The sequence below is a fragment of the Kribbella sp. NPDC054772 genome, assembly GCF_053611945.1.
This window is the reverse complement of the sequence record NZ_JBSHBJ010000005.1, coordinates 325,152-367,048: the sequence shown is the minus strand read 5'-3', so window position 1 is coordinate 367,048 and position 41,897 is coordinate 325,152. Positions and strand designations below refer to the sequence as shown.

37 protein-coding genes are annotated in these 41,897 nt (G+C 69.3%); 14 read left to right on the top strand and 23 right to left on the bottom strand.

What is annotated here, in order from left to right; all coding sequences use genetic code 11:
* Nucleotides 1–158 precede the first annotated feature (158 nt).
* A complete protein-coding gene (locus ACWGID_RS12125; RefSeq protein WP_165549662.1) occupies nt 159–332 on the bottom strand; it encodes a hypothetical protein in 174 nt (57 codons plus the stop codon).
* Between the two features lie 228 nt (nt 333–560).
* On the opposite strand from ACWGID_RS12125, the gene ACWGID_RS12120 reads away from it, so the two are divergent.
* The 4 genes from ACWGID_RS12120 to ACWGID_RS12105 all read left to right on the top strand — a co-directional run bounded on the left by ACWGID_RS12120 (nt 561) and on the right by ACWGID_RS12105 (nt 4,545).
* Nucleotides 561–1,856, top strand: coding sequence for an XRE family transcriptional regulator (locus ACWGID_RS12120; protein WP_452196462.1), 1,296 nt, complete (start codon nt 561–563; stop codon nt 1,854–1,856).
* Nucleotides 1,857–1,865: 9 nt separating this feature from the next.
* Entirely contained in the window at nt 1,866–2,417 is a 552-nt protein-coding gene (locus ACWGID_RS12115; RefSeq protein WP_452196461.1) for a GNAT family N-acetyltransferase, read from the top strand.
* Nucleotides 2,418–2,437: 20 nt separating this feature from the next.
* The gene (locus ACWGID_RS12110) at nt 2,438–3,328 is read left to right on the top strand and encodes an oxygenase MpaB family protein (RefSeq protein WP_452196460.1); all 891 of its coding nucleotides are present in this window, start codon (nt 2,438–2,440) and stop codon (nt 3,326–3,328) included.
* Between the two features lie 74 nt (nt 3,329–3,402).
* Nucleotides 3,403–4,545, top strand: coding sequence for an ROK family transcriptional regulator (locus tag ACWGID_RS12105; RefSeq protein ID WP_452196459.1), 1,143 nt, complete (start codon nt 3,403–3,405; stop codon nt 4,543–4,545).
* Nucleotides 4,546–4,581: 36 nt separating this feature from the next.
* On the opposite strand, the gene ACWGID_RS12100 is transcribed toward ACWGID_RS12105, so the two are convergent.
* Complete coding sequence (locus ACWGID_RS12100; protein WP_452196458.1) at nt 4,582–5,178, bottom strand: ParA family protein; 597 nt, start codon at nt 5,176–5,178, stop codon at nt 4,582–4,584.
* A 255-nt stretch (nt 5,179–5,433) separates the two neighbouring features.
* Here ACWGID_RS12100 and ACWGID_RS12095 point away from each other — a divergent pair, with 255 nt between their 5' ends.
* Together ACWGID_RS12095 and ACWGID_RS12090 are read left to right on the top strand one after the other, a co-directional pair.
* A complete protein-coding gene (locus tag ACWGID_RS12095; RefSeq protein WP_452196457.1) occupies nt 5,434–5,958 on the top strand; it encodes an RNA polymerase sigma factor in 525 nt (174 codons plus the stop codon).
* Nucleotides 5,955–6,203 (top strand): hypothetical protein, encoded by a 249-nt coding sequence (locus ACWGID_RS12090; RefSeq protein WP_452196456.1) that lies wholly within the window; start codon nt 5,955–5,957, stop codon nt 6,201–6,203. The genes ACWGID_RS12095 and ACWGID_RS12090 overlap by 4 nt, the downstream gene beginning before the upstream one ends.
* On the opposite strand, the gene ACWGID_RS12085 is transcribed toward ACWGID_RS12090, so the two are convergent.
* Complete coding sequence (locus tag ACWGID_RS12085) at nt 6,200–7,057, bottom strand: NAD(P)-dependent oxidoreductase (protein ID WP_452196455.1); 858 nt, start codon at nt 7,055–7,057, stop codon at nt 6,200–6,202. The genes ACWGID_RS12090 and ACWGID_RS12085 overlap by 4 nt on opposite strands.
* 42 nt (nt 7,058–7,099) lie before the next feature.
* Between ACWGID_RS12085 and ACWGID_RS12080 the strand changes: the two genes are divergently transcribed.
* Nucleotides 7,100–9,943 carry a BTAD domain-containing putative transcriptional regulator gene (locus ACWGID_RS12080; protein WP_452196454.1) on the top strand — a complete coding sequence of 948 codons (2,844 nt, stop codon included), beginning with the start codon at nt 7,100–7,102 and terminating at the stop codon, nt 9,941–9,943.
* A gap of 24 nt (nt 9,944–9,967) precedes the next feature.
* Here ACWGID_RS12080 and ACWGID_RS12075 read toward each other — a convergent pair whose 3' ends face one another.
* The 5 genes from ACWGID_RS12075 to ACWGID_RS12055 all read right to left on the bottom strand — a co-directional run bounded on the left by ACWGID_RS12075 (nt 9,968) and on the right by ACWGID_RS12055 (nt 15,403).
* A complete protein-coding gene (locus ACWGID_RS12075; protein WP_452196453.1) occupies nt 9,968–10,924 on the bottom strand; it encodes an ABC transporter substrate-binding protein in 957 nt (318 codons plus the stop codon).
* The gene (locus ACWGID_RS12070; protein ID WP_452196452.1) at nt 10,921–12,873 is read right to left on the bottom strand and encodes an ABC transporter permease subunit; all 1,953 of its coding nucleotides are present in this window, start codon (nt 12,871–12,873) and stop codon (nt 10,921–10,923) included. The genes ACWGID_RS12075 and ACWGID_RS12070 overlap by 4 nt, the downstream gene beginning before the upstream one ends.
* Complete coding sequence (locus ACWGID_RS12065; RefSeq protein ID WP_452196451.1) at nt 12,873–13,943, bottom strand: quaternary amine ABC transporter ATP-binding protein; 1,071 nt, start codon at nt 13,941–13,943, stop codon at nt 12,873–12,875. Before ACWGID_RS12065 ends, ACWGID_RS12070 begins: the two co-directional genes overlap by 1 nt.
* A gap of 98 nt (nt 13,944–14,041) precedes the next feature.
* On the bottom strand, nt 14,042–14,500 hold the full coding sequence (locus ACWGID_RS12060; protein ID WP_452196450.1) for a group II truncated hemoglobin: 459 nt from the start codon (nt 14,498–14,500) through the stop codon (nt 14,042–14,044).
* Between the two features lie 12 nt (nt 14,501–14,512).
* Nucleotides 14,513–15,403 carry an aminoglycoside phosphotransferase family protein gene (locus ACWGID_RS12055; RefSeq protein WP_452196449.1) on the bottom strand — a complete coding sequence of 297 codons (891 nt, stop codon included), beginning with the start codon at nt 15,401–15,403 and terminating at the stop codon, nt 14,513–14,515.
* A 44-nt stretch (nt 15,404–15,447) separates the two neighbouring features.
* On the opposite strand from ACWGID_RS12055, the gene ACWGID_RS12050 reads away from it, so the two are divergent.
* From ACWGID_RS12050 to ACWGID_RS12040, 3 genes are read left to right on the top strand one after another with little or no spacing between them, the layout of a single operon-like run.
* The gene (locus tag ACWGID_RS12050; RefSeq protein ID WP_452196448.1) at nt 15,448–15,681 is read left to right on the top strand and encodes an antitoxin VbhA family protein; all 234 of its coding nucleotides are present in this window, start codon (nt 15,448–15,450) and stop codon (nt 15,679–15,681) included.
* Nucleotides 15,682–15,690: 9 nt separating this feature from the next.
* Entirely contained in the window at nt 15,691–16,470 is a 780-nt protein-coding gene (locus ACWGID_RS12045; RefSeq protein ID WP_452196447.1) for a Fic/DOC family protein, read from the top strand.
* Nucleotides 16,471–16,518: 48 nt separating this feature from the next.
* The gene (locus ACWGID_RS12040) at nt 16,519–17,226 is read left to right on the top strand and encodes a hypothetical protein (protein ID WP_452196446.1); all 708 of its coding nucleotides are present in this window, start codon (nt 16,519–16,521) and stop codon (nt 17,224–17,226) included.
* A gap of 16 nt (nt 17,227–17,242) precedes the next feature.
* Here ACWGID_RS12040 and ACWGID_RS12035 read toward each other — a convergent pair whose 3' ends face one another.
* The 3 genes from ACWGID_RS12035 to ACWGID_RS12025 all read right to left on the bottom strand — a co-directional run bounded on the left by ACWGID_RS12035 (nt 17,243) and on the right by ACWGID_RS12025 (nt 20,235).
* A complete protein-coding gene (locus tag ACWGID_RS12035; RefSeq protein WP_452196445.1) occupies nt 17,243–18,070 on the bottom strand; it encodes a siderophore-interacting protein in 828 nt (275 codons plus the stop codon).
* Nucleotides 18,071–18,139: 69 nt separating this feature from the next.
* Nucleotides 18,140–19,183 carry a hypothetical protein gene (locus tag ACWGID_RS12030; protein ID WP_452196444.1) on the bottom strand — a complete coding sequence of 348 codons (1,044 nt, stop codon included), beginning with the start codon at nt 19,181–19,183 and terminating at the stop codon, nt 18,140–18,142.
* Between the two features lie 2 nt (nt 19,184–19,185).
* The gene (locus tag ACWGID_RS12025) at nt 19,186–20,235 is read right to left on the bottom strand and encodes a hypothetical protein (protein ID WP_452196443.1); all 1,050 of its coding nucleotides are present in this window, start codon (nt 20,233–20,235) and stop codon (nt 19,186–19,188) included.
* Nucleotides 20,236–20,414: 179 nt separating this feature from the next.
* Between ACWGID_RS12025 and ACWGID_RS12020 the strand changes: the two genes are divergently transcribed.
* A complete protein-coding gene (locus ACWGID_RS12020) occupies nt 20,415–23,030 on the top strand; it encodes a hypothetical protein (RefSeq protein WP_452196442.1) in 2,616 nt (871 codons plus the stop codon).
* A 60-nt stretch (nt 23,031–23,090) separates the two neighbouring features.
* Here ACWGID_RS12020 and ACWGID_RS12015 read toward each other — a convergent pair whose 3' ends face one another.
* The 3 genes from ACWGID_RS12015 to ACWGID_RS12005 form a co-directional block, all read right to left on the bottom strand.
* Nucleotides 23,091–24,209, bottom strand: a complete 1,119-nt coding sequence (locus ACWGID_RS12015) for an endonuclease (RefSeq protein WP_452196441.1) — start codon at nt 24,207–24,209, stop codon at nt 23,091–23,093.
* A gap of 114 nt (nt 24,210–24,323) precedes the next feature.
* Nucleotides 24,324–25,016, bottom strand: a complete 693-nt coding sequence (locus tag ACWGID_RS12010; RefSeq protein WP_452196440.1) for a hypothetical protein — start codon at nt 25,014–25,016, stop codon at nt 24,324–24,326.
* Entirely contained in the window at nt 25,013–25,507 is a 495-nt protein-coding gene (locus tag ACWGID_RS12005; protein WP_452196439.1) for an RNA polymerase sigma factor, read from the bottom strand. Before ACWGID_RS12005 ends, ACWGID_RS12010 begins: the two co-directional genes overlap by 4 nt.
* Nucleotides 25,508–25,909: 402 nt before the next feature.
* Here ACWGID_RS12005 and cysS point away from each other — a divergent pair, with 402 nt between their 5' ends.
* Nucleotides 25,910–27,361, top strand: a complete 1,452-nt coding sequence (gene cysS, locus ACWGID_RS12000; protein ID WP_452196438.1) for a cysteine--tRNA ligase — start codon at nt 25,910–25,912, stop codon at nt 27,359–27,361.
* On the opposite strand, the gene ACWGID_RS11995 is transcribed toward cysS, so the two are convergent.
* Both ACWGID_RS11995 and ACWGID_RS11990 read right to left on the bottom strand, forming a co-directional pair.
* Nucleotides 27,354–28,484, bottom strand: a complete 1,131-nt coding sequence (locus ACWGID_RS11995; protein ID WP_452196437.1) for an aminotransferase class I/II-fold pyridoxal phosphate-dependent enzyme — start codon at nt 28,482–28,484, stop codon at nt 27,354–27,356. The genes cysS and ACWGID_RS11995 overlap by 8 nt on opposite strands.
* 27 nt (nt 28,485–28,511) lie before the next feature.
* Entirely contained in the window at nt 28,512–29,300 is a 789-nt protein-coding gene (locus tag ACWGID_RS11990) for a PrsW family intramembrane metalloprotease (RefSeq protein ID WP_452196436.1), read from the bottom strand.
* A gap of 145 nt (nt 29,301–29,445) precedes the next feature.
* Here ACWGID_RS11990 and ACWGID_RS11985 point away from each other — a divergent pair, with 145 nt between their 5' ends.
* Nucleotides 29,446–33,042: a S8 family peptidase gene (locus tag ACWGID_RS11985; RefSeq protein WP_452196435.1), complete on the top strand. Its 3,597-nt coding sequence runs from the start codon at nt 29,446–29,448 to the stop codon at nt 33,040–33,042.
* 65 nt (nt 33,043–33,107) lie between these two features.
* On the opposite strand, the gene ACWGID_RS11980 is transcribed toward ACWGID_RS11985, so the two are convergent.
* From ACWGID_RS11980 to tgmA, 6 genes are all read right to left on the bottom strand, one after another.
* On the bottom strand, nt 33,108–34,082 hold the full coding sequence (locus tag ACWGID_RS11980; RefSeq protein ID WP_452196434.1) for a helix-turn-helix domain-containing protein: 975 nt from the start codon (nt 34,080–34,082) through the stop codon (nt 33,108–33,110).
* A 303-nt stretch (nt 34,083–34,385) separates the two neighbouring features.
* Nucleotides 34,386–36,227 (bottom strand): hypothetical protein, encoded by a 1,842-nt coding sequence (locus ACWGID_RS11975; protein ID WP_452196433.1) that lies wholly within the window; start codon nt 36,225–36,227, stop codon nt 34,386–34,388.
* On the bottom strand, nt 36,212–36,967 hold the full coding sequence (locus tag ACWGID_RS11970) for an ABC transporter ATP-binding protein (protein WP_452196432.1): 756 nt from the start codon (nt 36,965–36,967) through the stop codon (nt 36,212–36,214). Before ACWGID_RS11970 ends, ACWGID_RS11975 begins: the two co-directional genes overlap by 16 nt.
* Before the next feature lie 60 nt (nt 36,968–37,027).
* Nucleotides 37,028–38,257, bottom strand: coding sequence for a methyltransferase domain-containing protein (locus ACWGID_RS11965; protein ID WP_452196431.1), 1,230 nt, complete (start codon nt 38,255–38,257; stop codon nt 37,028–37,030).
* 13 nt (nt 38,258–38,270) lie between these two features.
* Nucleotides 38,271–39,185, bottom strand: a complete 915-nt coding sequence (tgmB, locus tag ACWGID_RS11960; RefSeq protein ID WP_452196430.1) for an ATP-grasp ribosomal peptide maturase — start codon at nt 39,183–39,185, stop codon at nt 38,271–38,273.
* Between the two features lie 27 nt (nt 39,186–39,212).
* On the bottom strand, nt 39,213–39,461 hold the full coding sequence (tgmA, locus tag ACWGID_RS11955) for a putative ATP-grasp-modified RiPP (RefSeq protein ID WP_452196429.1): 249 nt from the start codon (nt 39,459–39,461) through the stop codon (nt 39,213–39,215).
* 253 nt (nt 39,462–39,714) lie between these two features.
* Here tgmA and ACWGID_RS11950 point away from each other — a divergent pair, with 253 nt between their 5' ends.
* Nucleotides 39,715–41,073, top strand: coding sequence for a hypothetical protein (locus ACWGID_RS11950; protein ID WP_452196428.1), 1,359 nt, complete (start codon nt 39,715–39,717; stop codon nt 41,071–41,073).
* A 3-nt stretch (nt 41,074–41,076) separates the two neighbouring features.
* On the opposite strand, the gene ACWGID_RS11945 is transcribed toward ACWGID_RS11950, so the two are convergent.
* Nucleotides 41,077–41,897, bottom strand: an 821-nt coding sequence (locus ACWGID_RS11945) for a phosphotransferase family protein (protein ID WP_452196427.1), incomplete at its 5' end; no start/stop codon positions are given.

Here is a 41,897-nt window from a genome sequence, read left to right as displayed (position 1 = left end):
TGGGCGGCGCGTGCCGGAGCTGAGGAGTGCTCCGGACCGCACCTCGGTTTGTCCGGGACTGAGGAGGGTCCCGAACCTTCCAAAACTGCCCCTGAACGTGAGGAGACTCCAGGGTGCAGCTCACCGGGTCTGAGGAGGGACCCGGAAGAGTCGGTGTTTCAGTCCGTGCTGTCGAGCGGGCCGAGCAGGTCGTTGGTGACCTTGAGACCGGCGAAACGTCGCCGCATCGCCTGTTCGTAGCGGGCTGCCAGCGGCGCCTCCGCGACGTACTGCGCGATCACGTGCTCGCCGAACCAGACCCGGACTCTGCGCCGGTGCTGTCTCGACGTCATTTCCGCGATGGTCACAACCTCTCACCCCGTAACTCTCAGGCCTTGCAACCAGTTGGACTTACTGGTTGTCATGGCAGTAATGGTGCACGAGCCCAACGTGACCGCTCTAGGACCTGGACCGGACCTTTGCCGGACCTCTTCAGGTCCTCTGGCGGACATCTGGGGGACAGCACCTTGTCGTGGGGCACAAGTCGAGACAACGTCTGACTGACGTGAACGGGAGGAACGATGGCGAGTAGGTACGCGCCAAAGACGGTCCTGGCGCACCTGATCCAGCGCCGGAACCAGACCTACTCCGAGATCGTCGCCGAGTTCGTCGAGCTGGGTGGAACCATCACCGAGCGGCATCTCCGTCGGCTCGCATCGGGCGAGCGGGCGGGGACCACTCCACAGACCCGGCGCACCCTGCAACGCATGTTCGGCAAGCCGGTCGAAGAGCTCTTCGCACCGTATGTCGCCGAGCAGGCCGCCCAGGTGGTGCCGGCACCTGCCGCGAGTGGACGGATCACGACAGGTAATGAGATGGAGGTTCTCGACATGGCTGCCAGCCGAGCCAGGGCATTCGCCCTTGCGGCCCAGTCCGGTCTCGGAAGCGAGGCCATGGAACAGGTGTACGACGACGTACGCCACGCCGCGACGGCGTACCCGCAGCGCCCACTGCCGGAGATCCTCGGTCAGCTGGTCGAGACCCAGGACCTGGTGTTCGCCCTGCTGGAGAGCCGGCAGCGCCCGGAGCACCACCGGCAGCTGTACTTCCTGGCCGGTGTCACCGGCGGACTGCTCGCCAAGGCCTCCCACGACCTCGGTAACCCGCACGCCGCGCTGACCCAGGCGCGGACGGCGTTCCTGTGTGCCGACAACGCCGACCACCACGGCCTGCGGGCCTGGGTGCGCGGTCTGCAGTCGCTGGTCTCGTACTGGGCCGGCAACCCGCACGACTCGGTGCGGTACGCGCAGCTCGGCGCCGGGTACGCCGAGCAGGCCAACAGCACCACTAGCGTCTGGCTGCCGGTCAGCGAGGCCCGCGCCTGGGCCGCGCTCGGCAACCCGGAGGCCACCCGGGCCGCGCTCGAGCGCGCCGAGGAGGCGTGGAACTCGGTCCGCAACGACGACCTGGACGACATGGGCGGTCTGTGCACCTTCGGCCGCAACCGCCAGCTGTACTACGCCGCTGACGCGCTCGCGTGGCTGCCGGGTGAGGTCGACCAGGCGCACCGGTACTCGAGCCAGGCTGTCGACGCGTACACCGACCAGAGCCACCCGGAGTGGGCCTTCGGCGACGCCGCAGGCAGCCACGCCGCGATGGCGATCACCCGGATCGCGAGCGGTGAGCTGGACGGCGCGGCGGACGCGCTGGCCCCGGTGCTGACGCTGCCGACCGAGCGCCGGATCAACGGCGTGGTGCACTCGGCCCGCCGGGTCCACCAGGCGCTGCGGCAGTCCGGTCGCGCGGACGACGCCCGTGAGCTCCAGGAGGAGATCGAGACCTTCACCCGGACGCCGATGCAGACCTATCCCCGATAGCCTGCGTGAATGGACCCGCTCAGCGGCGAACGCACCACACTGCGAGAATTCCGGACCTCTGATCTCGACGACTACCTCGCGATCGCCGGCGACGACCGGGTCACCGACTGGATGGCCTTCGACAGCTATGACCGGGCGAAGGCCGAGGCGATGTTGTCCGGCATCGTGCAGCGGGCGGCCCGGGAGGACCGCCCGGACTACATGCTCGCGGTCACCCGGCCGGACGACGACCACGTGATCGGGTTCGCCCGGATCGCGCCGAGCGGGCCCTGGGCCGCGAAGCTCGGGTACGCGATCGGCGCCGATCACTGGGGCCGCGGCTATGCCACGGACGCGGCCCGGGCACTGTTGCGGTTCGCCTTCGACACCCTCGGCCGACACCGGGTGACCGCCGCGATCGGCCCGGAGAACGAAGCCTCGATCGCGGTCGTGAAGCATCTCGGTTTCAGCTACGAGGGACATCTCCGCGACCACGTCTTCACCAACGGCGGCTGGCGTGACTCGCTGCTCTACTCGCTGCTCGAGGACGAATACTCCCCAGGCGACCGCGCGCAGGGTTGAGCGGTGGGGAGACTGGTCGTATGGCTGCCACCTTCTCCGCCCAGCTGAACCCGCTGCGCGACGGCCTGGCGCGGATGATCCTGACCAAGGTCGCGGGTCCGGACCCGCATGCGGAGCGCGACCGCGTGCACAACACCCCCGGGCCGCGCTGGTTCGCACCGGACCGCCCGATCCGGCGGGTGCACGCCGACGCGTCGATGTTCGCCGGCGGACTGCGGGCGCTGCTGCTCCAGTCGCTGCACCCGCTCGCGATGGCCGCGGTCGCGGCGCACTCCGGCTACCGCGGTGACCCCTGGGGGCGTTTGCGCCGGACCAGTTACTTCCTCGCGATCACGACGTACGGCGCGATTCCGGACGCCGAGGAGGCGATCGCGCATGTCAGGTCCGTGCACGACCGGGTCCGCGGCACCAGCCCGGACAGGGTGAAGTACCGGGCCTCCGACCCGCATCTGCTCAAGTGGGTGCACGTGGCCGAGGTGGACAGCTTCCTGGCCGCCCACCAGCGGTACGGCGCGCACCCGCTCACCGCCGAGGAACAGGACCTGTACGTCGAGGACGCCGCGCTCGTCGCCCGCAAGCTCGGCGTGATCGACCCACCGACCACGGTCGCCGAGCTGCACCAGCTCCTCAGGCAGTACCAACCCGAGCTCCGCGGTACGACGGAAGCTCGGCAGGCCGCCCGGTTCATGCTGGTGCATCCGCCCGTGCCGTGGGCAGTCCGGCCCGCGTACGGCGTACTGACGGCTGCCGCGGTCGGACTGCTCCCGTGGTGGACCAGACTGCCGCTACGACTCCCCTACCTCCCGCTGGCCGAGCAGACCGTCGTCAGAGCGGCCGGTGAGGGCCTCACCAGGACCATTCGCTGGGCTCTCGCGTCGCCAACACTGTCAGAAACCGGCGCGGAGGCATGACGCGCCGGTAGGTTGTTCTCGTGCCGCTGCGTCCTCATCGTCCACTCCCACTGGCTACGCCGGCGGGAGTCGAGGTGCTGACCAGGATTCTGACCCAGGGCCCGATCCCGCGGGTGGAGATCGCGCGCCGGACCGGGCTGTCACAGGCGGCGGTCACGAAGGCGGTCGCGCCGCTGATCGAGACCGGGTTCGTCACCGACCAGGCCGCGGCGCCGCCCGAGGCCGAGCTCGGGATCGGGCGTCCGGTGAGCCCGCTGACCGTCGTACCGAGCAGTGTCTCGGTGATCGGCGTGAAGGTGACGCCGACGAGCCTGATCGGAGTGACCACCGACTTCACCGCTGGGATCCTCAACGTCCGGCACGACGAGCTGGACGACACCGATCCGGACGTGGTGATCGAGCGCCTCGCCGACCACGTGAAGGCGCTGATCACCGCCCTCAAGTCCGGTACGGCGGTGGCGGGTCCGCTGGCCGGGATCGGGATCGCGGTGTCCGGTGACGTCGACGCGACGAACGGTGTCGTCCGCGACTCGCCGCTGATGGGTTGGCGTGGCGTGCCGGTCGCCGAGCTGCTGGGCAAGCGCGTCCGCGTACCGATCGTGGTGTCGAACGACGTCCGCGCGCTGACGGTGGCCGAGCACTGGTTCGGGGTCGGCGTGGACGCGGACTCGTTCGCGGTGGTGACGATCGGCTCCGGCATCGGCTGCGGGCTCTACATCAACGGCGAAGTGGTGTCCGGCGCGTACGGCGTCTCGGGCGAACTCGGCCACCTCCCGCTGGCGCCGGGCGACCTGGTCTGCACCTGCGGCCGGCGTGGTTGCGTGGAGACGGTGGCGTCGTCGGACGCGATCCTGGCTCGGATCCGGGAGACGACCGGGCTGGCGGAACTGGACCTGGCCGGTGCGGTGCGGCTCGCCCATGACGGGAACGAACAGGCCCGCGAGGCGTTCGACCGGGCCGGCGAGGTGATCGGCGCGGCGCTGGCCGCGATGGTGAACCTGGTCGGCCCCGAGCTGGTCGTGATCGCGGGCGAGGGCGTCGCGGAGTACGACCTCTACGAGCAGCGGATGCGGCGGACGTTCGCGGAGCACGCGTTCGGCGCGGCCGGGGACTGCCGGCTGATGCTCCGCTCGCACACCTTCGACGACTGGGCCCGCGGCGCCGCCGCGACGGTGATCCGCTCGTACGTCCGCGGCGAACCACCCCTGCAGCGCTGAGGCCGCCCCCAACCGGTGCGGTTGGAGGCGGACAGGTCAGCTGCGGGCGGCGGCGAGGATCTTGCGCCAGACCTTCTTGTAGGAGTCGAGGCCGTCGGTGGCGAGGGGGCCGGTCGGGCCGGCGGTGATCGAGACCCGCTCCGGGATCGTGCCCCAGACCGGGATGTTGTCGCTCGCGTACTGCTGCATGGCGTCCTGGTACGAGCGGGTGTAGGTGCGTGCCGAGCAGATCACCAGGCCGGCCGGTACGCCGTCCGGGACCAGCTCGAGGACCGCCTTCACCCGGGGTGTCTCGACGCCGCCGACACGGGTCGGGATGATCACGATCCGGGCCCGTTCGAGCGCCTTGTTCAGCAGCCGCTCGTGCGACGGGGGCATGTCGACGATGCCGATCCCCTCTGGCGGGACCTTGTCCAGCGCCTTGGTCAGCAGGCGCTCGGTCGGCGCCTCCGCGATCTCGATCCGTCCCAGTTGGCCGTCCTCGGAGTCGGCGATCCAGTCCGCGGCGCTGCCTTGCGGATCCGCGTCGATCAGGGTGGATGTGCGACGGTTGGAAGATGCCAGCGCGGCCAAGTACACCGACGTGGTTGTCTTACCGACCCCGCCCTTCAGTGCAGCTGTCACGATGATCATGAATCGAACCTACCCGGTTTCGGCAGGTTTCCGGCGTGTCGTCGGCGTTGCTCGTTCGCATCGTGATAGTTGCCCCTGGCCCGTGTGTACAAGCTCAAGCCCGCTTCAGCCCGAATCCTTTCGGCCGGCCGGCGCCTCTTACTCCTGAATCGCACCCGACGAAGGAGCACACCATGACCTGGATCATCGTCGCCGCGGCCGTCGCGGTCCTGCTGCTCGGCACCTGCAGCGTCGTCGTCCTGAGCCGGCGGAACCGTGGCTGACCTCGACGAGCACCTGGTCCGCGCCGCCCAGCACGGCGACACCGAAGCCCTCACCACGCTCGTCGCCGACGCCCATCCGACGGTACGCCGGTTCGCGCACACCCTCTGCGCCACACCGGAGGACGCCGAGGACGCCGCGCAGGAAGCGCTGATCATCCTGTACCGCAAGGTCGGGATGCTCCGCGCGACCAGCGCGCTGTCGTCCTGGATGTTCCGCATCATCCGCAACGAATGCCTCCGCCGCGCCCGCGCGGTCCTCCACGCTCCGCCAGTCGACCCTGGCGCCACCGCCCCGTCCGCCGAGCACGAGGTACTCCGCCAACTCGAAGCGCAGGCAGTAGCCGCAGCCATCGCCGCCCTCCCCGCCGACCAACGAGCAGTCCTGGTACTCCGCGACGTCCAGGGCTACTCCGGCCGGATGGTCGCGAACGCCCTCGGCCTCACCGTCCCCGCCATGAAGTCCCGCCTGCACCGCGCCCGCGCCACAGTGCGCGAAACCCTCGGAGCCCCGTCATGACCTTCGCCAGTACCTCGTTGCCCCGTCACCTCGTCCGCGGCGTCCTGGGCTTCGGCAGTCTGGTCGCCGCGTTCGCCCTGATCCCGGTGATCGGCCCGCTCAGCCTCCTGCTCCTCCCGGTCGCACTGGTCGCCTTCCGCGGCTGCCCGACCTGCTGGGTGGTCGGCCTGATCGAGACCGTGTCCCGCGGCAGGCTGCAGCGGGAGTGCACCGACGGTCAGTGCAAGCTGACCGCGGTCGCCTAAGGCTTCCGGACCATCTCGGCCAGGGCGCTGAGGCCGTTGCCGCCGTACCCGGCCACATCGGCGCGGGCGAAGAGCGCGGCCACCGCACCCGGCAGGGTCACGTCGAGGCCTGCGTCGGTGAACGCCTGGACGACGTGCTCCGAGCCGACGGCCTGCATGTGGAGGTTGTTCTCACCGCCCGGGTACTCACCGGCATCGAGCTCGGCGGTCAGGATCCGGAGGAATCCCATCGGGCCCTCCTGGGCCAGGTCGGTCAGCATGGTCGCGGCGTACGGACGGAGCTGCTCGGCACTTCCGACCAGGGAGGCGGAGTAGAAGTAGCTGATCAGCGTGGTCCAGAAGATGTTCAGCATGGCCTGGTAGTAGAGCATCGCCAGCCCGGGGTCGGTGCCGACGTGGTCGGCGCGGCCGAGCACCTCGAGTGTCGCCCGGTGCGCGTCCAAGACCTGCGCAGGTCCGGCGTAGAACACGTACGAACCGGGCTTCCCGATGCCCGGCGGCGGCACCATGATGCCTCCGGTCACCAGTGTTCCGCCGCGCTCGGCCACCCACTCGGTCGCTTCCCGCAGCCGCTCCGGGCTGTCCGAACTCAGATTGACCAGCACCCGCCCTCGCAGGTCTGCCGCGTCCAGCGACTCGTACATCGCGGTGTAGTCGACCTGACTGATCACCACCACCTCACTGGCCGCCACCGCCTCGGCCGCGGTCGCTGCCGGCGCCGCGCCCAACCCGTCCGCCTTGCCCGGCGTCCGGTTCCAGACGGTGGTCGGGTGCCCGGCCGCGACGAACGTTCGGGCCATCGTCGACCCCATCGAGCCGAGCCCGATCACTGTCACTGCTTCTCGTGAACTCATGCGGCCGATGCTCGGCGACCGCGCTACGGGTTTACTACGGGTATGTACTTCGGGGTGCTCGGTCCGCTGCTCGTGCGGACGGACACCGGCGTACCGGTCGCCGTACCCGACACCAAGGTCCGCGTCCTGCTCCTGGACCTGCTGGCGAACCTCGGTCGACCGGTCAGCGCGGACCGGCTGATCGACGACCTGTGGGGTGCTCGGCCACCGCGGAACGCCACCGGCACGCTGCAGGCCCGCGTCTCGCAGCTGCGGTCGGCGCTCGATCGCGCGGAGCCCGGCGCACGGGCGCTCGTCCAGCACGGTCCGGCCGGCTACCTGCTGGACACGGAGGTTGTCGACAGCAACATCTTCGAGGGACACGTACGGGCCGGTCGTCTGCCGGAGGCACTCGGGCTCTGGCGCGGTCAGCCGTACGCCGACGTCCGCGACCATGCGTTCGCGCGAGCGCCACGCGAGCACCTCGAGGACCTGTACCTGAGCGTGCTCGAGCAGAGCGACGACGTACTGGAGCAGACCACCGGGCTCATCCAGCAGCGCCCACTGGACGAGCGGCTGCACGCGATACACCTCAAGGCGCTCTATCGCGCGGGGCAGCAGCACGAGGCGCTCCGTGTGTACGCCGAATTGCGCGCAGCGTTGGCCGAGGAGCTCGGCGCGGACCCCGGACCGGCTCTGACCGACCTGCACCAGGCGATCCTCCGCCACGACCCGTCCCTGCTGCGCTCGCCGCAGTTGCCGGCGCCTCTCAACGAGCTGATCGGGCGGGCGGACACACTGGCCGCTGCGCAGCAGGAACTCGGCAGCAACCGGCTTCTCACCCTGGTCGGCCCCGGTGGCGTCGGAAAGACGCGGCTCGCGATCGAGCTCGGCCGTGGCATGGTCGACGCGCGCCTAGTAGAACTCGCGCCGCTGCGTCAGGGCGACGTACTGGACGCGTTGGCGACCGCCGTGGATCTGCGCGACGAGTCGGCCGACCTCCTCCCTCGGCTGCTCGATTCACTCAGCTCCCGGGAGCTCCTGCTCATCCTGGACAACTGCGAGCACCTGCACCTGGCCGATCTGGTACGCCGGTTGCTCGCAGCGGCACCCGGACTCCGCGTGCTCGCGACCAGCCGCGAGCCCCTCGGCGTGCCCGGCGAACGAGTGCTCGACGTACCGCCTCTGACGACCGAGGCCGCAGCTGAGCTGTTCATGGCCCGGTCAGGGGTCACCGACGACGTGACCGCGATCTGCGAGCGGCTCGACGGCATGCCGCTCGCACTGGAGCTCGCAGCGACCCGCGTCCGCGCCCTCGGCGTACAGGGGCTCGCGGAGCGTCTGGACGACCGCTTCCGGTTGCTGTCCGGCGGCAGGGCCGGTCCGGAACGCCAGCGCACACTCCGGGCCACCATCGACTGGAGCTGGGACCTGCTGGCCGACGACGAGCGCCAGATGCTCCGTCGGCTCGCAGTACACGCCGGCACGTTCTCTCTGGAGGCCGCCGCCGAGGTGAGCGAGCTGCCGGACCACCTCCTCCTGGCACTTGTGGACAAGTCCCTCGTCGTCGCGGCAGCCGGTCGCTACCACCTGCTGGAGTCCGTGGCGGCCTACAGCCTGGAGAAGCTGGTCGAGGCCGATGAAGAGACGGCTCTGCGGCAGCAGCACGCCACCTACTACCTGGCACTCGCTCAGCGGGCCGACCTGCACGGACCTGCCCAGCGCGTCTGGCTGCAGCGGCTCGATCTGGAGGCGGCGAACTTCCGCGTCCTCGCACCGTCGCTGGAGCTTGCCGTCGCGCTTGCCTGGTACTGGTACCTGCGCGGTCGCTACGGCGAGGCCCGACGTACCCTCGTTGCCGCACTCGACCTGCCCGACCAGGCGACCGCACTGCGCGCCCAGGCCGCGGTATGGCTGGCCGGCATGACGGCGACCGATGCCCAGGGCACCGATGTCGACGCAGCGGGCGACCAGGCTCTGGAGGCGGTCGGGGACGACCCGCACGCGCTCTGGTTCATCACCATGACCCGCTGGGCGTACGGCGACCCAGTGGTCACGACAGACCGCATCGACCGGGCGATCGCCGCCTTCACCGAGCGGGACGACCGCTGGGGTCTGGCAGCGGCGCTCAGCACCCGCGCACAGCTCAACATCGTGCACGCCGACCTGGAGGCCATGCGGTGCGACAGCCGGCGCAGTCTGGAGCTGTTCGACGAGCTGGACGACGACTGGGGCCGTTTACAGGCGACGTACACGCTGATCGTGGCTGCCGAGATCAGCGGCGACTACCCGACGGCGGCGGCGTACCTGGAGGATGCGATCCGGAAGGCGCGGGACCTCGGCCTGTGGACAGAGGTCTCGTTCCGCACCGCAGGGCTCGGCCGGATCGCTTTGCTGACTGGCGACTATGAGCGTGCCGACGAGCTGCACGAGCAGGCCCGCCGGCTCGCGATCGAGCAGTCGAACAAGTCCGCCGAGGAGTACGCCGAGGTCGGCCTCGGACTGTCCGCGCGCCACCAGGGCCGACTCGACGACGCCGAACGGCACTTCACCCGGTGGCTCGGCTGGCTGCAACAGGTCGACGGCACGCCGGGGATCGGGTTCATTCACAACCAGCTCGGGTTCGTCGCCGAACAGCGCGGCGACTTCGCGGCGGCGCAGGAGCTGCACGAACGCGGTCTCGGGTTCGCGCGGCAGATCGGCGACCGGCGGGCGGTCGCGCTGGCGCTCGAAGGGCTGGCCGGCGCGGCCGAGGATCCCGGCCGCGCCCTCGAGCTGCTCGCCGAAGCGGCGGCGCTCCGTCAACAGGTCGGCGTACCGCTGCCGCCTGGCGAGCGTTTCGACGTGGAGAGGATTACCGCCCGAGCCCTGACTACCCGGGCTCCACGATCGACGCGAGAATCCTGAACCAGCAGGAATCCCGGGATCATGTCAGTTCTTGCCCAGCCAGGCGTCGACCTTCGACTGGTTGTCCTTGACCCACTTCTCGGCGGCCTGGTCCGGGGTCAGCTTGTCGACCGCGATCATCCGGGCGACCGTGTTCTGGTCCTCGTTGGTCCACTTGAAGTTCTTCACCAGGTCGTACGCCGGGCTGCCGGAGTCGGCGAACTTCTTCGAGACGATCTTGTCCAGGTCGTACGGCGGGTAGTCGCAGGCGATCTTGGCGGGATCGGTGTCGCAGCCGGCCTTGTACGCGGGCAGGTTGATCTTCACCAGCTTGACCTCGTTGAAGAACCACTGCGGCTCGTAGAAGTAGGCGAGCAGCGGGCGCTTGTTCTTCTCGGCGTCGCGGAACGCCTGGATCAGCGCGGTCTCGCTGCCGCTCTGCACGACCTTGTAGTTCAGCGCCAGGTTCTTCACCAGCGCCTCGTCGTTCGTCACGTACGACGGGTCGCCGTCGAGCAACTGCCCCTTGCCCGCGGACTCCGACGTCTTGAACAACCCGGCGTACTTGTTCAGGTTCTTCCAGTCGGTGATGTCCGGGTGCGCCTGCGCCATCCACGGCGGCACGTACCACCCGATCACGCCCTTGACCCCGGTGGATCCGGCCTCGACCGCGACGTGAGAGTCGGTGATGTACTTCTTCTTCAGGTCCTCGTGGCCCCAGTTCTCCAGGTTCACGTCGACCTCGCCGGTGCTGAAGCCCTGCCAGGCGATCTCCTCCTTGAGGTTCTTCTTCACCACCTTGCAGCCGAGCTCCTTGGTGGCCACGTAGGACACCACGGCCGCGTTCGCCTCGTACCCGACCCACGGGCTGACGGTCAGGTTGAACGAACCGCAGTCCTTCCCCCCGGCGGCCGGTTTGTCGTCGGCGATCTTCTGCCCACCACAACCCGCCAGCGCGAGCGCGACGGCCGTCAGCACACCGGCGTACCGGAGTTTCTTCACCGCTTGTCTCCTCTGTTGTCGAACGTCTGGGTACGGCGTGCCGCCGCCTGCGTCACCCGGTCGAGCAGGACACCCAGCAGCACGATCGCCAGCCCGGCGGCCAGCCCCTTGCCGTACAACTCGCTCTGCGCGAAACCCGCGGCGACGTCGTACCCGAGCGCGCCGGCGCCGACCAGCCCGCCGACGACGACCATCGAGAGCACGTAGATCAGGCCCTGGTTGACCGCGAGCGTGATCGCCCGCCGGGCCACCGGCAGCTGCACCTTGCTGATCACCTGCCAGCTGCTCGACCCGACCGAGTTCGCCGCCTCGACGGTCGCGACCGGCACCGCCTTGATGCCGTCGGCAACGATCTTCGTGGTCACCGGTACGGCGAACACGACGGCCGCCGCGATCGCGGTGAACCGGCTGCTCCCGAACAGGGCCAGGAACGGCACCAGGTACACGAACGGGGGCATCGTCTGACCGGCATCCAGCACCGGCCGGATCCAGGTGTCGACCCGCCGGTTCCGGCCGGCCCACACGCCGAGCGCGAGCCCGACCGCGACCACCACGACCGTCGCGAGCAGCGTCGACGCCAGCGTGACCATGCTGTCGTGCCACACCCCGGTGGCCACCAGCAGCACCAAGCACACCGCGGCCGGAGCGGCCCCGCGCCAGCCTCCGAGTACGGCGGCAAGCGCGACGACGACCACGCTCACGAGCCACCACGGCGAACCGGTCAGCAGAGCCTCGAGCGGGTTCAGCAACGCCTCGGTCACCACGTCCCGCACGCCGTACGTGAACCCGCCGAAGACGTCCTGGACCCAGTTGGTCACGTCGGTCGCCACCGAAGCGATCCGTGGGCCCACGTTGACGTCCGACGGGAACTCGGCCGCCCACACGTAGGTCCGCGAGAACCAGATCGCGACCAGCACCCCGACCGCGCCGGCACCGAGCAGAACCTTCCGGCGCATACTCGCGATCCGCCACGGCCGGTCGCCGGCCGCCGTCGTCACCCGGTCGAGGACGATCGCGAGCACCACGATCGCGAGGCCGGCGTTGAACGCGACGCCGACGTCCAGGGTCTGCAGCGCCTTCAGCACCGTTTGACCGAGGCCTGGCGCGTCGATCAGCGCGGCGACCGTGACCATCGACAGCGCCGCCATGATCGTCTGGTTGATGCCGACGACAACGGTCGACCGGGACATCGGCAGCAGCACCTTGGTGAGCGTCTGCCCACGCGTCGAGCCGAGCGAGCGCGCCGCCTCGACACTCTCCGGCGGCACCGAACGCAGCGCGTGCGCGGTCAACCGGACCGCCGGCGGCGCCGCGTAGATCAGCGTCGCGATCGTCGCCGCGGCCGGCCCGATCGCGAAGAACAACGTCAACGGCGCGAGATAGACGAACGTCGGCAACGTCTGCATCAGGTCGAGCACCAGCGTCGCCACCCGGAACGCCCGGTTCGACAACCCCGCCCAGATCCCCAGCGGGATCGCGACCAGCAACGACAGCAGCACCGCCGCGATCGTCAGCGCGAGCGTGTCCATGCTCTGCTGCCACAACCCCTGCAGCCCGACGAACCCGAGCCCGAGCGCGGTCAGTACGGCGACCTTCCAGTTCCCGAACGCCCACGCGCAGTACGCCGCCAGCGCGACCACACCGAGCCACCCGATCACCGGCACCGGCCGGTCGAACGACGGCTGCGAGATCAGATCCTGCAGGAACACGACGATGTGACCGACGGCGATCCGGATCGCGTCGAAGACCGCATTGCCCAGGCCGACGTCGTCGCGGTGCTCGGTCAGCCAACGGTGCGGACCGGTCGTCTCCTGGCCGCCGAGAGCGAGCGTGTCGATCCCGCGCAGGACGAAGTACGCCGCCACCCAGACGACGAGCAGTACGCCGACGACGATGCCGCGCCGGGGCCGCCGGACCTCGACGGCCGCGTTGCTGGTGATCGCGGCCATCAGGCTCGGGTGTTTTCCGTCGGCGCGACGACGCCGAGGATCTCCTCGTCGCAGATCACCCCGAGCAGCGTGCCGCCGTCCACGACCTTCACCGGCCGGTCGGACTCGAGCACGAGCCGGGTGGCGTCGCGGACCAGCACGTCCGGGCCGAGCTCCGGCCCGTCCAGCGGCTCGTCCGGCCGCGCGTCACGGACGATCCAGCGCAGCGTGAGTACGTCGGCCCGCGGGATGTCGCGGACGAAGTCGCGCACGTAGTCGTCGGCCGGCGCACCGACCAATTCGTCGCCGGTCCCGAGCTGGACCGCTTCGCCGTCGCGCATCAGCAGGATCCGGTCGCCCAGCTTGAGCGCCTCGGACAGGTCGTGGGTGACGAACACCATCGTCTTGCCGACCTCGCGATGCAACCGCACCACCTCGGTCTGCATCTCCCGCCGGATCAGCGGATCGAGCGCGGAGAACGGCTCGTCGAACAGCAGTACGTCGGGATCGTTCGCCAGCGCCCGCGCCAGGCCGACCCGCTGCTGCATGCCGCCGGAGAGCTGCTCGGGGTAGAACTGCTCGTTGCCGGCCAGCCCGACCAGGTCGATGACCTCCTGCGCGCGCCGGCGACGCTCGGGCTTGCTCTCGCCGCGGATCTCCAGACCGTAGGAGACGTTGTCGATCACCTTGCGGTGCGGCAGCAGCCCGAAGTGCTGGAAGACCATCGAGAACTTGCTCCGCCGCAACGCGCGCAGCCGCTTCTCGTCGGCCGCGCGCAGGTCCTCGCCCTCGAACATCATCCGGCCCGCGGTCGGCTCGATCAGCCGGGTCAGGCACCGGACCAGCGTCGACTTGCCCGAGCCGGACAGGCCCATGACGACGAACACCTCGCCGGGGGCGACGTCGAAGCTCAAGTCGCGAACGGCCGCCGTACATCCGGTCTTCGCGTGCAGCGCCGCCCGGTCGAGCGCGGCGAGGTCGGGCCGGTGCGGCACCCGCTGCGCCTTCGGGCCGAACACCTTCCACAGCCCCTGCACGGACAGCAGCGCATCGGAGTCCTCGACGTCGGGGTATTCGAGCTGAGCGGTCACAGGTAAACCCTCGCATCCCCGCCGGCGGACACAACGTGAACCGCGACTGTACCCAACCGGCAGGCCCCCGGCGTGTCAGGGCTGGAGTAGGGCTGGAGTCAGGGCTGGTACGGCGGCGCCTCGCCCCAACCCCAGTGCGGAACCGGAGCCTTCGGCGGCGGCGTCGCGCCGGGCTGCGAGTTCGCGAGCGCGATCCGGGTGCCCCACTCGACGTACGCGACGAACGCCGACCGGAACTCCGGATCGTCGGGGAGACCGGCCGGGTCGGCGCTCTGTGCGATCAGCGCGGCCCACCGGGACCGCTGCTCCTCGGTGAGCCCGAGGTTGAGGTGGTGGGACAGCATCGCCGGGTAGCCGCCGAGCTCGTCGGTGTACCGGCTGTGGCCGCGGAACACCTCGCCGAGCCAGATCGCCACGTGCTCGCGATGCTGGTCGCTCATGTGCGCGAAGACCGGTGCGAGGATCGGGTCCTCGAGCACCTTGTCGTAGAACACCTCGGTCAGCCGGCGCAGGGCGTCGTGCCCGCCGGCCCACTCGTACAACGTCGGGGTCGTCACGTAATTATGTAATCACACGAACAGGGCATCCGTGACCGCCGCAAGCTCGTCTTCGATCCGGGTGTCGCCGTCCTCGGTGAACCAGAGCACGTTCTGCAGGATCCGGCCCGCCGTCCAGGCCAGCGCCCGGTCCCGCTCGATACCGGTCACCTCGAGCATCAGAGCGAACCGGTCGCGGATCGCCTGCGCCACGTCGCCGGTCGCGACGAGATCGTCCCAGCGGTTCCACAGCACCGGGAAGATCTCGAACGCCGGGTCTCCGGCGAGCGGCTTCGGGTCGATCACCAGCCACGGGCGCCGCTCGGCGGCCATCACGTTCAGGTAGTGCAGGTCCCAGTGCAGCAGGCGGTCGCCGGACTCCGGCAACACCTCGCCGACCTGCGCGACGAAGCGCCGTACCAACTGCTGCTCGGCCGGGTCGGCGAGGCGGGGGATCAGGCGGGGCGCGTCCTCGATCATCCCGGCCGCGATGTCCGAGAGACGGCGGACGCCGGACGGCGCGGGTACGGCGCTCAGGTGGGTCAGGAGCTCGGCGAGAATCCGGGTCGCCTCGACGGGATCGGGGTGGTCGTCCAGCGTCCGCGGTGCGAGCCGCTCGAGCAGCAGGGTCGAGGTCGCGGGGTCGTCCTCGTACACCTCGACGACGTCGTCCTTGCTCCAGGTCCGCAGCGCGAGCGCCTCACTCTCGCTCTCGTCGTTGACCGTCTGCAGCTTCAGCATCGCCTTCGCGCCGTCCCGCCGTACGACGGGCAGGATCAGCGAGGCCTCACCGCTCAGCGGCTCGCCGTCAACGGTCAGATCCCACTCGCCGACGTACCGATCGACGGCCGCCGGCAACCCGTCCAACCAGTCGGACGCCTTCTCCCGATGGTTCCGAATCAGCTTCGCGGGAATCTCGATCATGCTCGATAGAGTAGGCAGTTCCGGAGTTCAGGAAGGGGTCTGCAGTGGCTGATCAGCTGGACGTCGAGGAACGCTGGCCCGAGCTGTTCGCCCCTCTCGACGACGTGCAGCGACGTGCTGTTCTGCAGTCGCTCGCGAATGCCTGGCACGAGGGCTGGGAGCCGAACCGCGAGGACGTCGCGAACCTCACCGACCGCGCGCTCGGCCGCATCGACAAGGACGAGTACCTGCGCCGGGCCCACGAGACCGCCCGCCGCCGCGCCGGCAACGAGAGCTGAGGCGGCCACGTGGCGCAGGACCCGTACGCCTACGCACCGCCCCACCACGACACGCTGCAGAACAAGTTCGGCGAACGTGACAAGGACACGCTGAAGGACCTGGAGTACGCGGCGGTGCTGGACCGCCAGCGGGAGCTGGAGTCCGGCGAGGCCGACGTACCGCGCACGTACGACGCGCGACACGTGTACGCGATCCACGCGCACCTCTTCCAGGACGTTTACGACTGGGCCGGCCAGACCCGGACGGTCCCGCTGACCAAGAGCGGCCCGGGCGGCTTCGCGCCGTTGAACCAGATCGACCGCTACCTGGCGGACGCCACCAAGCTGATCGAGTCCGCCGACTGGGCGTCGATGGACCTCGACGAGTTCGCGGCGAAGGCGGCGGAGGTCCACGCCTACGTGAACCAGGCGCATCCGCACCGGGAGGGCAACGGTCGCGCGGCCAAGGTGTTCATGCAGCACGTCTCCGAGCTGTCGCCGTACCAGCTCGACTTCACCAAGGTGCCGCCCGACGTGTGGAACCAGCGGTCGATGCTGACCGATCCGGATCTCGGCCAGTACAAGCCGGTGCCGGACGAGATGGTGCCGGTCTTCAGGTTCATCGCCGAGCCGCGCCCGGGCGGGCCGACCAGAACCCTGGTCCCGGACGAACTGAAGGAGGTCCGGCGCGTGGCGGGGATCGATCCGGTCGAGGCCTCGTTCCGGACCACCCAGTCGAAGGGCACGGCCGGCAGCACTCGCCCGGGCTCGAGCCGGAAGCGCCCCGGACCGGAGAGCGGGCGGGGCTGAGGCCCGGGCACAGTAGGTGGTTCGCGGGATGTGTGCTTGGGTCTTGCCGTGGAGAGCAGGCATCGGCGGGTTCAGCGGATCGTGGCCGGGATGTACGTCGGGATTCCGGCGCTGCTGTTGGTGGTCGTGGCGCTGATCGCGGCGACCGGGTCACCGGCGGCGTGGATCGGCTGTGTCGTGCCGGTGGTGATGCTGGTGCTCGGGTTCGTTCTGTGGCGCCGGCATCGGTACCAGCCGCGGTGGTGGCTGCCGGTGGCCGCGGTGTTCGGCGGTCTGACCGGCCTGATGGTGACGCTGTTCCCGTTGGCGGTCGGGGTCTGGTGGCCGGCTGTGCTCGCGCTGCCCGGTCTGATCATCGGGATCGTCGCGGGGCTCGCGCTGGCCCGCGCGGCCGACCGCGCGCTGCTCGTCCCGTTCATCCCCGAGCTGGCGAGTACGCCGTACGAGCTGGTGTTCCGGCTGCGCGGGATCCCGCTCGCCGCAGTGCTGGTCGACGCCGACTCGGTGACCATCCAGTCGCACCCGGTCCCGCGCTCGGAGCACCAGCTCCGCACCTATCCGCTGAGCGGGATCACGGGCACGTACGAGTTCTCGCTGTCGGGCTCGGAGCGCCTGAAGTTCCCGATCGCGGTGACGCAGGCGATCGGCAGCGCGGGTCCGGCAGTCATCCTGCAGGCGAACGGTGACGACTGGGTGCTGCCGACCAACCAGGCCGGCACCCTGATCGACGTCCTCACCGAACGCCGCGGGGACTAGACCAGACGCCGGGGGACTAGGACGCCTCGCGCTCCTTGCGGGCGGTGTCGGCCTTCTCGGCCTGCCAGCCGTCCTCGTTCTTGCCGAGGCGCCAGTAGCCGGACAGCGAGACCTGCTCGCGGGCCAGGCCGCGCTCCTGGAAGAGGTTCTTGCGGATCCGGAACACGAAACCGGCCTCACCGTGCACGAAGACCTGCGGGGTGCCGGCCGGAAACTCGAGCGCCTCAACGGCCGCGACCAGCGCGTCACCGCGACCACCTGCTGCGGCATCGCGGTGGAACCAGCGGAGGTCGACCTCGCCGGAGCCACTGAATTTCTGCTGCTCGGTCTCGTCCGCCACCTCGAGCAGGACCGTCGCCCGAGCGCCCGCCGGGAGTTGCTCGACCGCGGCGCCGATCGCCGGCAGCGCGCTCTCGTCGCCGACGAGCAGATGCCAGTCGGCCGTCTCCTCCGGCTTGTACGCGCCACCCGGACCGTTGAACCAGAGCACGTCACCCGGCTGCGCGGACGCCGCCCACGGACCGGCGATCCCCTCGTCACCGTGGTGGACGAAGTCGATCGTGAGCTCGCGCGTGGCCTCGTCCCAGCTGCGCACGGTGTAGGTCCGCATCGTCGGCCACTGCTCGGCCGGGTACGTCTCCCGGACCACGCCCATGTCCAGGGGCTCGGGGTACTCGACGCCGTCCTTGCAGAACAGCAGCTTCACGTAGTGGTCGGTGCAGCCGTTGTCGGCGAAGTCGTCGGAGGTGAGCACCACCCGGATCATGTGCGGGGTGATCCGCTCGGTCCGGCGGACGACGGCGCGCTTGCAGACGCGGTTACGGCGGGGTGCGGGGCTGGTCACGCGACCACGGTCCTCTCGGGCGGATAAGTAAGGTCTACCTAAGTAGACTAACCCACCCGCCCCAAGGGCTCAGGTTCCACGGATGGAGAACGCCTTGCTGGCCGAGGCGATCGAGGCGCAGGCCGGGACGTAGGCGCGGTACGGGATCGAGCCCTTGTACGCCGGTTGCGCATTCAGCGTGTAGCGCCCGGACGACCGGACCGCTCCCATGCTGACGGTGCGCCAGGCGGAAGCGCCGTACAGCCGCTGGAGGAACACCTCACAGCCGGCGCGCACGGTGTGCACCGAACCGTTGACCGGGACGATCGTCCCGACAGGCGCACTGGTCCTCGACGGGACTGCGCTGACGGTGGGCTTGATCAGCGGCCGCAGTACGACGAGTCCGAGGCCCCCGACCGACGACGGGTTGCCGGGCAGCAGCAGACAGTTGACCGCGTTGGAGTCGGCTGCCGTGTAGGCCTTGGTCACCACGCCGTTGGTGTCGGTGAGGTTCGTGTAGCCCGGACCCATGTATTCGGCGCAGGTGTTGTCGATCCCCAGCTCCACCCGCACCCTGCTGCCGTAGGGCTTGCCGGTCTGCGCGTCGGTGACCGCCCACTTGATCGAGTACGGCTTGCCGTACGGCACGTACTTCGGCGTCACCGAGGCGGTGATCTTCGGCTGATGCGTTCCGGTGACGGCGAGCGACGGACCGGCGTACGGCGTCGGGTCGGTCATGGTGCCGCTGCCCGGGAAGAACGGTCCGGTCTGTACGCCGGTGACCTTGAAGGTCCCGTTCGCCGTCGACGGGACCTGCAGCGGCCCGCTCCAGGTGCCGTTCGTCTGCCGCGCGAGGTTGGTGGACAACAGCGTCCGCTCCTGGCCGGTACCGCCGGTCCGTTCGAGAATCACGTTCACCGGGCCCTTGGTGTCGTCCGGAGAACCGGTGCCGTACTGCCCCTTGACCGTCACGGTGACCGGTGCGGTGTTGAGTCCGCTGACGGCGACGCTGCTCCGACTCAGCGTTACCGAGGTGATGTGCAGATCCGGATCGGGAGCGGCGTGCGCCGTCACGGGGACAGCGGCCAGCGGTACGGCGAGCAGCGCCGCGGCGAGCACTCGGCTGGTTCTCATCATCACGTCCCTTGGATGGTGAACGACTTGCTGACGCCCGCGACGAACGGCTCACAGGCCGGGAAGTACACGCGGTACGGAATCAGGCCCTTGTACGACGGCTGCGCGTTCACCGTGAACCGCCCGGACTGCCGCACCGCGCCCGTGCTGACCGTCCTCCACTGCGTCCGCCCGTACAGCCGCTGCAGCTGAACCGCGCACGAGCCGGTCACGTGCGCGACCGAACCGTTGACCGGGACAACCGTTCCGACCCGGGCGCTGGTCTTCGACGGCACCGCCGCGATCGCCGTCGGCCGCGCCGGGAACAACCACTGGCCGGCGATGTAGTACGGATCGGCCATGATGTGCGCGCAGTTCAGCGCACCGGCGTCGTCGGCCGTGTAGTTCTTGGTGATGACGCCGTTGGTCCCCGTCCGGTACATCGGGCTGCCGCCCTCGGCGCAGGGCGTGTCGACGCCGAGGCCGATCGGGATCTGGGAGCCGTACGGCTTGCCGGTGGCGGTGTTCGTGACCACCCAGGTGATCGAGTAGGGCTTGCCGAACGGCACCACCTTCGGGTTCACCGACGCGGTGATCCGCGGCAGGTTGGTGCCCTGCACGGTGATCGTCTGACCGGAGTACGGCGTCGGGTCGACCGGCGTTCCCGGGTCCGGGCCGCCGTACGGGCCGGTCATCACACCGGTCACCTTGAACGTGCCGTTCGCGGTCGACGCGACGTTCAGCCGGCCGGTCCAGGTGCCGTTGCGGAGCGTGCCCCCGGTGCGCTTGAGGTCGGCCGACACGATGCCGTCGCGTGGTCCGGTGCCACCGGTGCGCTGGAGGACGACGTTCAGCACCAGGTTCTCGTCACCGGGTTCGGTCGAGTTGTAGCCGCCCTTGACGGTCACGTTGATCGGGTAGGTGTTCAGGCCGGACACCGCGACCGACGTACGGTCGAGGGTGACCTGGGTGATCGTGAGGTTCGGGTCCGGGTCGGCCTGTGCGGGTGCCCCGAGCAACAGCCCCATGACCGGCGCCGCGGCCAGCGCGGCCATCACTCGTGTGAGTTTCATGCACTGAGCGTGACAGGGCGACGGCGCCGTTCCAAGGATTTCGGGCCAGGACTGCGCGATCGGGCCGGTGCCTCTAGACCGGTTGCCAGGCGGCCGATTCAACTCGCGGGAGCCGACTGTTAACCCCCAGGTCATGCACAGCCTGTGTCGGGGACGGCTACGGTCCGCACCCTGGTGCAATGAGCCAGGTCTTCGGGACGGAACGGCACCCGGCGTACTTCGTCCCTCGCACGGACCGGCTCGGCAACCCCGTCTCGCTCGGCCCGACGCTGCCCGAGAGCAAGGCGATCCTGTTCACCGGCGCGCCGGGGATGGGCAAGACCTCGGAGCTGGACCGGGCGGAGGATCTGGCGCAGCGCCAGGGGTGGACCACGATCCGGCTGCCCGCCAACTCGAAGCTCCCGCTCGAGCACGCCTTCACGATGGCGGTCCGGGAGAATCTGGACGAGCTGCGGGACCGGTTCGGCGACCGCCCGGTCGGCAAGCTCAGCAGGACGGTCCGCGACCTGACCCGGAGCGGCCGCAAGACCCGGGTCGGCTGGGAGGGACGTTTCCTCGGCGGGGTGTTCCCGGTCGAGCTCGTCCTGAAGCAGGAGAAGGACACCACGGCGTACGACAACCTCGGGACCACGCTCGAGGACTTCGCGGACGAGCTCGGCAAGCTGACCGAGGTCGACGACAAGCCGATCCTGTTGCTGGTCGACAACGTCGACAAGGCCGACGAGTTCAACCTGGCCGGCCTGAACGAGCTGGCGATCCACATCGAGCACCTCAAGCGTCCGGTCTGGCTGATCGCGGCCGGTGGCGCGAAGTCGACCGGCGAGCTGATGCGCGCCTCCCGCCGGATGTCCGGCATCGCGACGACGATCACCAACCAGTTCGACATCCGCACGCTCGGACCGCTGTCCGACGCGGAGCTCCGCCCGTCCCTGACCGTGCCGCTGGAAGCAGCCGGCATCCGGTACGACGACGCTGCCGTCGACTCGTTGCTGTTCGCCGCCAACGGCGACCCGAGCTGGCTGCGGGACCTCGGCGAGACCGCGCTCGCGTACCGGCATCCACAGCAGGGGATCACCGTCGACGTGGCGCGGGCGGCGATCGCCGACGTGTGGGCGGGGGCGGCCGCGCGATACGAGGCCGAATGGGGCCAGCGGGAGACCAACGCCGCCCAGAAGGAGTTGCTGGCCCGCGTGGCGGCCGAAGGCCCGAACGGCCTGGAGATGCCGGAGGTGACCGGCGCCGCCGGTGCCGGTGAGTGGCAGGACATCGACAAGGCTCGCCAGGAACTGGTCGCCCGCGGGCTGCTGCGGGAGCACGACGAACGCATCGTGACGATCCCTGACCAGGGGTTCCAGGACTGGGTGAACGACCGTCTCGGCCAGACGCCGGCGGTTGCCCGAAGCCCGGAGTTCGGCCGGGTTATCGCCCGGCAGGAACCCGCACTGGCCCCGGCGCACCCGACAGGTGGGCGAGCACTGGTCAACCAGGTCTTCGGCGCGGCGGGTGCGCTGGTGCACCCGGTCGACCGCGCCGACGAGCAGGGCCGGCCGGCATCGCTCGAGGAGCGGGACCCCGACGGCACCACGGTGCTGTACACCGGACCGCCCGGGATCGGCACCAGCCAGGAGCTGGACCGGGCCCAGGCGATGGCCGAGGAGGACGGCTGGATCACGATCCGGCTGAACGCGTCCCGCCGCGAGTCCATGGAGGCGCGGGTGATCCGCTCGATCCGCGACCAGCTCGACACGTTCAGGGCGAAGTACCCGGCCTCCGAGGTCAAGCAGCTGCGGGACATCCTGAACAAGATGGCGGTCCGGACCACGAACACGATGAACACCGCACAGTCCCGGTTCGGCTTCTCGCCGCTGAAGGTCGGCATCCACGCCTCCTGGGAAGGCGTCGCCAAGGACTCCGTCGGCACGACCCTGAACGAGGTCGGCGAGCACCTCGGCAAGATGGCGCTGCCGAGCCGGACGCCGATCATGCTGATGGTGGACAACCTGGACGCCGCCGAGGAGAACGACCTGGTCACGCTGGTCAACCTGTCGTCCCACCTGCGCTCGATGCGGCAGCCGATGTTCCTGGTCGCCGCGGGCGGCGAGGACGCGTACTCCCGGCTGCTCACCGCATCGGGCGGGAAGTCCGGCACGGCGTCCAGGGACATCAAGAAGATCGACGTCCGGAAGCTTCCGTCGCTGACCAACGACCAGTTGCGCGCCGCGTTCACCCGTCCGCTCGACCAGGCCGGCGTCCGGTACGAGCCCGCGGCGGTCGAGAACCTGGTCGCGGCCGCGGAGGGGAACCCGACCCGCCTCCGGACGCTCGCCGCCGGAGCGCTCGAGATCGCCGATCCGAGCACCGGAATCTCCGCGGAGATCGCCACCACCGCGACCAGCCGGCTGAACGTCCAGTCCCGCGTGCTGTACGACGCCGCCTGGTACAACTGCACCGCCGCCCAGAAGGAGCTGCTGGTGCGGACCGCCGCGCGCGGCGCCCAGGGGATCGCGGACCCGGCGCAGTCAGACCAGCAGGAGTCTCGTCGCTGGGACCTCGACGGCGCCGCCAACAAGCTCGTGGCGCGTGGACTGCTGACCCGCTCCGATCATCAGATCCGGGTCGCCGACCCGGGTTTCCGGGAGTGGGTGCAGACCCGGCTCGGCGTCAACGCCGCCCAGGCCGGTATCGCGCACCCGGTCGCTCCGCGGCAGCTCGGCGCCGGCGGCGAGCGGCCGCCGCAGGACCGGCCGGCCCTCGGCCCGGTCGGCGGCAAACGCGACATCCAGGCGAACCGCTAAGAACCACTAGGGCCGCGCCTCCCGCTCGGCGGGGGACACGGCCCTGGGACGAAGCGCGGGTTACGGCCAGATCGAGCTGATCCACTCCGGGTGGTCGATGAACGGGTTCCGGTTGTGCTGGAACTGGCTGTAGATGACCTCGTTGCGGTTCTTCTCGAACGCGTCCGGCGGGTCGGCCGCCGCCCAGGCCTTCAGCACCGACAGCTTGCCGATGTACGGCGCCGTACCGTTGCTGACCTTGTCGTTCGGCTCCAGGTTCGCGAAGCCGTCGTCGCCCTCGTAGCGGACGGCCATGTAGAAGATCATCCGGGCAACGTCACCGCGGACCGCCGCGCGCGGCGCGAACGAGTCCGAGTCCGCCGTACAACCGGTGCACTGGGCAACCGCCGTACCGCCGTTGTCGAAGTCGAGGTTGCCGCGGGCCGAGTTCACCGAGACGTCCTCGGGGCGCAGGTGGTGGACGTCGGTGCCGGGGCCGGTCGCCGTACCGAAGTCGCCGTGCGACTTGGCCCAGACGTGCTCGCGGTTCCAGTCGTCGACACCGCCGCCCTGGCTGCTCTTCGCGATCGAGCGGCCGGAGTAGATCTCGATGACGTTGTTGCTGTTGTTCGGGTCCTGGTCGGTGACCTTGAGCGCGTCCCAGACCTGGTCGTAGGTGAGCTTGGTCTGGTTCGAGATGATCGTGTGCAGCGCGGACTTCAGTGCGGCACCGGTCTTGCCCTCGGCACCGGCGTAGTAGTCACCCGGATCCGGGCCCGGGTCCGTGCCGCCCCCGCCGGCGAAGGCGGTCGCGTTCTTCAGTCCCGGGTGCGAGAAGTACGCCGCCAGCGCGCCGGTGACCGTGATCTGCTTGCCGACCAGGCTCGGGTTACTCTGCAGCCCGTACGACGCCCGGAACGCGGTCGGGATCTGTACGTAGAGCATCGACGACGTGCTCGTCTGGGTGGCCGAGTCGGCCAGCGCCAGCGCGTAGTCGTTCGGGAAGTTGCTGCGGACAACGGTGCTGGTGGCGGTCGGCTGACCGACCACGTACCCGGTGACGGAGGCCGTCGAGTTGTCCTGGCGACCGATCGCGGTGGCGACCGTGATTGACGTGGCGGCGTTCGACGGGGTGATGCCGAAGCCGAGCAGTGCTAGTACGGCGGTGACGAGCAGCGCCGGACGAAAGAGTCGGGGCACGACTACTCCCAGGGGCGGTTGGGTAGCGGACGGTGGTCAGTCTGCCCGCCCGGCCCCGACGACGAAACCTTTCGGCACCTGAAGATTGTCCGGCCATCCGACAAACACCGGGGTTCAGGGCAACTGCAGGCGCCCGATCGGGCCGGTTTCCACGAGAAGCTTCGAGCGTTTCGCGGTCGGATCAAGGTCCTCGTACAGCAGGTACGCCCCGGACGGCAACGAAGTGCCGGCGCAGGCTCGGATGTCGATGCCGGCGTCAACGACCTGCGACTGGCCGGCCTGCAGCTCGACCACCTTGGCGGTCGTGCTGACGGTCGCGTGCCCCACCATCCGGCCGTCGCGGACGACAGCGACCCAGTGCGGCGGCAGACCCGCGATCAGCGGGTGCGGCAGTCCGCCGTTGTACCGGTACTCCGCCCGGATGGTCCCGGACCACCCGGTGGCCGTGCGGTTGATGGTCTTCTGGGTCAGCGTCACCGTCGCGACGAATCGCCCGCTGGGGACGGGCTCAGGCGCGGGAAACCCGTCGCCGCAGTGGTACGGCGCGACCGGGGCCGGCCGGGGCGTGGCCACCGCCGTCGTCGCCTGGCCGGCCGCCGTCGTCGGGCCGGCCGGAGTCGTGGTGCCGGCCGGAACCACGGCGTACGCGCCGACCGCGAGCGCCGCCACGGCCGCCAGACCGGACGCACCGGCCAGGCTGGTGCGTACCCGCCGGCGACGACGGATCCGGCGGAGGATGTCGCCCTCGTCGACCTTCACGGCGTTTTCACCGGCCATTTCCTCGAGCAGGTTCCTCAGATCGGTCATTTCATCGTCTCCTCGGGTACGGCGAGTTGCGTGGCGAGCTTGCTCCGGGCATCGGCCAGGTGGCGTTTGACCGTGCCTTCGGCGCAGTGCAGACGCGCCGCGATCTCCGGCACCGTGAGGTCTTCGTAGTACCGCAGCACGACACAGGCACGTTGCCGGGGCGACAGCGTGGTCAGCGCCTGCCGAACGTCGCCGGCGAGTCCGGGGTCCTCGACCTGCACGGCCGGCTGGAGGAGCAGGTGACGTTTCGCCCGCCAGCGCCGAGCGCGCCGGGTGCTGTCGACGTAGCGGTTCAGCATGACCCGCCGTACGTAGCTCTCCAGCTCGGGGATGTCGTCGTTGACCCGGAGCCGGCTGAAGACCCGCAGCAGGGCGTCCTGCACGAGATCGGCGGCAGCGGACGACTCGCCTGTCAAGAGATAGCCGTACGCGCGCAACGCCGTACCCCGGGCGGCGAGGAGATCGCGGAAAGCTCGTTCCCAGTCGGCCATGGCACCTGTTCCGTCGGCTGCAGTTCGCTTGCACTGTCAGCTGTCAAGACGACCCAGGACGGTGGAGCGTTGGGGGGTTCGCCGGAGAAAGTTGAACCGGTGGGGCGGCGAGCGAGTGAGTGTCGCTCACCACCCCACCTGGGTGGATGGGCCCCCATCAGACCGCGGCGAACCGCCGCTGCCTGCTTGCCCAACCACCAGCGAGGTGCCACTGGCGGGCAGCACCTCACCGACCAAAGGGGAGGAACCCACGATCCTCCATCGGTTGGCGTGGTGCGGACGCCGTTTACGGACCGTACTCAGTTGCACACCCGTTGTCCATGGCTCAGCGTGACCGTCTCACATTGCTGACCTGTCGTTGTGAGGACAGCGGACCCGCCGGGCGTTGCTAGCATCCCGGGGGTGACCGTGTCGAGGCCGTTGCGGCTCTTCAATTCCCTCGGGCGCCGGGTCGAGGACTTCACGCCGGCCGCGGACGGCACCGTGCGGCTGTACAGCTGCGGCCCGACCGTCTACAGCTACGCGCACATCGGCAACCTGCGCGCGTACACCTTCGCCGACACGCTGCGCCGCGCGCTGCTCTGGAAGGGCTGGCAGGTCGATCACGTCATCAACATCACCGACGTCGGCCACGCGGTCGCGGAGGCCGAGCTCGGCGAGGACAAGCTCGAGGTCGCGGCCGCCCGCGAACGCCGGTCGGTCGAGGAGATCGCCGCGATGTACACCGAGGCGTTCTTCACCGATCTCGCCGCGCTGAACATCCTGCCCGCGCAGCACTACCCGCGTGCGACGCAGTACGTCGAGCAGATGATCGCGTTCGCGGAGCGCCTGGTCGAGCGCGGCTTCACCTACGAGATCGAGTCCGGGCTGTACTTCGACACGTCCAAGGACCCGACGTACGGACAGCTCGGCCTGATCGATGTGAGTGGACAGCTCGAGGGCGCGCGGGTCGAAGAGGTGTACGGGCGGCGCGCGAAGACCGACTTCGCGCTCTGGCGCGCGGAGGCGCCGGGGCAGCTGCGGGCGATGCGCTGGAACTCGCCGTGGGGCTGGGGCGCGCCGGGCTGGCACCTGGAGTGCTCCGTGATGAGCATGCTGCTGCTCGGCGAGCACTTCGACATCCACACCGGCGGGGTCGACCACCGGCAGTTGCATCACGTCAACGAGATCGCGCAGAGCGAGGCGTACCTGGGCGACGGGCAGCCTTGGGTGAAGTTCTGGCTGCACAACGAGTTCCTGCAGCTCGGGTCCGCGAAGATCTCGAAGTCGGCCGGCCACATCCTGACCGTGAGCGAGCTCGCGAAGCAAGGGGTCGATCCCCTCTCCTACAGGCTGTTCCTGCTGGGTGGTCACTACCGCGCGCAACTCGAGTTCACCACGGGCGGTCTGGCGAGTGCCCAGACCGCGTTGCGCCGGCTGATTCGGCGTACGTCGGCACTCGGTGCGTTGCCGGTGGTCACGACCGCGAACGAGGCCCGCGCGCTGGCCGGGGACGACGCGGCCGCGATCGCCGTGATCGACCAGATCGACGAGGCGATCAGCGCGGACCTCAATACTCCGCGGGTGCTGGCGTTGCTGCAGGAGTCGTTGCGCGATCCGGCGTTGTCGGAGGCGGGTCAGCGGGCGGTGGTCGCGGCGAGTTCCGCCGTACTGGGTCTGACGTTCGAGGCGCTCGACGCTGGTGAGTCGAGCGGGGACAACGACGATGCGGTACGGAAGCTGGTCGCCGATCGGGAGGCGGCGCGGGCGGCCCGGGACTGGGCGCGTGCGGACGCGCTCCGGGCGGAGCTGACCGAGCTCGGCATCCAGGTCACCGACACCGCCGACGGCCCGACCTGGACCCGCATCACCTGAGCCGACGCTTGTCCAGCCAGTCGGCCCAGACAGCGAGCGCCTCGCCCGGCCCGCTGCGTCCGACCCCGATCCGGAAGCGGTCCGTCGGCGTCCCGGTCAGCTCGGAGGCGTAGATGCTCGACGGCAGCAGCAGTACGCCGGCCTGCTCGACCAGCTCCGCGCACATCGCCTCCACACCGTCGGAGCCGAGGTAGCGCGGGTAGCAGACGCAGCCACCGTCAGGCGCGGCGAACTCGAACAACTCCGGGTACCGCCCGAAGAACTCCGCGAACACCGGCAGGTTGTCGGCGATGATCCCCCGGTTGCGCTCCAGGACGCGATCCCTGGCCCGCAGCGCGATCAGCGCCAGCACTTCGCTCGGTCCCGCGTTGCAGATCGTCGTGTAGTGCTTCGCCCGTTCGAGCCGGTCCAGGACGGCACGGTCGTGGCACGCGATCCAGCCGATCCGTAGCCCCGGCAGTCCGTAGGCCTTGGACATCACGTTGAGCGAGATCGCCGTACTCGACAGGTCTGTTGCTTGTGGCAAGGGGTTCGCCTCGAGGCCGCGGTAGACCTCGTCGGAGAACAGCGTGATCCCGCGGTCGTCGCACAGCCGCACGAGCCGCGCCCAGGTGTCCGGTGCTGGAAGCGCGCCGGTCGGGTTGTTGGGGAAGTTCACCGAGACGATCCGGGTGTTCGGGCGCAGCGCGGCCTCGATCGCGTCGACTTCGAGCGCCCAACCGTCCTCGGCCCGCAGCGCCACCCCGGTCACTTCACACACGGACAGCGGGATGGTCTCGGCCGCTTGGTAGTTGGGTGTCAGGACGACGACGTGATCCGTTGGCTCGACCAACGTCCGCATCGCCAGGTAGATCGCTTCCTCGGCGCCCGCGAAACACAACACGTCGTCGGGACTGACGGTTTCGTAGGTCCGGGCGATTTCCTCGCGGAGCGCAGGCAGGCCGCGGGTCTCGGTGTAGCCGAGGGACAGCGTGTTCCAGCGTTCGCGACCGTCGGCGTCGGCAAGCGCGAGCAGCTCGGACATCGGCAGCGTTTGCGCGTCGGACGCGGTCAGGTGGTAGCGCGCGCTGAACTCCCAGCGGGCGAAGTACGTCTCCAGACGGAAATCAGGCAGGGTCGGCATGCTGCTCCTTCCGGGTTCGACCGGTCGTCAGGCCGGTACCGGGACGGCGTCGGATCGTTGGGAGCGCTTCAGTCCGTACAGCAGGAGACCGATGGAGATCGCCCCGACGACGGCGTACGTGATCCGGCCGCCGATGCCGTCCCAGGTGGTGTGCAGCGCGACCGCCACGGCGTACATCCCGAGGAAGAACGCGAAGTGCCGGCCGCTCGGCGCGGTCACGAAGCGCCACAGACCCCAGCAGGCCAGCCCGGTCCACGCAGCGTGCCCCGCCGGCGACAGCAGGCCGCGGATGAACAGCGTCTGCTCGGCCGCACCGACGTTCCCGTTCGACTGCAGCAGCGCGACGAACGCGTAGCCCATCGTCTCGAGGATCGCGAACCCGGTGCCGACCGCGACGCCGATCACGATCCCGCGCCCGATCGACGTCCGGTACCGGTGCCCGAAGAACACCACCAGGATCGCCGGTACGACGAGTTTCGCCGCCTCCTCGATCACCCCGACCCCGACCATCGGCAGCGTCCCGAGCCGGCGCATCGCGTCGTACTCGAGCAAGCCCGCGACCACCACGCCGACGACGCCGCCGAACAGCAGGCAGCCGCCCAGCGTCGGCCCGTCGATCAGCCACCGCCCGGACCGCCCGGCCGCGAACGTCACGAACGTCAGCGGGACGACGAGCGCCCCGAGCAGGATCATCGTCGGGAACAGGTTCGGGTTCCCGGTGTCGGCGAGCACGGCCAGTACGGCGACGTACAGCCCCGCCCCGATCAAGAAGGTCCCCACCCACGCCCATCGGCGTACCAACTGCTGTGCGGTCATTCGTCGATGGTGCCTGGTGCTGGCGTGGTTGCGCCATGTCGCAGGGACGGCAGTGATGGACAGGGCGGTAACCCGTGACGTGATTGCAAACTCTCCCAGAAGCAGAGGTGAGCCTGCCCCCATCCTCTCGAAGGAGAATCCGCCTATGTCCTCCTCCAGACGCATCGCCGCGGTCACCACCGCTGCGGTGCTCGCCCTCGGCGCGGCGACGGTCACCCCGGCGTCCGCGGCGCCTCCGAGCCCCACCGGCACCCCGGGCGCGACCTCGGTGGTCACGCTGATCACCGGCGACGTCGTCTCGGTGACCGACGCCGGCAACGGCAAGAAGGCCGCCAGCGTCGTTCCCGCGGCCGGCCGCGAAGGGGTCTCGTTCCACACCGTCGAGGCCGACGGCGGCCTCCGGGTGCTGCCGAGCGACGCCGTACCGTATGTCTCCACCGGCGTACTCGACGTGAACCTGTTCGACGTCGACGAGCTGATCGCCGACGGGTACGGCGACTCCGCGGCCAAGCAGCTCCCGCTGATCGTCAAGGACAGCCCGGGCTTCCGCGGCGCCTCGACCCTCGCGGGTACGACGACCACGCGGCAGCTCCCGTCGATCGGCGGCCGGGCCGTGGACGCGGCCAAGGACCAGCTGCCGGAGCTGTGGAAATCGCTCAAGCCGGCCGTCGGCGCCCGCTCGCTGAACAGCGGTGTCGGCAAGATCTGGCTGGACGGCAAGATCAAGCCGGTGCTCGACAAGAGCGTTCCGCAGATCGGTGCGCCGGACGCCTGGAAGGCCGGGTACGAGGGTTCCGGCGTCAATGTCGCCGTCCTGGACACCGGCGTGGACGCGAACCACCCGGACCTGGCCGGCAAGGTCAAGGAGAGCCAGGACTTCTCCGGCAGCCCGAGCGGCACCGAGGACCACTTCGGCCACGGCACGCACGTCGCGGCCACGATCGCCGGCACCGGTGCGGCCGCCGGCGGTACCCGCAAGGGCGTCGCGCCGAAGGCGGACCTGCTGGTCGGCAAGGTGCTCGGCGACGACGGGTACGGCTACGACTCGTGGATCATCGCCGGCATGGAGTGGGCCGCGGCCGAGGGCGCGAAGGTCGTCAACATGAGCCTCGGCGGTGAGGCGACCGACGGCACCGACCCGCTCAGCCAGGCGGTCAACGACATCACCGCGCAGACCGGCACGCTGTTCGTGGTCGCGGCCGGCAACGAGGGCCAGGACGAGTCCGTCGGTACGCCGGGCGCCGCGGCGTCGGCGCTGACGGTCGGCGCCGTGGACCGCAACGACCAGCTGGCCGAGTTCTCCAGCCGCGGACCGCGACTCGGCGACTCCGGGCTCAAGCCGGAGATCACCGCGCCGGGCGTCGACATCATCGCCGCCCGCGCGGCCGGCACGGTCATGGGCGACCCGGTCGACGAGCTCTACACGGCCGCCTCCGGTACGTCGATGGCGACACCGCACGTCGCCGGCGCGGCCGCTCTGCTGGCGCAGCAGCACCCGGACTGGAAGGCCGACCAGCTGAAGAACGCCCTGGTCAGCACCGCGAAGACGCAGCCTGAGCAGACCGTCTACCAGCAGGGCGCGGGCCGGGTCGACCTGACTCGGGCCGTCGCCCAGAAGGTCACCGCGAGCGGCGTCGCCGACTTCGGTCTGGAGACCGGTACGCGCACGATCACCTACCGGAACGACTCCGACGCACCGGTCACGCTGACCCTGGCCGCTCAGGTCACCAACCTGGACGACAAGCAGCCGGCGACCGGCTTCACCCTGCCGGCGACCGTCACGGTCCCCGCGAACGGCACCGCCGACGTACCGCTGAGCCTCGACCCGGCCAAGGTCGGCCGCGGCCAGTACAGCGGCTGGGTCGTTGCCACCGGCCCCGACGGCGTCGTCACCCACACCGCGGTCGGCGCGCTCCGGGCCGGCCCGAAGCACAAGGTCACGCTCCGCGCGGTCGACCTGGACGGCAAGCCCACCGGCGTCCCGGTGATCTCGCTGTACGGCGACAACTCGCGCTCCGACGTACTGGCCTGGATCCCGAACGGCGAGACGTTCACGGCCGAGGTCGAGGAGGGCACCTACCTGCTGCACTCGCTGGTCGACAGCTCGAACCCGCAGGACGAGCAGGCGAGTCTGTTCACCGACCCGAACGTCGTGGTCAGCAAGGACACCGAGATCGTCATCGACGCGCGGAAGGCGGTCCCGATCACGATCGAGACGCTGAAGCCGTCGGAACAGCAGGCGGTGCTCAGCTACTACGTGCACCGCGTGTACGGCAACGGCCGCTCGATCAGCCACGGCGTGATGCACTTCAGCACGGTCAAGCAGGTGAACGTGACGCCGACCAAGCCGGTCAAGGACGGCAGCTTCGAGTTCTCGTCCCGCTGGCAGCTGGTCGCGCCGATGGTGCAGGCGTCGATCCCCGGAGTCGCCGGTCCGCTCGACATCAACCTGCTGCACCAGTCGCCGTCGTACGAGGGCCGGCGCCGGTTCCCGATCGTCACCTCGCTCGACCAGGCGAAGGGCGCGCTCGTGGTGCTGGACTCCGACGGTGAGAAGGAGCAGATCAAGGCGGCCGCGGCGGCCGGCGCGGCGGCGGTCATCCTGATCCGGCCGGCCGACTGGTCGGCGTGGACGGTCTGGCGGCCGACCGGTGACCGCGAGCCGATCCCGGCGATGGTCACCACGTTCAAGGACGGCCAGAAGCTGGTCGACCGGGTCCGGCGCGGGAAGGCGACGATCGACCTGACCCTGACCACGTCCAGCCCGTACCTGTACGACGTACAGCAGGTCTCGACCGGGGCGATCCCGGCGAAGATCCACTACAAGGTGACGCCGGCGAACAGCGCCCGGATCACCACGCGGTACGCCGACAACGGCGGCTTCAACTGGGCCAAGGAGCAGCGCTTCGGATGGCGGCCGTGGCAGGAGTACTCGTGGAACGACTACCAGCGCTTCGTCGAGACCCCGAAGGTGCGGGAGGAGTGGGTGACGTCTGGTGACTCGCTCTGGCAGCACCGGGTGCACCACCTGTACACGTGGGACACCATGAACCCGCTGTCCGGCGGTATGACGTCGGTACCGCGCAGCTACCGGACCGGTCAGTCGGACGAGACGTGGTTCGGTCCGGTGGTCCGGCCGGCGGCAGCACCCGGCGTACAGTCCACGCGGACCGGTGACCGGCTGTCGCTCCGCATCCCCTCGTTCGTGGACGCTGCTGGTCACTACACGATCAAGGAGACCACCAAGGCGTCAGCCACGCTGTCACGGGACGGCAAGGTCGTCGCGGAGATGCCGAACGCGTGGGCCGATGTCATCACCTCCAGCGCGGACGCGGCGTACAAGCTCGACCTGTCCACCGAACGGATCGACAGCGAGGGCGAGTGGAACTGGGGCACGCGTACGGCGACCTCGTGGGAGTTCCGCTCGGCCAAGCAGTCGGATGACAAGGCCACGCCGCTCGCACTGCAGCAGGTCGACTACAAGGTCCCGGTCGACCTGACCGGAAAGGTGAGTGCGCGGACGCACGTCATCGGCTTCGAGTCGCCCCGCGCGACCTCACTGCAGGCGTCGGCGTCCTTCGACGAAGGCAAGACCTGGCAGAAGCTCGCAGTCATCGGCGCCGCCGGCCACTACCTCGCGGTGGTCCCGAACGCCCACGACACCGTCTCCCTGAAGGTAACGGCGCGCAGCACCACTTCCACCGTCACCCAAACGGTCATCCGCGCGTACGGGGTTCGCTGACTGGTTGTTTGATCGCGGGCGGGTTGTAGCGCTGCATCGGCGCAACAGCCCGCCAGCGGCCTGCTTTACAGCCAGTCGCGCTTGGCCGCCTGGAAGGCGAGGCCGGTGCGGGTGTCTACGCCGGCCAGGGTCATCAGGCGGTCCAGGCGGCGCTGGACTGTGCGGCGGCTGATACCGAGCTGGTTGGCGATGGACTTGTCGGGCACGCCGGCGACGAGCATGGAGAGCAGGAGGCGCTCGGAGTCGTCCAGCCCTTCGGACTGCTCTTCCTGGTCGGCCTGGAGGCGCACCGGGGTCGCCAGCTCCCAGTAGCTCTCGAAGAGCGCCAGTAGTGCGTCGAGAAGCTGGCCGCGGCTGATGATCGCGGCGGACGGTTCACCGAGGCTCTCGTCGTCGCGGACCAGCGGGCAGATCGCGGTCGACCGGTCGACGATCGCGATCCGGACCGGGAGCGTCGGCAGTACCCGGGCTTCCTCGCCCCAGCTGACTCCCTCGGCGATCGAGTCGAGTTCACCCGGGGTCTCGATCAGCGCGCGCTCGTAGATGGCCCGGTACCGTACGCCGCGCGAGAGAGCGCCGTACTCCTCGGTGTTGTCGGCGCCCTGCATCGCGAGCGGGTTCGCGCGGCAGAACCAGAGGATCTCCTCGCGGGCCGAGTTCTGCAGGTCGGCGAGCCGTTCGCGGAGCGTGCCGGCGCCGACGATCACCTCGACCAGGTGGTGCGCGTCCCGGCGGCTCGCACTGGCCCGGAACTCCTCGCTGAGCGCGGCCACCGTCTTCCGGGCCGCCTCGAGCGACTCCTGGCGCCGCAGCAGCGTGGTGCCGAGCGCGACGTCCGGCGGCAGCGGCCGGAACACCGGGTCCTCGGCCGGCTGCACCGTCACCAGCCCTTTGGCCTGCAGTCGCTGCAGTACTTCGTCGGTCTCCGCCGGCGGCAGTTCGGCGACCTCGGCGAGCTCCGCGGCCCGCGCCGCGGTCAGGCCGACCAGCAGCCGGTACGTCTGCTCCTCGCGGGCGTCGAGCAACAAGCCGTCCTGCATCCGCCCCACCTCCGGGCACCACCTAAGCAGGGTTCCTGAGCAGGAAGCGAGCGCTTTCCCTCTGGCACGGATCAGCCATGACACGTCTGCGCCATCACGGAAACACTGAGCACCCGTCACTTCCTGGTCAGAAGCCAGCGGAACTCGCCGCCGCCGAGCCCACCGCCCTGGAGAAGAGATCGATGATGAGCTTGACCGACTACGCCGGGATCGCCGGCCTGATCGCGGCGGCCGCCGTGGCGATCTGGATGCTGCGCAACCACCGCACCATCAACACCACCAGCGCCCGGCACCGCGGCGCCCCTACCCTGCGACTACCGCGACCGGCACACCCGGAGCGCGCTTCTTCGCGTAGTAGTAGGTGAGCCCGCCGTACGCGTACATCGACAACCCCAGCGCGGCCATCAGCCCGATCACGACCCACTGCCACGGTCCCTCCTGGTAGAGGGCCAGGAACCAGGACTTGGTGTCGTGATTACCGGTCAGCTTGAAGATCGCCGGTACGACGGCCTGCGGGAACAACGGGATCGCCGCGAATCCCAGGCAGAACCCGGCGAGCGTCCGCCGCCACCTCGGGAGCGCATCGAACCCCGCGGTCTTCTTGGCCTGTTCCGCGGGCGATCGGCCGTGCTTGAGCAACGTGAGGAGCTCCGGGCCGCGCGTGTCGAGACGGTGAGCTGCCACGCGACCGAAGTACCACCAGGACAGGACGCCGGACAGTAGGCCGACCGGCACGCCCCACCAGCCGGTGTAGAGCGCCACGATCAGGGCCGGGGCACAGGTCGTCGCGACCAGCACGAGCATCACGTAGACGATGCCCATCGTCTCGCCCTCGTTCTCACCCGAGTTGAGCGGGTTCCCGGCCCGCTTGTGCGCATCGGTCGTCGGTACGGCGGCGTACACCGAGCACGCCACGATCAGACCGGCTGCACCGCCGAGGAGCGCGGGCAACACGCTCAGCACCAGCGGCCACGCGCTGGAGACTCCGGACCACCAGGTGAGCACGACGGTGATGAGCAGCGTCAACGGACCGAAGGCCAGCAAGAACGCCCGCTGCCGCGCCCGTACGTCGGGCCGCGCCGAGCCAGGCGTCATCAGCGTGGTCCAGAACGCAGTACCGTCCGCGCCGTACAGGTTGGCGCTCATCGAGCCGGCCATCACCACGGCGGCCGAACCCGCCCACGGCAGCATCGACTTCAGTCCGATCGCCAACGGCATCAGGCAGAAGAACACGCCGTACGCGACCGCGAAGATCGCCTTGTGACCGTAGAGCAGGTCACGGGTCCACGAGCGCAGTTCCTTCGCGGCGGCAGCGCCTTCTGGAGTCCGGGCGCTGAGGGTACGCCGGATCTTCCCGCCGGCCCGCGCTGCGGTTGTTCGGCGTACCAGAAGAGCGGACCAGGCGAGCAGCATCACGACAGCGAGCAGAGCGAGTCCCGCGAGTGCTGCGAGGACTCTGAGCCAGTCACCGCGCCCAGCTGCCTCGACAGCGGCCAGTCCCCACCCGGACGGCGCGATCCGGGCCGCTTGCGCCATCGTGCCCTGTACGTCGGTCGACACGAACGCGACGATCAGCGCCCACCCCTGCGCCGTGAACGCCAGGATGAACGCGTTGACGAGCGCTGCGATCACCGCACCGGCCCGGACCTGCAGGAGTAGGCCGTACACCGCGACAGCGAGCCGCGACGCCAGGATGAAGCAGAACAACTGCAGCAACACCGCCGGCACCGCGACGAGTGCCGAAGCGACACCCAGCTGGGTGCCTAGGACCACGAGACTCAGCAGAGCGACCAGGCTGATGACCGGCGCGACTCCGGCGAGCGCAGCCACCAGTAGACCGGTGGAGAGCGTCCGCGGCGGCAGCGGCGTCATCGTGAAGTACTCCGGCTTGAGCGTCTCGTCACCACCACCGGCGAACAACGGCCCAACCACCCAGCCGAGCATCCAGACCGCGAGTACGACGACCAATACGTCCTGATCGCCCCGCGCAGCGACCCACAGCGTCCCGCCCGCGAGCGCCAGCCCGACGAACCCACCGGTGACGATCCACGACCGGCGGAACTGGTCGTCGAGCGCATGCCGGAACGCGGCCAACCGCATCCGGACCAGGGTGCGCGAGGTGCCGTACGTCAGTGCGAGAGCCACGTCAGGCCTTCCGCACCGCGCGTCGACGCACCGACCAGTGACACGAACGCGTCCTCCAGGCTGCCGCCGGCGCGCACGTCCGCAACAGTGCCCGAGGCAACGACCTTCCCGTCCGCGATCACCGCGACCCGGTCACACAGCTGCTCGACGAGCGCCATCACGTGGCTCGACATCACCACGGACCCGCCGCCAGCGATGAACCGGTGCAGGATGGTTTTGATCGTCGCGGCCGACACCGGGTCGACCGCCTCGAACGGCTCGTCCAGCACCAGCAACCGCGGCGCGTGCAGCAACGCCACCGCCAGGCCGAGCTTCTTCCGCATGCCGGTCGAGTAGCCGATCACCTGCTTCTCGTCCTCGTGGTCGAGCTCGAGCACCTCCAGCAGCTCGGCCGCACGCCGCTTGACCTCGTCCTCGGGCAGTCCGCGCAGCAGACCGAGGTACGTCAGCACCTCCCGCCCGGTCAACCGCTCCGGCATCCCCAGCCCGTCCGGCAGCACCCCGACCAACGCCTTGGCCCGCACCGGCTCCCGCCACACGTCGGCCCCGAAGATCCGCGCCGTACCCCCGTCCGGCCGCAGCAACCCGACCGCCATCGACAACGACGTCGTCTTCCCCGCCCCGTTCGGCCCGAGCATCCCGAAGAACGACCCGGCCGGCACGCTCAGACTGACCCCGTCCACCGCCCGCTGCTCCCCAAAAACCTTGGTAAGCCCCTCAAGCTCCAGCGCTTCCTCCATGAGAAGCACCTTCCCACCAAACCCACCCCCAGACGTCACCCTCCCGACGGACCCACCCCATCACCTACCGGACGGACGACCACGACGATGGGGACCATCAGCGCCTGCCACGGGACCGGGGAGGCGCCAGCGTCGTGGTTCGGCTTTCGTCCCGACATACTGACCGGCCGGGTCGACCACGACCGTGAACTCGCTGATCCCCGGTGATCCAGCGTCCCGCCAGCTCCGGACCGAAGCCTCCACCGCGTCCCAGATCCGGATCGGACCGCCCTGGACCACCGAGCCGTCGGCCGCAACCGTCGCATAGGACTCCGTGGTCACGTCCACCAGGTAGTCCACAGGCTCTCGTCCCGCCGCACTTCGCGCATGCTGAACATTGGGTACGGCGAGTTGACCCAGGAACCGGCCCATGGCCTCGTCGAGGATCGCCGGCGACAACGACGTCGTCGATCGGTGCTCGTCCGAACCGCCGGTTCTGATGTCGGTCAGTCCCGGGGCAACCTCGCGCCGCGCCGGCATGAAAGAAGCTGGATCGTCGAGCAACCGGCCCTCGGCGCTGCTCGGACCAGTGGTCTGCAGACGAGCAAGGGCGGACGCATGCAGCCAGCCGGTCAGCGTCAGCAGAATCTGCCCACCAGGTCTCGTGGCCTCGATCCAGCACTCGGGGAGCCTCCTGAGTGAGCAGGCTGCGATGACCCTGTCGTAGCCGCCCGGAGGTGGCGTGGGCAGTCCATCCAGCGCATCACCGACAGCGAGCCTCGGACTGTAACCAGCATCGGTCAGCGCCGTTCGGGCAGCCCCGACCACCGTCTCGGCCACATCCATGGAGGTGACCCGCTCCGACGTCAGGCGCTCGCAAGCCAAGGCAGTCGAATACCCCGAACCAGTCCCAACCTCGGCCACCGTGGATGTGTCCTCGACGAGCAACCACTCCCACATCCGCACCACCAGACTCGGCATGGTCGCCGAGGACGTTGGCATTCCCGTCAACGGGCTGGACACATCGGCTGGACGGACAGCACCGTCGACCTGGGTCACCAGAGACTCGTCCGCGTAGACCTCCAGCAGCGATGTCTCGCTGACCGCGGCGAGATCGAGCGTCACCGGCTCCCACAGTGGGACTCCGTCCGGCCGAGCAGAGTGACGAAAGTACTCCCTGACGAAGACTTCGCGGGGCACAGCCTCGACGGCCGCTCGCCAACCGGCCGTGCGCAGGTCGCCGCTTCCTGCGAGCTGGTCGGCGAGGCGCTCGCGCAGCGTCCTGCTCTCCGGGTGGGTATCGACTGGCATGAGGACTCTCCTGTCAGCTCAGCAGATCCGCGAACGCCCGGGCGATCGGGACTCCGGTCTCGTGCTCGATCCAGCCCCACTCTCCACCGGGATTGCATTCGAACCACCACCATGTCTCGTCCAAGGCGTCGATAGCGAAGTCGAAGCATCCGTAGTACAGCCCAAACCTTTCCAGGTACTCGACCAGCAGTTCACGAAGGCCCGCCGGTGGATCGATCACCGTGTAGGCCTCGATCAGGTCGTACCGCTCCCGCCAATCGGTCAACGGGGACTCGATCCGTACACAGAACACCTGATCGCCGACGACGGTGACTCGCACATCGGCTGACTTGTCGACGCGGGCCTGAAAGAGATGCGTTGTCGAGCCGACCGACTCGTCCAACTCGCTGGCAGCTACAGCACGAACCCAGATCGTGCGTGCCTCGCCGTCTTGCTCGTACTGCGTCTGCCACAGTGGCTTGTACACGACAACGCCCTGTCGTTCCACGAATTCCAGAGCATCGTCCAAACGGTTCGTCAGGATTGTCGGTGGAACGGCGAAGCCCAACTCCATCGCCACGCTGAGCTGAGCCGGCTTGTACTCCGCGGCCATCTGTCGGCGCGGATGATTCACCTGACGGCTCCCAGGCAGCGCGGACAACATGCCGCCGAGACCGAATCGCGCCTGGTCCTGGGAGAACTTCGCGTCCGGGCAGTCCAGATTCCCGAACGACGGCGGTGTAGGACGCCGGTAGTAGACAGATCGGACTGCCGAGAGGTCTGCCAACCGGGAGGCTGTTCGCAATGACCCTGTGAACGATCCGCCTTCGTAGCGCGCAGTCGTCTCGAGCCGGTGTGGAAAATCGGCAAGATCGAAGCGGACCACCGGGACCGCACGGCGGTTGAGCTCGTCGATCACCAGGTCGGCGGTGGTGTCCTCACCCGTCACGACAAGGACGCAATCGCGCTGCACGGCTCAGTCCTGCTCGGCGTCAGGGTCGGTGCCGTCCTGGACCGCACGGCCGTCGAGATGTGTCATCCGGGGCACCCGGGTGTCGCGGATCGAGCCGTGCTTCGGGCCGGCCACCAACGTCCCGAGGTGGTCGTAGTACACGCCGAGCTGAGTCTCTTCGTCGACGTCGTGCGTGGCAGGTGCGAGGCGGCCCGGCGAAGCGAAGGGGCGCATCCGGGTGAGACCCCATGGTCGGTCCGATGATTTCTGCATTCCGCGTCCTTTCGTGGTGGACGGGACCGGCGCCGGTCGCAGGGTAGTCACAGCGCCGGACCCGCCGACTGAGGAGAACACGATCCATCTCAGCGGATCCGATGCCCGCGGAGCAGATGCGAATCCCGTGCACTCGGCAACGACATGTGCAGAACCTGTGCACTCCCGGGAAACCACGGGTTCGGCCCTCCTGTTCGTCCTGCGGTCTTCCGGCTACTGTGAGTGCAGGGACAATCCGCGACGAAGAGGTTGCATGAGTTCGCCCAATGAGTTGTTCGCCGCACTGCTCGACGAGGCGAGCTGCTCACGAAGCGCGCTCGCCCGTGATGTTCGCGAACTGGCGGCCGCCAGAGGCCTGAACGACGTGCGTTGTGATCACGTCGATGTCGGTCGCTGGCTGAAGGGCATGGCACCGCGCGGCCACAAGCCGGTCCTGATCGCCGAAGCCCTCGGTCGTCGGCTGGGCCGCGCGCTGTCGCTCGGCGAGCTGGGATTCGCCTCCGCGCAGCCACTGACACTTGGGCTGCTTTTCTCGGAGTCCCGCGACGTGACGATCCGAACTACTCGCACGCTGTGGACAGAGGATTTGAAACGCTCGGAATTCCTTCGGATGGCGGTGAGCGCCGGAACCCTCACAAGCCCGATGGCTCGGTGGATGGTCTCTCCTCCGGCCGATCCGCCGTACCGCAGGAACGGGGTCGGGCGGGTCGGCACCGAGGACGTCGCTGCCGTACGCGCGACCCTCCGCATGTTCGAGCAACTCGATCACCAGTTCGGCGGAGGTCACGCCAGGACCGCCGCCGTCCAGTACCTCAGCGACACCGTGACGCCTCTTCTGCACGCGAACTACAGCGATGCGACGGGCCGCGAGTTGTTCTCGGTCGCGGCCCAGTTCACCTACAAGACCGGTGCGATGGCGTACGACGTGGGGCTGCACGGACTTGCCAGACGGTATTTCGTCCAGGCGCTCAACCTGGCACACGCGTCCGGAGATCGCCCACTGGGTGGCAAGGTCCTCGCACTGATGAGCCACCAGGCGAACTACCTCGGCGAGCATCAGGACGCCGTGGACCTCGCAAGGGCCGCGAGCCTCGGAGCGGGAGGAACAGCAACGCCTCGCGTCAGATCGATGTACGCGGCGATGGAGGCCCGTGGCTTGGCCGGCCTGGGCAACAAGCGAGCCTGTCTGAAGGCGATGAAGCTGGCCGAGTCGGTCTTCTCAGCCGGCGCGGAGGTCGACGAGCCGGATTGGATCGCGTACTTCGACCGTGCGGAACTGCATGACGAATTGGCGCACTGTTTCACCGCTCTCCGAGCACCCCGCGACGCCGAGCAGAACGCGCACGTCGCCCTGGCACAGTCCACCGACCTGCATCCACGAAGTCGGACCTTCTGCCGGATCTCCCTCGCCACGTCGTACCTGGACGCGGGCGACGTACCGCGAGCCTGTGAGATCGCGGAGGACGCTCTCTCGACAGCGGGTCGAATCAAGTCCGCACGCGTTCGCAGCTACGTGCGAACCTTCGATCGCCGGCTACAGAGCTTCGGAGCCCAACGCTCAATCACCGGTTTCCGTGACCGAGCGCGCGACATCCTCTCGTCTGCGTCCTGAAGGTCAGGCGCCTGGAGTCCAGGCTCTGGGGCTGTCGGGGTCGCGGAGTGAGGCGATGCGGCGTTCTGCTTCGGCAGTGAGGCGGGGTTCTCGGACGAGCCTGCTGATCAGCCAGGCGGTCATCCGGAACTCGCGCAGCGCGGCGAAGGTCTCGTAACCCTCCCAGGTGCGCACGTCCCAGCCGTAGGCGCCGACGAACGCGTCGTACTCCTGCGGCGAGTACCAACCGAGTCGGCGATAGACGGCTGGGACGATGAGGTCCCACTCGCGAGGACCGCGACTGAACCGTTCGAGGTCGAGCAGTACGGCGCGGCCGTCGCGGCCGCGAATCGCGTTCTTCCGATTCGCGTCCCCGTGGATCACGCAGGTCCGCAGACCATCGCTCGTTGTCGTGTAGCGGTCCCGGAGGTTCTCGAGGTTCTGAACCATGAACCGGAGATCGTCGGCAGCCAGAGCCGACGCTCCGGCACCGAGATGCTGATCGAGTCGGACGAAGGGATCCAGCGCCGGGATCTCGAAATCCGTCGGGACCGGCACCGTGTGAAGCGCGTGCAGTAGTCCGGCGAGTTCCGCGGTACTGGCCATCGACGCGTCGACGACCTCGTGCCACAACGTGACGACATGGCCGTCGACCGTCAGAGGTTGGTCGATCGAGTCCAGCGGGCGCACGGCCGGTATCCCCTGAGTCTCGAGCCACCGGCCGGCCTGCACCTCACGGACGGCCCGGGGCTGGTGGGGGGTGTGCTGGGGCGGCGGCCAGAGCGGGTTATGGGGGCGGGTCCTCCGAGATGGGGGTGTGTGGAGGTGAGAACAAGATTGGGAGA

Coding starts and splice junctions, on each gene's coding strand:
- ACWGID_RS12125 (WP_165549662.1), bottom strand. CDS start 332: ATGACGTCGAGACAGCACCGGCGCAGAGTCCGGGTCTGGTTCGGCGAG.
- ACWGID_RS12120 (WP_452196462.1), top strand. CDS start 561: ATGGCGAGTAGGTACGCGCCAAAGACGGTCCTGGCGCACCTGATCCAG.
- ACWGID_RS12115 (WP_452196461.1), top strand. CDS start 1,866: ATGGACCCGCTCAGCGGCGAACGCACCACACTGCGAGAATTCCGGACC.
- ACWGID_RS12110 (WP_452196460.1), top strand. CDS start 2,438: ATGGCTGCCACCTTCTCCGCCCAGCTGAACCCGCTGCGCGACGGCCTG.
- ACWGID_RS12100 (WP_452196458.1), bottom strand. CDS start 5,178: ATGATCATCGTGACAGCTGCACTGAAGGGCGGGGTCGGTAAGACAACC.
- ACWGID_RS12090 (WP_452196456.1), top strand. CDS start 5,955: ATGACCTTCGCCAGTACCTCGTTGCCCCGTCACCTCGTCCGCGGCGTC.
- ACWGID_RS12085 (WP_452196455.1), bottom strand. CDS start 7,057: ATGAGTTCACGAGAAGCAGTGACAGTGATCGGGCTCGGCTCGATGGGG.
- ACWGID_RS12080 (WP_452196454.1), top strand. CDS start 7,100: ATGTACTTCGGGGTGCTCGGTCCGCTGCTCGTGCGGACGGACACCGGC.
- ACWGID_RS12070 (WP_452196452.1), bottom strand. CDS start 12,873: ATGGCCGCGATCACCAGCAACGCGGCCGTCGAGGTCCGGCGGCCCCGG.
- ACWGID_RS12055 (WP_452196449.1), bottom strand. CDS start 15,403: ATGATCGAGATTCCCGCGAAGCTGATTCGGAACCATCGGGAGAAGGCG.
- ACWGID_RS12030 (WP_452196444.1), bottom strand. CDS start 19,183: ATGAGAACCAGCCGAGTGCTCGCCGCGGCGCTGCTCGCCGTACCGCTG.
- ACWGID_RS12025 (WP_452196443.1), bottom strand. CDS start 20,235: ATGAAACTCACACGAGTGATGGCCGCGCTGGCCGCGGCGCCGGTCATG.
- ACWGID_RS12020 (WP_452196442.1), top strand. CDS start 20,415: ATGAGCCAGGTCTTCGGGACGGAACGGCACCCGGCGTACTTCGTCCCT.
- ACWGID_RS12010 (WP_452196440.1), bottom strand. CDS start 25,016: ATGACCGATCTGAGGAACCTGCTCGAGGAAATGGCCGGTGAAAACGCC.
- ACWGID_RS12005 (WP_452196439.1), bottom strand. CDS start 25,507: ATGGCCGACTGGGAACGAGCTTTCCGCGATCTCCTCGCCGCCCGGGGT.
- ACWGID_RS11995 (WP_452196437.1), bottom strand. CDS start 28,484: ATGCCGACCCTGCCTGATTTCCGTCTGGAGACGTACTTCGCCCGCTGG.
- ACWGID_RS11990 (WP_452196436.1), bottom strand. CDS start 29,300: ATGACCGCACAGCAGTTGGTACGCCGATGGGCGTGGGTGGGGACCTTC.
- ACWGID_RS11985 (WP_452196435.1), top strand. CDS start 29,446: ATGTCCTCCTCCAGACGCATCGCCGCGGTCACCACCGCTGCGGTGCTC.
- ACWGID_RS11980 (WP_452196434.1), bottom strand. CDS start 34,082: ATGCAGGACGGCTTGTTGCTCGACGCCCGCGAGGAGCAGACGTACCGG.
- ACWGID_RS11970 (WP_452196432.1), bottom strand. CDS start 36,967: ATGGAGGAAGCGCTGGAGCTTGAGGGGCTTACCAAGGTTTTTGGGGAG.
- ACWGID_RS11965 (WP_452196431.1), bottom strand. CDS start 38,257: ATGCCAGTCGATACCCACCCGGAGAGCAGGACGCTGCGCGAGCGCCTC.
- tgmA (WP_452196429.1), bottom strand. CDS start 39,461: ATGCAGAAATCATCGGACCGACCATGGGGTCTCACCCGGATGCGCCCC.
- ACWGID_RS11950 (WP_452196428.1), top strand. CDS start 39,715: ATGAGTTCGCCCAATGAGTTGTTCGCCGCACTGCTCGACGAGGCGAGC.